50 protein-coding genes (1 of these 50 running past the window's edge) are annotated in these 48,649 nt (G+C 41.2%); 13 read left to right on the forward strand and 37 right to left on the reverse strand.

Annotated features, from left to right (window positions below; translation table 11 throughout):
• A protein-coding gene (locus tag JU57_RS07210) for a Ppx/GppA phosphatase family protein (protein WP_037958914.1) crosses the window boundary here: on the forward strand, positions 1–637 show its end. 830 nt of this gene lie to the left of the window's left edge; only the last 637 of its 1,467 coding nucleotides appear in the window; the start codon falls outside the window, past its left edge; it ends in the stop codon at positions 635–637.
• A gap of 70 nt (positions 638–707) precedes the next feature.
• On the opposite strand, the gene bamA is transcribed toward JU57_RS07210, so the two are convergent.
• On the reverse strand, positions 708–2,966 hold the full coding sequence (gene bamA / locus JU57_RS07215) for an outer membrane protein assembly factor BamA (protein WP_037958917.1): 2,259 nt from the start codon (positions 2,964–2,966) through the stop codon (positions 708–710).
• 129 nt (positions 2,967–3,095) lie between these two features.
• Here bamA and JU57_RS07220 point away from each other — a divergent pair, with 129 nt between their 5' ends.
• Positions 3,096–3,923: a prephenate dehydrogenase gene (locus tag JU57_RS07220; protein WP_037958920.1), complete on the forward strand. Its 828-nt coding sequence runs from the start codon at positions 3,096–3,098 to the stop codon at positions 3,921–3,923.
• Positions 3,924–3,965: 42 nt separating this feature from the next.
• On the opposite strand, the gene JU57_RS07225 is transcribed toward JU57_RS07220, so the two are convergent.
• From JU57_RS07225 to JU57_RS07250, 6 genes are all read right to left on the reverse strand, one after another.
• The gene (locus JU57_RS07225) at positions 3,966–4,958 is read right to left on the reverse strand and encodes a beta-ketoacyl-ACP synthase III (RefSeq protein ID WP_037958922.1); all 993 of its coding nucleotides are present in this window, start codon (positions 4,956–4,958) and stop codon (positions 3,966–3,968) included.
• 9 nt (positions 4,959–4,967) lie between these two features.
• Positions 4,968–5,960: a phosphate acyltransferase PlsX gene (gene plsX, locus JU57_RS07230; RefSeq protein WP_037958924.1), complete on the reverse strand. Its 993-nt coding sequence runs from the start codon at positions 5,958–5,960 to the stop codon at positions 4,968–4,970.
• A complete protein-coding gene (gene rpmF / locus JU57_RS07235) occupies positions 5,961–6,113 on the reverse strand; it encodes a 50S ribosomal protein L32 (protein ID WP_037958927.1) in 153 nt (50 codons plus the stop codon). It abuts the gene before it with no gap.
• A gap of 1 nt (position 6,114) precedes the next feature.
• On the reverse strand, positions 6,115–6,483 hold the full coding sequence (locus tag JU57_RS07240; RefSeq protein WP_037958930.1) for a DNA-binding protein: 369 nt from the start codon (positions 6,481–6,483) through the stop codon (positions 6,115–6,117).
• 5 nt (positions 6,484–6,488) lie between these two features.
• On the reverse strand, positions 6,489–6,902 hold the full coding sequence (ndk, locus tag JU57_RS07245; protein ID WP_037958933.1) for a nucleoside-diphosphate kinase: 414 nt from the start codon (positions 6,900–6,902) through the stop codon (positions 6,489–6,491).
• A gap of 153 nt (positions 6,903–7,055) precedes the next feature.
• Entirely contained in the window at positions 7,056–7,340 is a 285-nt protein-coding gene (locus tag JU57_RS07250) for a 4Fe-4S dicluster domain-containing protein (protein WP_025343499.1), read from the reverse strand.
• A gap of 211 nt (positions 7,341–7,551) precedes the next feature.
• Here JU57_RS07250 and JU57_RS07255 point away from each other — a divergent pair, with 211 nt between their 5' ends.
• Both JU57_RS07255 and JU57_RS07260 read left to right on the forward strand, forming a co-directional pair.
• Entirely contained in the window at positions 7,552–9,522 is a 1,971-nt protein-coding gene (locus tag JU57_RS07255; protein ID WP_037958937.1) for a methyl-accepting chemotaxis protein, read from the forward strand.
• Positions 9,523–9,632: 110 nt separating this feature from the next.
• Positions 9,633–10,229: a peroxiredoxin gene (locus JU57_RS07260; RefSeq protein ID WP_037958940.1), complete on the forward strand. Its 597-nt coding sequence runs from the start codon at positions 9,633–9,635 to the stop codon at positions 10,227–10,229.
• A 46-nt stretch (positions 10,230–10,275) separates the two neighbouring features.
• Here the strand turns inward: JU57_RS07260 and JU57_RS07265 are convergent, their stop codons facing one another.
• The 14 genes from JU57_RS07265 to serB all read right to left on the reverse strand — a co-directional run bounded on the left by JU57_RS07265 (position 10,276) and on the right by serB (position 24,919).
• Positions 10,276–10,695 carry a transcriptional repressor gene (locus JU57_RS07265; protein ID WP_037958943.1) on the reverse strand — a complete coding sequence of 140 codons (420 nt, stop codon included), beginning with the start codon at positions 10,693–10,695 and terminating at the stop codon, positions 10,276–10,278.
• 229 nt (positions 10,696–10,924) lie between these two features.
• Positions 10,925–12,757 (reverse strand): 1-deoxy-D-xylulose-5-phosphate synthase, encoded by a 1,833-nt coding sequence (gene dxs, locus JU57_RS07270; RefSeq protein ID WP_037958946.1) that lies wholly within the window; start codon positions 12,755–12,757, stop codon positions 10,925–10,927.
• Between the two features lie 15 nt (positions 12,758–12,772).
• Complete coding sequence (gene fliH / locus JU57_RS07275) at positions 12,773–13,576, reverse strand: flagellar assembly protein FliH (protein WP_037958949.1); 804 nt, start codon at positions 13,574–13,576, stop codon at positions 12,773–12,775.
• Positions 13,577–13,580: 4 nt separating this feature from the next.
• Entirely contained in the window at positions 13,581–14,609 is a 1,029-nt protein-coding gene (gene fliG / locus JU57_RS07280) for a flagellar motor switch protein FliG (RefSeq protein WP_037958952.1), read from the reverse strand.
• Positions 14,606–16,336 (reverse strand): flagellar basal-body MS-ring/collar protein FliF, encoded by a 1,731-nt coding sequence (fliF, locus tag JU57_RS07285; protein ID WP_037958955.1) that lies wholly within the window; start codon positions 16,334–16,336, stop codon positions 14,606–14,608. The genes fliG and fliF overlap by 4 nt, the downstream gene beginning before the upstream one ends.
• A 12-nt stretch (positions 16,337–16,348) precedes the next feature.
• Positions 16,349–17,449: a histidinol-phosphate transaminase gene (gene hisC / locus JU57_RS07290; RefSeq protein WP_037958959.1), complete on the reverse strand. Its 1,101-nt coding sequence runs from the start codon at positions 17,447–17,449 to the stop codon at positions 16,349–16,351.
• 3 nt (positions 17,450–17,452) lie between these two features.
• The gene (gene pheA / locus JU57_RS07295) at positions 17,453–18,520 is read right to left on the reverse strand and encodes a prephenate dehydratase (protein WP_037958963.1); all 1,068 of its coding nucleotides are present in this window, start codon (positions 18,518–18,520) and stop codon (positions 17,453–17,455) included.
• A 24-nt stretch (positions 18,521–18,544) separates the two neighbouring features.
• Complete coding sequence (lysA, locus tag JU57_RS07300; RefSeq protein WP_037958966.1) at positions 18,545–19,750, reverse strand: diaminopimelate decarboxylase; 1,206 nt, start codon at positions 19,748–19,750, stop codon at positions 18,545–18,547.
• 78 nt (positions 19,751–19,828) lie between these two features.
• On the reverse strand, positions 19,829–20,887 hold the full coding sequence (locus tag JU57_RS07305; protein WP_037958969.1) for an LptF/LptG family permease: 1,059 nt from the start codon (positions 20,885–20,887) through the stop codon (positions 19,829–19,831).
• Entirely contained in the window at positions 20,884–21,459 is a 576-nt protein-coding gene (gene pth / locus JU57_RS07310; RefSeq protein WP_037958971.1) for an aminoacyl-tRNA hydrolase, read from the reverse strand. The genes JU57_RS07305 and pth overlap by 4 nt, the downstream gene beginning before the upstream one ends.
• Positions 21,460–21,467: 8 nt before the next feature.
• Entirely contained in the window at positions 21,468–22,004 is a 537-nt protein-coding gene (locus tag JU57_RS07315; RefSeq protein ID WP_037958973.1) for a 50S ribosomal protein L25/general stress protein Ctc, read from the reverse strand.
• A gap of 66 nt (positions 22,005–22,070) precedes the next feature.
• On the reverse strand, positions 22,071–23,273 hold the full coding sequence (locus JU57_RS07320) for a PilT/PilU family type 4a pilus ATPase (RefSeq protein WP_037958976.1): 1,203 nt from the start codon (positions 23,271–23,273) through the stop codon (positions 22,071–22,073).
• Positions 23,274–23,287: 14 nt separating this feature from the next.
• Positions 23,288–24,286, reverse strand: coding sequence for a transaldolase (locus tag JU57_RS07325; RefSeq protein ID WP_037958978.1), 999 nt, complete (start codon positions 24,284–24,286; stop codon positions 23,288–23,290).
• A gap of 12 nt (positions 24,287–24,298) precedes the next feature.
• Positions 24,299–24,919: a phosphoserine phosphatase SerB gene (gene serB / locus JU57_RS07330; RefSeq protein WP_037958981.1), complete on the reverse strand. Its 621-nt coding sequence runs from the start codon at positions 24,917–24,919 to the stop codon at positions 24,299–24,301.
• Between the two features lie 134 nt (positions 24,920–25,053).
• Between serB and JU57_RS07335 the strand changes: the two genes are divergently transcribed.
• Complete coding sequence (locus JU57_RS07335; RefSeq protein ID WP_037958984.1) at positions 25,054–25,968, forward strand: methylenetetrahydrofolate reductase; 915 nt, start codon at positions 25,054–25,056, stop codon at positions 25,966–25,968.
• A 49-nt stretch (positions 25,969–26,017) separates the two neighbouring features.
• Here JU57_RS07335 and JU57_RS07340 read toward each other — a convergent pair whose 3' ends face one another.
• Genes JU57_RS07340 through lpxB form a run of 7 tightly spaced genes read right to left on the reverse strand, consistent with a single transcriptional unit; the run spans position 26,018 to position 33,104 of the window.
• Positions 26,018–26,512: a chemotaxis protein CheW gene (locus tag JU57_RS07340; RefSeq protein WP_037958987.1), complete on the reverse strand. Its 495-nt coding sequence runs from the start codon at positions 26,510–26,512 to the stop codon at positions 26,018–26,020.
• A gap of 13 nt (positions 26,513–26,525) precedes the next feature.
• Positions 26,526–28,862, reverse strand: a complete 2,337-nt coding sequence (locus JU57_RS07345; protein WP_037958990.1) for a chemotaxis protein CheW — start codon at positions 28,860–28,862, stop codon at positions 26,526–26,528.
• A gap of 10 nt (positions 28,863–28,872) precedes the next feature.
• Positions 28,873–29,823, reverse strand: a complete 951-nt coding sequence (locus JU57_RS07350) for a chemotaxis protein (RefSeq protein WP_037959001.1) — start codon at positions 29,821–29,823, stop codon at positions 28,873–28,875.
• The gene (locus JU57_RS07355; RefSeq protein ID WP_037959004.1) at positions 29,816–30,550 is read right to left on the reverse strand and encodes a UDP-2,3-diacylglucosamine diphosphatase; all 735 of its coding nucleotides are present in this window, start codon (positions 30,548–30,550) and stop codon (positions 29,816–29,818) included. Before JU57_RS07355 ends, JU57_RS07350 begins: the two co-directional genes overlap by 8 nt.
• On the reverse strand, positions 30,540–31,553 hold the full coding sequence (gene argC / locus JU57_RS07360; protein ID WP_294876535.1) for an N-acetyl-gamma-glutamyl-phosphate reductase: 1,014 nt from the start codon (positions 31,551–31,553) through the stop codon (positions 30,540–30,542). The genes JU57_RS07355 and argC overlap by 11 nt, the downstream gene beginning before the upstream one ends.
• Position 31,554: 1 nt before the next feature.
• Positions 31,555–32,052, reverse strand: a complete 498-nt coding sequence (gene greA / locus JU57_RS07365; protein ID WP_037959007.1) for a transcription elongation factor GreA — start codon at positions 32,050–32,052, stop codon at positions 31,555–31,557.
• A complete protein-coding gene (gene lpxB / locus JU57_RS07370) occupies positions 32,049–33,104 on the reverse strand; it encodes a lipid-A-disaccharide synthase (RefSeq protein ID WP_037959010.1) in 1,056 nt (351 codons plus the stop codon). The genes greA and lpxB overlap by 4 nt, the downstream gene beginning before the upstream one ends.
• Before the next feature lie 101 nt (positions 33,105–33,205).
• Here lpxB and surE point away from each other — a divergent pair, with 101 nt between their 5' ends.
• The gene (surE, locus tag JU57_RS07375) at positions 33,206–33,991 is read left to right on the forward strand and encodes a 5'/3'-nucleotidase SurE (RefSeq protein WP_037959013.1); all 786 of its coding nucleotides are present in this window, start codon (positions 33,206–33,208) and stop codon (positions 33,989–33,991) included.
• Positions 33,991–34,635, forward strand: coding sequence for a tRNA threonylcarbamoyladenosine dehydratase (locus JU57_RS07380; RefSeq protein WP_037959015.1), 645 nt, complete (start codon positions 33,991–33,993; stop codon positions 34,633–34,635). Before surE ends, JU57_RS07380 begins: the two co-directional genes overlap by 1 nt.
• Positions 34,636–34,793: 158 nt before the next feature.
• Here JU57_RS07380 and JU57_RS07385 read toward each other — a convergent pair whose 3' ends face one another.
• Complete coding sequence (locus tag JU57_RS07385) at positions 34,794–35,348, reverse strand: hypothetical protein (RefSeq protein ID WP_037959017.1); 555 nt, start codon at positions 35,346–35,348, stop codon at positions 34,794–34,796.
• Between the two features lie 165 nt (positions 35,349–35,513).
• On the opposite strand from JU57_RS07385, the gene JU57_RS07390 reads away from it, so the two are divergent.
• The 6 genes from JU57_RS07390 to JU57_RS07415 all read left to right on the forward strand — a co-directional run bounded on the left by JU57_RS07390 (position 35,514) and on the right by JU57_RS07415 (position 38,783).
• Positions 35,514–35,969: a DUF134 domain-containing protein gene (locus tag JU57_RS07390; RefSeq protein WP_037959021.1), complete on the forward strand. Its 456-nt coding sequence runs from the start codon at positions 35,514–35,516 to the stop codon at positions 35,967–35,969.
• Positions 35,970–35,993: 24 nt separating this feature from the next.
• Positions 35,994–36,257 (forward strand): hypothetical protein, encoded by a 264-nt coding sequence (locus JU57_RS07395; RefSeq protein ID WP_051906704.1) that lies wholly within the window; start codon positions 35,994–35,996, stop codon positions 36,255–36,257.
• Entirely contained in the window at positions 36,254–37,117 is an 864-nt protein-coding gene (locus tag JU57_RS07400; RefSeq protein ID WP_037959023.1) for an ATP-binding protein, read from the forward strand. The genes JU57_RS07395 and JU57_RS07400 overlap by 4 nt, the downstream gene beginning before the upstream one ends.
• Positions 37,114–37,995 carry an ATP-binding protein gene (locus JU57_RS07405; protein ID WP_294876546.1) on the forward strand — a complete coding sequence of 294 codons (882 nt, stop codon included), beginning with the start codon at positions 37,114–37,116 and terminating at the stop codon, positions 37,993–37,995. Before JU57_RS07400 ends, JU57_RS07405 begins: the two co-directional genes overlap by 4 nt.
• 2 nt (positions 37,996–37,997) lie before the next feature.
• On the forward strand, positions 37,998–38,336 hold the full coding sequence (locus tag JU57_RS07410; protein ID WP_037959026.1) for a NifB/NifX family molybdenum-iron cluster-binding protein: 339 nt from the start codon (positions 37,998–38,000) through the stop codon (positions 38,334–38,336).
• 78 nt (positions 38,337–38,414) lie between these two features.
• On the forward strand, positions 38,415–38,783 hold the full coding sequence (locus JU57_RS07415; protein ID WP_037959029.1) for a NifB/NifX family molybdenum-iron cluster-binding protein: 369 nt from the start codon (positions 38,415–38,417) through the stop codon (positions 38,781–38,783).
• Positions 38,784–39,150: 367 nt separating this feature from the next.
• Here the strand turns inward: JU57_RS07415 and JU57_RS07420 are convergent, their stop codons facing one another.
• The 8 genes from JU57_RS07420 to JU57_RS07455 form a co-directional block, all read right to left on the reverse strand.
• Positions 39,151–39,591 (reverse strand): Sua5/YciO/YrdC/YwlC family protein, encoded by a 441-nt coding sequence (locus JU57_RS07420; RefSeq protein WP_037959031.1) that lies wholly within the window; start codon positions 39,589–39,591, stop codon positions 39,151–39,153.
• A gap of 5 nt (positions 39,592–39,596) precedes the next feature.
• Positions 39,597–42,854, reverse strand: a complete 3,258-nt coding sequence (gene carB, locus JU57_RS07425) for a carbamoyl-phosphate synthase large subunit (protein WP_037959034.1) — start codon at positions 42,852–42,854, stop codon at positions 39,597–39,599.
• 61 nt (positions 42,855–42,915) lie between these two features.
• A complete protein-coding gene (gene mreC, locus JU57_RS07430) occupies positions 42,916–43,662 on the reverse strand; it encodes a rod shape-determining protein MreC (protein ID WP_037959036.1) in 747 nt (248 codons plus the stop codon).
• Complete coding sequence (locus JU57_RS07435) at positions 43,655–44,689, reverse strand: rod shape-determining protein (RefSeq protein WP_037959038.1); 1,035 nt, start codon at positions 44,687–44,689, stop codon at positions 43,655–43,657. The genes mreC and JU57_RS07435 overlap by 8 nt, the downstream gene beginning before the upstream one ends.
• A gap of 15 nt (positions 44,690–44,704) precedes the next feature.
• Positions 44,705–45,937, reverse strand: coding sequence for an ATP-dependent Clp protease ATP-binding subunit ClpX (clpX, locus tag JU57_RS07440; protein ID WP_037959040.1), 1,233 nt, complete (start codon positions 45,935–45,937; stop codon positions 44,705–44,707).
• Entirely contained in the window at positions 45,927–46,718 is a 792-nt protein-coding gene (gene lpxA, locus JU57_RS07445) for an acyl-ACP--UDP-N-acetylglucosamine O-acyltransferase (protein ID WP_037959043.1), read from the reverse strand. The genes clpX and lpxA overlap by 11 nt, the downstream gene beginning before the upstream one ends.
• Positions 46,719–46,727: 9 nt before the next feature.
• A complete protein-coding gene (gene fabZ, locus JU57_RS07450) occupies positions 46,728–47,171 on the reverse strand; it encodes a 3-hydroxyacyl-ACP dehydratase FabZ (protein ID WP_037959045.1) in 444 nt (147 codons plus the stop codon).
• Positions 47,172–47,204: 33 nt separating this feature from the next.
• The gene (locus JU57_RS07455) at positions 47,205–48,293 is read right to left on the reverse strand and encodes an epoxyqueuosine reductase QueH (protein WP_037959052.1); all 1,089 of its coding nucleotides are present in this window, start codon (positions 48,291–48,293) and stop codon (positions 47,205–47,207) included.
• Between the last annotated feature and the right edge of the window lie 356 nt (positions 48,294–48,649).

A 48,649-nucleotide genomic window follows, 5' to 3' on the forward strand; every position in this document is an offset into this window, starting at 1 on the left:
CTCCAGTGAAACAATGATCACGAGCGGTGCGGGAATTAGAGAAGGAGCTTATTTATGCGATCTTTTGCATTCCCATCACCATAAATTCAGCGTTGATTTTAAACTCAGTCTTCGCAGTTTTAAAGATCGCTTTTCATTGATGGAAGAAGACAATCTCTATATTAAACGGGTTTCACACCTTCTTTTTGATACGCTTTCTCCTCTTCATGGCATACCAGATAACTTCAAATACGAACTGGGTGTTGCTGCAGAACTTCATAACATAGGAACAAAGTTAGGGTTTTATCAAAATCATCTTCACAGTTTCTACTTTATTTTAAATAACCTCAATTATGGTTTTTCACATGAAGAAAAAATCCTTATTGCGATGTTGATTAAGTATCACGTCAATAAACTTCCAACACAAGAAGATATGACGCTTTATAAAACTCTTTTACCCGATATGCAAACGGTTCAATGGCTCAGTTTTATCCTCTCTTTAGCCAAAGCCATTAACAGCGATATGCGTCGCAGCAAAATTTCCTTTAGCTATCAAAATCATACCTTGAGCATTCAAGCAGAGAAGAGACTTTTTTTAGCACGCGAACAGATTAAGCAGCTGATTAAACCAGCCTCTTTTGCGATTATTATTAAGTAATTTAGGAAGTTTAGAAGTTAGAAACGAAGAAGACCAAGGAAAGAGACTCTTTCCTTGGCTACATGTAAGCTTAAAATTTCTGACCGATTGTAAATTCAAAGGATGCTTTTTCATCCCCTGCTTCATCCATAACGGGTTGTGCAAAGATAAGCCCAATCGGTCCTAATGGAGAGACCCATTCAAGCGCAATACCCGTACCACCACGTTTAATATTTAAATTATCTTCACCAATCATACCATAGTCAAAAAAGAGTGCAGCGCGCATTTTAAGACGTTCGATCAATGGGAAGCTCGCTTCTACGGTATTAATGAGCATTGTGTTACCACCAACAAGCGCACCTAAAGGCTCACTTGATGTTGCCGTCGTACCTCTTGGAGAAATGGAGTTAGACTCATAACCACGAATGGTTCTAACACCACCCATATAGTATTTCTCACCAAACGAATATTTTTCATCTGCATCATTGATGGCAAGGTATTTGAACTGTGCTTTGTAACGTAAAATTAAATCATAATCGATCAAATCTTGCAGACCATAATAGGTTGCAAATTTATTGACACTGCTCATAAACTTCTCATCACCACCCAATCCTGCAATCTCTAAACTGCTGCTTGCAGCGATACCACTGCGGGGAAGGTAGTAATCATCCGTATTGTTAAATGAGATACCAGGAACAATCGAGCTTTTAAGAGTTCTATCTGTTGTCAAGCGATCTTCATCTATTAAATATTGAAGAGAATCATCAAGACTCGAAAGCTTCGATTGTTCCAAAATATACCCTATTGAAACACCCCAGTTACGTGCAATTTTGCGTCCCAAAACAATATTAATACCATATTTTTCTTCATCATAATAGTCGTAGTCATTGTCAGCGGCATAAATTTTACCACCGAGGCTGTACACAGAGTCAAAAAGGCGTGGGTTGCTTAAAGAGAGTGCACCGTTAAGCTCACTATCAGATCTTTCAACATCAATACCCGCTCGCAAGCCTGAACCAAAGATATTGCCATCAGACACACTCGCACTTAACAAAAGTCCATCGGATGAGCCATAACCAATACCACCACCGATGGAACCTGTTGAAGCCTCTTTGACATTAATGACTAAGTCCATAGAGTTTTTACTCAAACGCTCCTCTTTAATCTCAACATCTTCAAAATAACCTGTTCGCTTAAGCGCACTCTTTGTATCGGTAACATCGGTTCTGCTGTAAAGATCATTATTGGCTAGATAGATTTCTCGTCTGACAACCCGATCAATCGTTCGGCTATTGCCTGCGATTCTGACATTATTGATATAGACTTTTTCACCGGGGATAACACGGTATGTGATGTTTGCGATATGGGTTGCTTTGTCGTTTTTAACATCCGGAACAATTTTCACAAACGCATAGCCAAGATCGGCGACCTTGGTTTCAATCAGTGTCATATCTTTACGAAGTTTTGCAACGTTAAAGACTTTTCCATTTTGAAGGAACATCGCTTTAATCACTTCATCGCTATCGATAAAGCCTTCTGGAATTTCAATCGCAATCGTACCCACTTTGTACTGTTCGCCTTCGCTGATACTGTACACAAGATCAGCGGTATAGCTATCAAGGTAGGTTTTTAAGAAAGGTTGACTCACTTCACAGTCCAAGTAACCTTTTTGCATATAGGTATCTTTAATACGTGCAGAATCATGCTCTATATCACTGGTTTTAAGCTTTCCATCGTTAAAGCCCCACATCCAAGGAAGCCACTCTTCTGCCTTGTTCGCAATATTGGGCTCAACATCATCATAATCCAGCTCTTTTGTACCACATAAGGTAACGTTTTTAATCACAACGTTTTCACCGCGGTTAATCACAAAATCCAATGACATTGAGAGTTTTTCACTCAACGGAGTCGTTTTGATCTCAACAACGGTATCAAAGTACCCTTTATCTTCATAAAACTTAATAATTTTGAGTTTGGAGAGTTCTGCTCGTTCCGCATCATACACTTCACCTTTTTTGATGCCTGCAAGCTTATTCATTTCATCTTTGTCGCTATCGCTAATGCCTAAAAAATCGACCTTTGCAATCACGGGTTTTTCTTTCACATGGATCAATAGAGCACCTTCGCTCACCTCTTCGACCCAAACATCTTCAAAATAGTTCTGTTTGTAAAGCGTTTTGACTGCTTTATCGATTTTTTCCATATCGACAGAGTCACCAGCTCTCATATCGATCATCTCTGAAGCCATCTCGGGAGAGAGGTGGATCAAACCATCAAACTGAAGGCTTTTTAACGGAGCCGCACACAAAGTAGTCGCGACAACAAGAGACAACGCAGTTATTTTTTTCATACTGATTAGCCCTAGAATTTATTTTTTTAGATATTTTGAATATAATACCATCTCTAGAATTAAGTGCCTATTAAACCTCATATAAGGTTACAGATAAGTGCTCGAAGATACGGCAGAAAAGGAGTTTGGATGGTTATTGGTATTGTTGGACTTGGTTTGATGGGAGGCTCTTTAGGTTTAGCACTCCAGAACACCAAATTGGTCTCTAAAATTGTTGGCTTCGACCACAATCTGAGCCACTGTGAAGAGGCATTAAAACTCAATCTCGTACACGACATTGTCTCTTTTGCTGAGATTAAAGCCTGCGATGTGATTTTCCTTGCCATTCCTGTTGGAGGTATTATCAAAGCACTTCAGGATCTCAAAGATGTGCGCGATACCACTACGATTATTGATTTAGGAAGTACCAAAGCGGAGATCGTAGCCTCTGTACCTGAATCGATTCGATCCAACTTCATTGCCGCGCACCCGATGACCGGTACCGAAAAATTTGGCCCCAGTGCAGCGATTCAAAATCTCTACCATGATAAAGTGGTTGTTTTATGCGATACTGACAACAGCAATGACTTACACAAAAACCGAGCGATTCAAATGTTCTCCCACATTGGAATGAAAATCGTCTTTATGGACCCAATATCCCACGATGCGCATGCTTCGTTTATCTCACATCTTCCCCATGTGATCAGTTACGCGCTGGCAAACAGTGTTATGGGACAAGAAGATCCTAAGAGCATTTTAGCCCTTGCAGCAGGCGGTTTTAGGGATATGAGCCGCGTGGCTAAGAGTTCGCCTCACATGTGGTCGGATATTTTTAGACAAAATAAAACCAATCTTTTAAGTTCGATTGAAATATTTGAGCAAGAGCTTGAAAAGTCAAAAAAAATGATTGAAGAAGAGGACTGGAGTGGTCTTGAAGCGTGGATGAGCAAAGCCACGACTTTGCATAAAATTCTCTAAAAAAGCTTTACATGTAAGCTTTTTTAGGGTTACATGTAAAGCTTATTGACCACCAAAACGTACAAGAGCGCTTGCCCAGGTAAAGCCACCACCAAAGGTATCTAAGAGCATCAGATCACCTTTTTTAATACGTCCCTCTTCATACGCATCGTTCATTGCCATCGGAATAGAAGCTGCGGAAGTATTGCCATATTTTGCGACCGTTAAAACGGTTTTTTCGATAGGAAAATTCAGTTTCGCACGTACTGCTTCGATGATTCTAAAATTGGCTTGATGCGGGATAAAATGATCAATTTGCGAAGCATCAATGTTATTTTTTTCTAAAATATCGATCACATCATTGGTCAAAGTTTTCACCGCCACTTTGTAGACTTCATTGCCTTGCATTTTGATGTAATTGAGTTTCGTATCCAGCGTCTCTTGGGAGCATGGGTATTTGGATCCACACCCTGGAGTGATGAGAAGATCGCCATAACGACCATCCGCGGAGGCGTGAATATCTAAAATAGCTTCGTTTTTGTTCTCAGTCGCACCAATAATCGCAGCGCCTGCACCATCACCAAAGAGAATACAGGTACCTCTATCGGTATAGTCAATCATACTACTGATTTTCTCAGCACCGATAAGCAAAATATTTTTTTTCATCCCAGATTCAATAAAAGCTTTTGCCATGGAGAGCATATAGACAAAACCACTGCATGCAGCGCTGATGTCAAATGCCATGACATTGTTAATATCTAACTTTCCTGCAATCACACACGCGGTTGATGGCATACATAAATAATCAGGAGAAAGTGTCGCACAGATGATAAGATCAATCTCATCTTTTTCAATTCCTGCACGTTCAATGGCCTTTAAAGCTGCTTTGACACCTAAATCACTGGTTGATTCATCGTCCGCAGCAATACGTCTCTCTTTAATTCCTGTACGCTTCTCAATCCACTCATCACTGGTTTCAACCATTTTTTCAAGATCGCTGTTGCTGAGAATGCGAGAAGGAGCATAACCTCCAATGGATTTTAAAGATGCGTACACGTTTATCCTTTATTGCTCTAGTAGTGCTATTTTTTGCTCAATATCAGCATTGATATTGGAAGTTGAAAAATTAATGGCTTGAAAAATAGCATTTTTAACCGCTTTAGAGTTGCTTTTGCCATGCCCGATAATCGCACAACCGTCGATGCCAATCAGTGGAGCTCCACCGTACTCTGCATAATCAACTTGTTTTTTAAGCACTTTAAAGACTTTGCGCATCAATACTGCCCCAGCAATTGCTAAAGGAGAGCGCCTTACATTTTGCTTAATAATCTTGGTAATTGAATCGGCAACGCCTTCACTGGCTTTGAGTAAAATATTACCCACAAATCCATCGCAAACGATGACATCCACAGAGCCATCAAAAACATTATTGCCTTCGACATTACCGACAAAACTCTCACATTTTTTGAGTGTTAAAAATGCCTCTTTTGTAATTTCATTGCCTTTACTCTCCTCTTCACCATTTGAGAGTAAGCCAACTTTAGGCTTAGCAATGTTCAGCACATCTTTGGCATAGGCTTCGCCCATAACCGCAAATTGTGCTAAATGCTCTGCTTTACAATCCACATTGGCACCCACATCCAATACCAAACTCAACCTTCCAGGAACAGCGGTTGGCATAATGGTAGCAATAGCAGGACGTAAAACACCTTTGAGTCTTCCAATACGCAAGGTTGCTAAACTCATCGTTGCGCCACTGTGCCCCATGGAGACAACAGCATCTGCTGTTTTCTCTTTAACCAAATCAACGGCTTTATAAATAGAGGTCTCTTTGCGTTTGAGAGCATTGGTTGCGGCTTCGTGCATATCAAGAACATCCGTAGCTTCAACAAATGAGATTCTGTCTAAATATTCATGAGGGGTAAGGGATCTAAGAAGAGCAACCTCCCCGACAAGAAGTGCTTTAAAATCACGTTCTCTTAATGCGTGAAGTGTTCCTTCAACAATGGGGGCAGGACCGAAATCCCCGCCCATCGCGTCAATTGCTATGGTTAGCATTTAGTTTTTATATTCGCCTGTCGTTTTGTTCACTCTATGAGGCATTTTCCATGTTCCATCGGTGTCTTTAACAGGCATAGGAAGAGTAACTTTGTAGTGTGTTCTTCTTTTTGCGCTTCTGGTTTTACTCACGCGTCTCTTAGGTACAGCCATTTTATTCTCCTTTTAGTTGTTCACATTGTCCACAATAGTGGTAATCGCTTTTGAAAGCTTCGATCTCGCTTTGCAGTATTGCAGCAAGGTCAATCGAACCGTCAAAAAACTCTATTATATTTAAAAGCTCTTCACCCTCAGTATCTTCATAGAGACCTTCACTTGCAAAGACTTCCACCCCTTCATTCACCATCAGCTTAAAACTTTCAGCACATCTATCACACACATGAAGAAGGGTTCCCTCCATCGTACCTGTGCATTTTACCATTGTCTTACTTGTCTTGAAAGCTTCCCCAAAAAATCTGATTTCACCGAGAGATGTTTCAAAATGAATCCCAGTTGTGGGAATTTTTTTGAATTCGATCTGCATTGAAATTAAAGAATTTCTCTTCGTGCAAAAAAGAAATCAATTTCGATTTTTGCATTTTCTAAACTATCGCTACCATGAACTGCATTTGCATCAATACTATCGGCAAAATCAGCTCTAATCGTACCTTTAGCTGCCTCTTTAGGATTGGTTGCACCCATAAGATCACGGTTTTTAAGAACGGCATTTTCGCCTTCTAAAACCATCACGACAACAGGTCCACTTATCATAAATGAAACTAATTCACCAAAAAATGGTCTACTGGCATGAACAGCGTAAAAAGCCTCTGCATCCGCTTGGCTGAGTTGTACTTTTTTCATCGCTGCAATTTTTAATCCATTTGATTCAAATCTGTCAACAATTTTACCAATAACGTTTTTTGCTACTGCATCTGGTTTAATAATGGATAATGTGCTCTCCACAATACGCTCCTATATATAATTAAATTTCATAACTTTGTAGGGAATTAGAACGTGGGAGTATAGCAGAATTTTTTTTTAATATCAATAAAGAGCTACTAAAGTATCTTACATGTAAAACTAAAGAGGAAAAATCCTCTTTAGTTTTGACTGTTTTTATTCAGCACAAGGTGTTGTGCCTTTTCTTAAATCTGCACCGATTTCATCACGGCTTGGTTGTCCAGGATAAGGTGCGTCCCACACAATACATCCTTCCGTTGGGCATGCTTCGGCACATGCAGGGGCATCATGATGTCCAACACACTCTACACATTTATCAGCATATACATAATAAATATCTGCGCCTGTTGGGTTGTCACTATCGTCTACAATTGCTTCAACAGGGCACTCATCGATACAGGCACCACATGCGATACAAATATCAGTAATTTTTACTGCCATAATTTCTCCTTACTTCAGTTTTTACTAGCAAAAAACTATATCGAAACTAAATTAAAATTGATATTAAAATTGTTTGTAATCTTAACATATCAAACCAAAGGAAGGTAAACCATTATTGACGTTCATTGACGTTTTTTCTCTCCTTTAACAATCTTAAAAGGATTATTTGAATACTATCATTTCATTAATATTTTAGTTCAGGGGCATATACATGAACTCGATAGCAAAAAAAGTGACCATTTTACAAGTCTTGATTGTTTCGATCTCTATTTTTTCATTTATTTTTTACATCAATTTTTATCTGAGTGGCTATATTAAGCAAGAAACTGAGCAAAAAATTCATTCAAATATTGCAGATTTACAACAAACTGTTCACGTGTATAACAGTGCTCTTGAAGATACAGCAGTGAAACTTTTTAGTATTTTTGAGGCAGGATTTGGCACGTTTCATGTCGATGCCAAGGAGAAGATCAAAGTCAATGGTATTGATACCCCTTTGATTGCGGCAGGTGGCTACACACTCAATAACAACTTTGCAAAAGTGGAAGCTTTTAAAGAGATTACCGGAGCGATTGCAACTATTTTTGTATTGAATGGGGATGATTTTATTCGTATCTCTACCTCCTTGAAAAAAGAGGATGGCTCACGTGCCATGGGAACCTATCTAGGTAAAAACAGTCCCGCGTATGAACCTATTATGAAAAAACAAAAATATATCGGTAGTGCGCGGCTTTTTGGTCAAGATTATATTACCGTTTATGCTCCTATTATTGAAGAAAATAAAATTTTAGGGATTTTATTTATTGGTTACAATTTTACCGAAGGGCTCAAAGGACTTGAAGAACAGATCAATACGATGAAAATTGGAGAACATGGCTATTTTTATGCGATGAATACCAAAAGTGAGTCGTACGATATTCACCCCAAAAATGATGGGGCAAAAATTACTTCAGAACTCGATAAAAAAATGCTTGCGCAAAAAAATGGGATGTTCCATATCGTGGAAGAGGGCGAAGAGAAAATTGTCAGTTTTCAAGCCTTTAATAAATGGAATTGGGTTTTAGTTGCCAAAGCCAATGAAAAAGATTTTCAAGCGGCGAACGATAAACTAAGAGATATACTGATCATTACCTCTTTAGTTCTTACGTTGGCCATTGTGCTTGTTATCTGGGTCATTATCAATCAAATTATTACCAAACCGCTTAATAACCTGATCGAAAAAGCCAAAGAGCTCTCCAGTGGAGATGGCGATCTTACCCGAAAACTACAGATTAAAGGTAGCGATGAAATTGCTCAAGCAAGTGAGCAAATCAACCACTTTATTGAAAAAGTGCGTGTTCTCATCTGCAATGCAAAATCGCTCTCTAGCGAGAATTCTTCCATCTCTCATGAACTTTCAACAACCTCATTGCAAGTTGAAAAGTTGGTCGAACAATCGACCACTATCGTCTTTGATACGACCAAACAAGCCAATCAAGTCCGTGGCAATATGCTAGGTTCTATCGAGCAAGCTAAAAACAGTAAAGAAGAGATGGTTAAAGCCAACCATTCACTCTACTCAGCGAGTAATGCCGTTGTTGCACTTACCGATGAGATACAAAAAAGTTCCGTTACCGAAATTGAACTTGCCCAAAAATTGAGTCAACTGAGTATTGATGCGGAACAAGTTAGAAGTGTCTTAACCGTTATCAGTGACATTGCAGATCAGACCAATCTCCTTGCTTTAAATGCTGCCATTGAAGCTGCGCGCGCAGGAGAGCATGGGCGTGGTTTTGCGGTTGTTGCAGATGAAGTACGAAAGTTGGCTGAACGTACTCAAAAAAGCCTTATTGAAATCAATGCAACGATTAATGTGATTGTTCAATCCATCGTCAATTCCAGCGAACAAATGAGTCACAACTCTCACAAAATTGAGGAACTCGCCATCAGCGCACAAGAGGTTGAAAATCGTCTGCAAGAGAGCTTCACCATTATTGATGCGGTAACAAAAACAACTGAAAATACGGTTGATAACTATCTTCAAACCGGCACTGAAATTGATGCTATTATCACGAAAATAGGTGAAATCAATAAAATTTCAACGGAAAATAGCCGCAGCGTTGAAGAGATAGCAGGAGCCGCGGAACACCTCAGTAAAATGACGGAAAACCTCAACCATAAGCTTGAAGAATTTAGAACCTAAATTTGGGTTAAAACTTATTGGATAAAATTAGTCTTATTGATTAAAAGAGTTTTTTATATTTAATTGTATAATTTCTGTACCAATAAAAATTCTCAATTAAAGGATACTTAATGTTAGTAACCAATAAAGCTCCTGACTTTACAGCAACTGCCGTTCTTGGTGACAATCAAATTGTCGATAACTTCAATCTCTACGAAAACTTTGGATCCAAAGGAACTGTTTTATTCTTCTATCCACTCGATTTCACCTTTGTATGTCCCTCTGAAATCATTGCCTTTGATAAAAGACTCGAAGAGTTTAAAAACCGTGGAATTAATATCGTTGGTATCTCTATCGACTCACAATTTTCACATTTTGCATGGAAAAATACACCCGTCAATCAAGGTGGCATTGGTCAAGTAAGATTCCCATTGGTTGCCGACATTACCAAACAAATTTCCCGTGATTACGACGTTCTTTTTAAAGAAGGTGTAGCACTTCGTGGTTCATTTTTGATCGACAAAGACGGTACGGTAAGACACGCTGTGATCAATGACTTACCTCTTGGAAGAAATATCGATGAGATGTTACGCATGATCGACACCATGCTCTTTACAAACGAATACGGTGAAGTGTGTCCAGCAGGTTGGCAAAAAGGCGATAAAGGTATGACAGCAAGCACCGAAGGTGTTGCAGACTATCTTGCGCATAACTCAGATAAACTTTAATCCTCTTCGCTAAGAGAGTTCATCTCTCTTAGCGTGACCTCTTTTTTTACGACCTCTTTTGACACACAGAACATGATTCAACACTAGCAATCACATCCATTCGATCAATTTTAACGCTCTTAGCCTGCTCTAATGTTATTTGATACTCAAACAAATTTTGGTCATAATCCACATCTTCAATCGCACCACACTGTTTACAAATAAGATGAATATGTGGCTTTGAGTAGATGTCATAACGCATTTTTCCCTCAGCGGTATTGACCTCAATGACCACCCCTTTTTCTTTCAGTGTCGCAAGGTTTTTGTAAACCGTTGCCAAAGACATCGATGGATTCTCTTTTCTAAGCGCCTCATACAGATCATCGATTGTTGGGTGCATCTTTTTACCTAACTCTTTAAGAACCGATATTCTTTGGGGTGTGGCTTTAAGCTCTTTGGTTTTGAGAAGAGTGATAAAATCATTCATCATTAACCCCTTTCCTATAATCATTTTCTGAATGATTCCATAATTTAAATCAATTTTCCTGAAAAAAAACTAACTAATAGTTTTTATTAATTAATAGACTTCTTGCAAAATACACTTTGCAAGAAGAAAAAGCACCAGAGGTGCGTGGGCATTGCGCCGAGCAAAACCCAGTGTTAACGTAGTCTTTGGAGCTTTGCTTTAAAGACGTGTAAAAAGTTCTGCAAGAACTCTAATAGAGTTCTTTTAAAATTGCCTCTGATAACTGTTCAATGCTAATTCCCAATTTTTTTTCAATCAAATGTGTCGCACCATGCGTGATAAAAGCATCCTCATATTCAAAGGTTTTAATCTTTACATGTAAGGCATATTTCTCTTTGAATGCCATCAGCAATGAGCCAACACCACCAATTTTGGCACTGTCACTAAAGACATACCACTGATCATACTCTTGCGCTAAGGAGATCAACAGCGGCTCATCCAAAGGTTTGACAAATCGCAAATCGACAATGGCTGCTTCAATACCTTTCTCCGCCAATAATTTTGCGGTTGCCACAGCTTTTCCAACCCCTGCACCATAGCCTAACAGAAGAATGCTGCTTTGCCCTTGTTGGAGCAGTTGTGCTTTTCCATACTCAAACGGCACGGATTCAAAAGCATCTGATTCTAAAAATGCGCCCCTTGGATAGCGAATGGCTAAGGGACCTTTGTGGAGATACGAGTAGTGAATTGCTGCGTGCATACTTTGTTCATCGCGTGGCGCCATTAGGGTCATATTTGGAATTGCACTTAAGTAGGAAATATCAAATGCCCCTTGATGGGTCTCGCCATCTTCACCGACAATACCCGCTCGATCAATCGCAAAAACAACATCCAAATTCATAATACAGGCATCATGGATCACTTGATCATAGGCTCGTTGCAAAAATGTAGAGTAGATTGTAATATAGGGTTTGAAACCCTCTTTTGCCATTGCACACATCGATGTGACGGCATGTTGTTCAGCAATGGCTACATCCCAAAAACGATTGGGATAGGCTTGAATCAAAGGGGTTAACCCTGTTCCACTAGGCATAGCTGCGGTCACACCTACAACATTGTCATGCGTTTTAGCCAACTGCATCAGTGCTTCAGAGTACATGACCGTTGCATTTTTGCTCACACCTTGCTTAATCGCCTCACCACTTGCCACATCAAAAGGACCGACGCCATGCCATTTTTCATAGTATCCCTCTGCCATCTCATAGCCTTTGCCTTTGAGGGTTTGTGCATGAACAATCACCGGTTTTTTAAGGCTTCGCGCGGATTGCAATGCACGAATGAGACTTTCAACATCATGCCCATCAATTGGTCCAATATAATCAATACCCAACTCTTCAAATAAAATACCAGGCGTAATCAGCTTAAAACTCTCTTCAAATTTTTTCGCCATGTACGTCGCACTCTCTGGTAGGTACTGCAAAATCTGTTCGGTTGTTTTTTTAATTCTTTGGTAAAATCCACCCGCCATCGCACTGGATAGAAACTTGCTGATGGCGCCAATGGGCTTTGAAATACTCATTTTATTGTCGTTGAGTAAGATAACAACCGGATAACGGCGATCTCCTAACTCATTGAGTGCTTCATACACCATTCCTGCACTGAGAGAGCCATCGCCAATCAACGCAATGGGTACACGCTTGTATTGCTCACCTTTGAGCGCTATCGCTTTTGCAGCGCCCACAGCAAGGGAGATAGACGTAGAACTATGTCCTGCAACAAAGTAATCGCACGGTGATTCATCCGGCCTTGTGTAGCCACTGATGCCATCTAGTTCCCTAAGGGTATCAAAACGATCCCAACGGTCGGTGAGCAGTTTATGGGTATAGGCTTGATGACTGACATCGAAAATAAAAGGATCATTCTTCACATCAAAAACGTAGTGCATGGCAACAATCAGCTCTACAGCACCTACATTACTGCTCAGATGCCCTCCATTTTTACTGACGGTCTGAATAATTTTTTGCCTGATTTGCTCACAATATTCGTTCAATTCTTCAATAGAGTATTCTCGTAATGTTTTCATCTCTTCCAGTGCTTTTTAATTTTCTTGTAGTAAATATTTTACTTTTTCTAAACGCATTGCCAAATTGCCATCGAGGTTTCCCACGTCGCTTAAAATGACAACGCCGCCTAAGGTAATAGCGTCATCAGACGTTACTTTAATCTTTTCGTCTTCTGCATAAAGCTCTTTTAGTGCCTCTACATCTTTTGGATTAACTCTCAGTTCAATTTTAATCGCATCCTTAACCTCTTGCAATAACGCTTTTGAAAGGGATGCGGCAATTTTTGAACTGGAGACACTCACCTCTTTTTTAATCACCTCTTTGGCGATCTCAAACGCTGTCACACTCATGTCGGTTTCGAGTTTAGCCAATCGCTCTTCAATGCTTTTATACAGCGTATCCAAATGCCCAATAGATTTTAAATAGCGCGACTTCATCTCAGATGTCACCTCTTCGAACTCTTCTTTGGCTTTTTGGTATCCTTGCGCATAAGCATTTTCACGCTCTCTGGTCAGCTCTTCGTTCAGTCTATTATTAAAATCTTGTTCTTGTTTTTCAATTTGAATTTGAAGCTTCACCACATTAGTGGTCAATTCATCAGTTTTTTTAAGCAGCTCTTCAATAAACTGATTTTGGGTTCCTTCTTCAATCCGAGCGATGTTAACAATCTCATCAGGAACATGCTTGGACTCACTATCAAAGGTGTTTTCAGTGATGTATTCTTCATTTACATGTAAAGGTGTTGCACCATCTACTACGTTAGAGCCTAGCACCTTAAACCGATACGGTTTGACCGAGTGATCGTCTACTTTTGCTTTATCAATGATATTTTCTGTCACGATCTTAACCTATCATCTCTTCGGCTTCACCGATTTGGAGGATGCCTTGTTCTGAGAGTTTTTGCACCTCTTCAACAATCTTTCGTTGAGACTCTTCGACATCTTTAACACGCACCGCCCCTAAGAAGTTCATCTCCTCGACAAACGCTTCTTGGGCACGCTGTGACATATTATCAAAAAATTTGCGTTTAAGATCATCAGCTGAGCCTTTGAGGGCTACCATCAAATCACGTTTATCGGCAACTTTCAAGATTTCACGTACCGCATTGCCATCCAGTTTCATAATATCTTCAAACGTAAACATCATATCTTTGATAATAGATGCGAGTTTTTCATCGGCTTGTTCAATATAGGCAATCGTTGTTTTAGACGCTTTTTGACCCAAGCGGTTGAGGATTTCAGCCACCGCACGAGGACCACCCACTTCAACTTTGTACGATGTCAAGGATTCAAGTTTATTCTCTAAAACAGCCGAAACTCTTTTGACAACAGACGGAGAAATCTCGCCTAAGTTTGCCATTCTAATTGTTACTTCACTTCTGAGTTGATCTGGGAAAAAAGAGAGTGTTTCAGCCGCACTGGTTGGATCCATATGCGCCAAAATCAAAGCAACCGTTTGAGGATGCTCATTCATAATAAAATCACCCAACTGTTGAGGCTTGATTTGAGAGAGATACCCAAAGCTTTGGGAATTTTCCATCGATTTGGAGAGCTTATCAAGAATCTTCTGCGCACCCTCTGCTCCAAAAGTACGGTATAAAATCTCTTTTGCATACTCCATACCGCCACTTCGGATGTACTGGTTTGATTGTAAAATGACATAAAACTCTTCAAGGACAGCATTGGCAACCGCTTTATCAATATTTTTTGCCGTTGCAATAAATTTGGAAATATCCGTTACAACATCAATTTCCATATGGGAAAAAAGGTTAGCGGTTGAATCTTCACCCAACTGGATCATCAAAATGGCTGCTTTTTCAGCCATTGAGAGTTCATTATAGAGGATTTTTTGCTCTTCTGTTAGTTTCATTATCCAATATCCTTAGAACTGTTTCTATTGCCATCATAGTCACCTTCATTGCGAATCATAGACTGTAAGAGCGCAGCAAATTCATCACCTTTTTGCTCAGCAACATGTTTAAGTTTTTCAAGTAAAACATCGTATTTAAGGGCTTCTTCGTTAAAGTCTTGACCAATACCAAGCTGATCTTCCACTTTTTTACGCGCTTGTCTGAATTTCTCCAAGGTATCTTCGGCACCCTCTTCTTCATGGGTCGAAATAGGTTCAACTTCATCTTCAAAGTCATCCAATTTTGTCTCCACCATTTTTTGACTAAAGGGGATGATGACTTTTTTGTAGAAGATAAAGAGCAAGATACCCACGATCAGGTATTTCACCAGTGGCACTAATGGTCCCACGTAGTTAGAGACTTTATCCATCATATCTTTGGTCGGTGCGCGGGTTCCATCACTGGAGAGTGGTTTGAACTCAAAGTTACTGACGGTGACTTCATCTCCTCTTGTTTGATTGAACCCAACCGTTTGGCGCACCACATCACGAATAGCATCCATCTGCTCTTTGGAGAGTGGAAAATACTCTAACTCACTCTTCTTTTTTCCCTCACTATCAACTCCGTATTTATAGCTACCATCCACAACAACAGCGGCGGTTAAACGTTTAATCTTAGCAAATTCATCTTTGGAATTGACAACTTTTTTAGAAATTTCATAATTGGTTGTCGTGGAACTTTTTTGATAAGTTTCACTTTTTTTACCATTTTCAAGCCCTTGAACAGGACCTATGTTGCTGATAGCACCTGGAACGCCCCCTATATCTTGAGGTTCTTTGCCTTCGCGTTTCTCTTCAACACTCTGCTCACTTCGTGGAACGGAGTTTGGATCATATGTTTCACTCACATAATCTTGCTGCGAAAAGTCAAAATCAATCGTGACTTTAGCATTCACTTTATCCACACCGCCAATAACGGGGGCTAAGACATTGATAATTTTTTGCTCGACATTGTGCTCAAACTCTTTTTTATACCGCATCTGACTTTTAACAAGTTCACCTTGGAAGATGTTACTCTGCTCATCGCCCAAAGGCTCTCCGTCTTGATTCACCACAGAGACATTCTCTGCACTCAGGTTAGAAACAGACGCTGACACGAGATTTTTAATGCCGATAATCTGCTTGATGGAGAGATTCATGCTGGGGCGAATATTTAAGACAATGGAAGCCGTTGGAGCCGCTTGTTTTTGTGCAAAAACGGTCTCTTTGGGAATCGCTATATGCACACTTGCATTGGCAATAGGCCCAAGGCTTTCAATCGTACGTGCCAATTCACCCTCAAGGGCGCGAATGTATTTAATTTTTTGTTCAAAATCGGTCGCACCAAAGTCCGTTTTATCAAAAATTTCAAAGCCAACTTTGCTGTTTTTAGGAATGCCAAGGGCTGCAATGGCAATACGTTGTTTATGAACGACATCACTAGGAACTGCGATGGTTCCTTCATTGAGCACTTTGTAAGGAACTTTCTCTTTTTCAAGCTGTTGAATAATCAGCGCTGAATCACCTGACGTTGTGTTTTCAAACAAAACACTGTAACCACTTCCTTTAGAAGAGGTCGAATTTTTATAAAGCGTTAAAAACACTAAAAAACCAATCAGGACAACAATTGATACGGCAGCAACAATCCTTTGGCGTAAGGTCAAGTTTTGTATAAGTGTTGCTATTTGGTTTAAAAGTGTTCTAAGCTCCATGGTGTCTTTCTCTTACATGTAAATTGTTTTAAAGAGTTCAAAAAAGCGTGCGTTTTGCTCTGGTGTTCCGATAGTGACACGAATAGCATTCATACCATACGATCCTAAATTTCTAACGATTATACCCTTTTCCATCAACTTTTGCGCAATGGTGCCCGAGTTTTTACTCGCATCAAATTCTAAAACGATAAAGTTGGTATAACTCTCAATCACTTTAAATCCAAGCTCTTTCGCAAACGCCTCATACACGCTCATCTGCTCAAAATTTTCTTTCACCGAAGCATTCACAAACGCTTCATCACTGAGTGCCACAATCGCAGCTTTGAGCGTCAAATTGGTGATATTAAACGGTGCGCGAAGTTTCAAAAACGTTTGAATGATCTCAGGCTGTGCAATGCCATACCCACAACGCATGCCACCCAGTCCATACGCTTTGGAAAAGGTGCCTGTGTAAATGGCATTGGGGTATTTGGTGATGAGTTCTTGGGCATCAATATTTTTAGCCGGATCTTTAAAGCGTGCGTACTCTAAATAAGCGGCATCAACCACCACTAACGTCTCTTTGTCAATCTGATCTAAAAAGGCATACACCTCTTTGGCATCCAAGCACTCACCTAAGGGATTGTTCGGAATACAGAGCATAATGATCGAAATATCGTTATTGGCTTTGTAAATCTCAAGCATCTCTTTCAAATTGTGCTGAGCCGAAGGGGTTCTAAGCACTTTTGCCCCTGTTTGAAGCGCATAGATCTCATACATGGCAAAGGTAATGCCTGCCATTAACACTTTCGTATTCGCATTGGCTTTAGCGTGAATTGCGATCTCAATGACTTGATCACTTCCTGAACCGATAATAATATTTTTATCTTCAACATAGTATTTGTGCGCCAACGCCTCTTTGAGTTCATACATACTATCATCCGGATAGCGGTTCATATGGATCGCTTCCGCGCGTACCGCTTCAATCACTTTGGGGCTACACCCTCTTGGATTCTCATTGCTCGCTAGTTTAATCACATCATTGGCTTCAATGCCATACTCACGTACCACAAGTTCAATCGGCTTGCCCGCTTCGTACGTTTTTAAATTTGCTAAAACACCGTTAAATTGCATTCATCATCCTCCACAAATATAGCTTCCAAGCCATTTAATATCGTATCTATCCCTGTTCTCTTCGATCACTTTTTGGACATTTTCATCATCTATGTGCCCCTCAAAATCCATGTAAAAAATGGATTGAAACCCTTTGTCTTTCGTTGGGCGCGACTCAATCTTCGTCAGATTCACTTTTTGATCTTGAAAGGTTTGCAAAAACTCCACAAGACCGCCTGGTTTATCATCGGTCTTTGCTAAAATGGAGGTTTTATTATGAATCCCTTTTTTATTTTTAAAGTCGCTCAAAATCAAAAAGCGTGTTTGGTTTGCCATATTGTCTTCAATTTTTTCAAACAGAATAGGCAGATTCGATAATTTAGCAGCAATGTGCGAGCAAATCGCCGCAGCATCGTGATCTTCACTCGCTTTTTTCGCCGCTTCTGCCGTTGATTTGGTGGGGATAAACTCTACGCCTAAGAGCATATGCTCTTCTAAAAATCTTCGACATTGATTGTAACCTTGTGGATGCGAGTAGATGCGTTTCACTTTTTTAATATCCTCACACACCGTAGCAAACGAGTGGTGGATGTCCATGTACAGTTCTGCGACAATTTTTGAGCTAAATTTTCCTAAACAATCCAGTGTCGTACCCACGGCACCTGCGGTGTTATTTTCCACAGGAACTACGCCGTATTTTGCTTCACCATTTTCCAAGACATGAAACACCGCTTCGATAGAACTGACTTCAATATAACTGCCCATCGCGCCAAAACGACTCTCTGCAGCTTGATGCGTGTAACTGCCTTCTGGTCCCATAAATGCGATTTTCTCAGGAAATTCTAGATTGCGGCTTACGGCAAAAACTTCTAAAAAAATTGCGTCAATCGCTTTTGTGTTCAGCGCACCGTTATTGAGCGCTTTAAGACGATCTAAGATCTCTTTTTCACGTTCTGGTCGGTAAATTGCTGTTCCACTGGTTTGTTTGGCACGCCCAATCTCTTTGACCTTTTCCATACGTTCATTGAGCAGTTTTAAGATCTCATTGTCAATCAGATCAATCTCTTTGCGAAATATATCGATTACCTGCATGATGTGCCTTTCCTATGGAATAACTCACAGATATGCTCGTTCTAATGCAATCACATCTTCAAAGCTTTCACGCTGGCGGATCAAGCGATCTTCGCCGTTTTCAAGTGCCACTTCGGCGACGCGCGTACGTGTGTTGTAATTGCTACTCATTGTAAATCCGTAGGCTCCTGCGCTTTTAACGACCAAAAGGTCATCGTGCTCAAGGGTGGGAAGTGCAATATTTTTCGCAAAAAAGTCGCCACTCTCACAAATAGGACCCACAACATCACACACACTTGTTGCGTGATCTTCTTTGCCTTCAACATTAATGGCATGATACGCTTGGTAAAGACTGGGGCGAATCAGATCGTTCATCGCGCCATCTACGATCACAAAGCGTTTAAACCCATTGTTTTTTTCATACAACACACGCGTTAAAAAGAAGCCACAATCGCCTACCAAATAGCGTCCTGGCTCACACACAAGCGTGATATCAAGCCCTGTGAGGGCTGCAAAAATGGACTGCGCGTACTCATAAAGAGCAATGGTCGTTTCATCTTTGTACTGAATACCAATGCCACCGCCCACATCAAAAAATTTAATCTCTATTTTGAGCGCTTTTAGATTTCGTAATAAATTCGCCAACACCAGTGCCGCTTCTCTAAAAGGCTCCACTTCGGTTATCTGACTTCCAATGTGAAAATGAATACCTACAGGATCGAGTGAAGCGCTGTTTTTGGCATGAATGTACATCCGTTTGGCACTGTCCACATCCACGCCAAATTTATTTTCATGAAGTCCGGTTGAGATATACGGATGGGTTTGGGCATCGATATTGGGATTAACACGAATGCTGATACGTGCAACCACGCCTAGTTTTAAAGCAATCATCTCAACGCGGTTCATCTCCTCTTCACTCTCAAGGTTGATCATCAAAATATCGTTTTGAAGGGCTTCTTCAATCTCTTCATCCCGTTTACCCACACCGCTAAAAATAATTTTGTATTTTGGGATACCTGCGACTAAAGCACGTTTCACTTCGCCAATGGAGACGCAATCGCATCCAGCACCCAGATATGCCATGTGTTTTAAAACGGAAAGATTGGAGTTTGATTTTACGGCAAAACAGATCAATGATTTGCGTGCTTTAAAAACCTCTTTGAGAGCAGAAAATTTTGTGTCGATCGTATCAAAATCATACACGTATAGAGGGGTGCCATATTTGTGTGCCAAAGCTTGGAATTTCGTCATTTTGAACCTTATTAGAGATAACAATAATTTTTTATTCTATCAAAAAGTTCAACAAAAAATGATTAAATTGTGTCCTATTTAGCGTTTAGCGTAAAAATGTAATGCTGTAAAAAATAGCAGAATAATCGGAAGTAAAATAGCAATCTCAGCAAAAATCACGCCATTGGCTGCCAAACGGCTGAGCAAAAAGAGTCCACTCCACACCACAAGGGTGATAAAAGCAAACGAGGAAGCGATCAGCGCCATATTAAAATAGCGACCCATCACAGGTGCTTTATAGTACAAAATGACAATCAAAAATGGGGCAAAAAGTGGGAAAAAAAGTTGGTAGAAAAGTGTCGCTTTGATCTTGTGGGTATTGACCCCTTGGGTTTCAAAAAAAAGCAGCGCATCGATGCCATCGATAATGGAGAGCGCGTATTCGCTCTGATATACATTGTCCATGATCTTCGGTTTAAAATTTTCCATCGCTTTAAGTGTTTCAACACTTTCCGTACGGTATCCTGTATCATCCAGCGAACTGACATGCGGTTTATAAATAATGCTCACTTTTTCTAAAACCCAGTGATTTTGAATAAAGGAGGCCACGGAAGCACGAATGATCTTGGTAAGATCCACACTCTCCACTTCAAAAATCGTGACATCATACGCGACTTGTTTAAGAGGGTCAAGCCGCTTAAAATAGACATACTGGTTATCGTGTTTTAAGAAAAGATCTTCGGAACTGGTGGAGATGCGGTTGTATTTTTTAAGATTGGCACTATACTCGTACGCATAGGCAAACTCGGTACAATTAAGCCCAATGTAGCCCAGCGTTAAAACGAAAGCTGTCAGAAAAAAAGGTCTGATCAAAGAGCGTTTTGAGATACTAGAAGCGTACATACAAATGAGCTCGTTGGATTTGATCATCCCAAAATAGGTCACAACCATTCCAAAAACGATGGAGAGTGGCAGGACATAATTGACCGCATTCATCCCTTGGAAAATCGCGTAAAGTAGCTGTAAATTGGCAGAATCGGGAATGTTATTGTAATTGGTAAGCAGATCAACACCGACATAAAAAAGATCAAGCGCTATGAAAATAACAAAGAAATTTTTGAGATAATTTTTAACAATGTATTTCTCAAAAAGTTTCATACCTTATCCCCATCGCACAGTGTTTGTTTAAGGGCGTATTGTAGCGAAACTTCTTTTAAATCCTGTGAGAGGAGTGCTTGAATGCTTTTCTTTACATGTAAAAGAATTTCAGGTAAAAATTCTCGCTGACACGCTGAAAAATCAGAAAGTACATACTTGGCTACATCGCTTTTATGCAAGGGTTTTCCAATGCCAATGCGCACCCTAATATACTCTGATCCAATGTGTGCATCGATCGATCTTAACCCGTTATGACCGCCATGACCTCCTCCAATTTTAAAACGCAGGGTTCCAAAAGGAAGGTCTAAATCATCATGAATGACAATGATTTGATCGGGTTTAAAGTAATCATCCACCGCTCGAACACTTTCGCCTGAGAGGTTCATATAGGTTGTGGGTTTAAGTAGAAACATGGAAGGGGCTTTAAAAAACTCGCCTTTGAAATTGGTTTTGGTGATTTTTTCGCAAGAAGATTGGTCATCGATGAGTGCATCGATGACCATAAAACCGACATTGTGTCGATTGTTTTTGTACTGTAAGTCTGGATTTCCAAGCCCTACGATCAGTGTCATGATAAGCGTTACTTCGCTTTAATAACTCCGGCAACAGAAACACGTGTCTCATCCATGATGATAACGTTTGCTGGAACGGGGATGTCACGTACGAGAATGGTATTACCAACATCAAGGCCACTAACGTCAACGACGAAGCTGTTTGGTAAATTTTCTGCTGTACATTTAACGGTTAAACGTTTTTTGGATTGAATCAAAACACCTTTGTTTTTTGTACCGATTGGAAGACCTTCAAGGACAACAGGCACTAAATATTTACTAAGAACGCCTGGAAGTGCAATACGCAAATCTACATGTAAAAGATTGCTGTTTACTGGGTCTCTTTGGTAATCTTGGATCACAACATTGTACTCTTTACCCGCAACTTTGACTGGGAAAATAAGCGTCTCTTTACTCTTTGCTGCTTTGATGAATTCGTTTGCTTTAAATGCAGCATTGATGTTTTGTTCACCCTTACCGTAAATGTTAGCAATTAGATATCCATCTCTACGAAGCGCTTTGGTAGCCTTTTTTTCGATACTATCTCTAATGATGCCTTCTAACATAGTTTTCCTTTGTAAAAAATAAGGTGCTAATTGTACATGAGTAAACCTAAAAGCTATATAAAGTCTCTATTTTTTTAAGCTAAGAATGTCTTTGTCGATCTCTTGAAGCTCTTTGATGCTCACACGTGCCTCATCTTTGCGTGTCTCTTTTTGACTTTTATCCGCATCGTAAAAATCCAGTGCCATCGTAAGATCATTGCGACTGGTCGAGGTTTGAATCGCCGCTTCGCGTGAAATCCGATCTTCTGCGTACAATCCTAAAAGGGCTTGATCAAAGGTTTGCGTTTTATACACATCTTTTCCCTCTTTAAGCGCGTCAGGTATCTCGCCCTCACGCCCTTCTAAAATCAACGCTTCAATACGGGCGTTTTTGACCAAAATTTCAACCGCCGCTGTTCGTCCGTTATCGACCGTTTTAACCAAGCGTTGCGCAACAATGCCTTGCAAAACGGACGCCAATGACATCTTGATGCGGTTTTGCTCACTGCCAGGAAACATCCCAATGATACGCCCAACGGTCTCTTTTGCATCCACAGTGTGCAAAGTTGAGAGCACTAAGTGACCCGTTTCGGCTGCGTGCATCGCCGTTTCGATCGTCTCAAGATCGCGCATCTCACCCACCAAAATCACATCAGGATCTTCACGAAGTGCGGCACGAAGGGCATCGGAGAAGGAGATCGCATCTTGCCCGATGGCACGCTGATTGACCACGCACGACTCATCTTTGTAGATAAACTCTACAGGGTCTTCAATCGTGATAATATGCTTTTTTTGCGTCTTGTTGATGCGATTGATCATCGAAGCAAGTGTCGTTGTTTTACCCGATCCCGTAGGTCCAGTAACCAAAATAAGACCGCGAGGAAGATCGCACAGTGTGTTCAAAATAGCAGGCAAATGAAGCGATTCAATCGTAGGAAGAACCATTGGAATCGTTCTAAAAACCGCGGAGACACCATCGACTTGAAAAAACATATTGACACGAAAACGGTACTCATCGTTGAGCTTAAAGGTAAAGTCAATGTTTTTCTTCTCAACCAGCTCTGGAAAACGACTTCGTAAGAGCTCTTTGGCAAGTGTTAGTCCATCTTGATACCCAAGTGCCTCTTTCGAAAAGGAGACAATTTCACCATTAATACGCCCTCGAATGGTCGTTCCGGTCTTTACATGTAAATCACTTCCCTTGTGTTCAACCAGCTTACTGAGGTAAAACTTCAGCTTTTTGGTCATCTCAAATGTGAGTTCGCTTACATTGACTTCAACTGCTGCCATTGGGCATCCTTTGTCTATTTGAGTTCGTTTAAAATCTCTACAAAAGCTTCTTTAAAGGCACGTAAACCCTCATCCATCAATTCATCACAGACGGTGTTCATATCGATACCATTGGCCTCTACGGAGTGAAAAAAGTTCTCAATCCAATCGGATCTAAGCTCGATGGGCTTGCACGCTTTGGAAGAGCCAATGAAGGCTTTAATCGTTGCAAGCGGTGCGGTATTGATCGAATTTTCGAGAAAAAGCTCTTTAATGTAATAATCAGGACTGAGCTTATCGCCTTTAACGCCCGTACTTGCAAACAACGCCCTGACATTGGCTAATTTTGCATTTTCAATCAGCGCATAACATCGCATCGCGTTCATAATGCCCACGCGCGCTGTTACAAAATCTATTTTGGCAAGCTGCTCATCCAACTTACGATCAAAACGACTGACAAAGATACTGATGACCGCTTGAGGAAGTTTTTTAACCCCTTTTTCGACTAACGTTTTATTCGCGCTGCCAAAGGCTTTGAGGCACTCTTGGGTTTGGGTATCGGAAAAAATGAGGGTTGCATTGACATTAATGCCTTCGCTCAACAACGCTTCCATCGCACTAAAACCAGCCTCCGTCGCAGGGACTTTGATCATCACATTCGGGTAACCAATTGCTTTAAAAAGGCGTTTACCCTCTTCGACAGTTGCTTCCGCATCATCGCACAAAAAAGGATCCACTTCGATGCTGATAAAACCATCGTCACCTTTTTCATACGAATTCAAAAGTTTTTTAGCAGCGAGTTGAATGTCGCTAATTGCCAGTGCTTCGTACATCTCTTTGGCCGATTTGCCTTGAAGTTTGGCTTTATCTTCCGCATACGCAGGTGAGCCTAAAAAGGCAGCTTGAAAAATCGAAGGATTACTCGTTGCAGCATTGACGATATTTTTTTCAATCAACTCACCAAATTCACCCTCAAGGAAGCTTCGCTCCACAAAATCACACCATAACGAAAATTTCAGTTCATTGTTATACATTATTGGACTCTTTTAAATAAATTGGAGAAGATTGCGCATATCTTTCTCATCGATAATCACATTGGCAGCATTTTTCAAAATCGGTTTGGCGCAAAAAGCTACTTTCTTCGCCGCACGTTCAAACATGGAGATGTCATTCGCGCCATCACCCACGGCAATCGTGTTTTCATAGCTTACATGTAAAAGATTTTGCAGGCGTTTTAGCATATCACCTTTGGAAAAACCAAACATCATGTCGCCACCGACCAGTCCACTTAAGTGACCTTCTTTTACATGTAAAACATTGGCAAAATCCGCATCAAACCCTAAAATCGCTTTCGCAGGGGTTGTGGCAATGCGAAAACCTCCGCTAAAAACCACTACCGTATACCCTTTGGCTTTAAGTCCTGCGATTGCCTCTTTGGCACCATTCATCAAAGGTAAGCAAGCGCACATCTCTTCTGCAATTTTGGCGTCCATCCCTTTTAAAAGCCCCACGCGCGTGCTCAAACTCTCGAAAAAATCAAGCTCTCCGCGCATCGCAGCTTCGGTTATCGTTGAAACCTCTTTTTCGACCCCATGCGCTTTGGCTAGAAAATCGATGGTCTCGCCATCCATCAGCGTTGAGTCAAAATCAAACACACACAACTTCATCCAAATTGCTCCTTGTGATTCTTAAGGCACTTATTATAGCAGTATCTTGCTTAGGCAATAAAACAGTAAACGATTACCTCTTTTTCGGCGTTTAAGTTATAATACGCCAAAGTTCACCCAAATGGATAAACGCAATGATTGAAAATTTTATCGAAAAATTAAAGCATGACACCTTTTTGACGCTTGAGACAACACCGATGCACGAGCCAACGTTTGAGCCGATTATTGAAAAAATTGCAGCTTTGGGTCTGGATAAAATCGTGGATGGCTTTAGCACCACCGACAACCCGCTCGCACGTCTGAAATTCAATGCCCTTTTTGGCGCGCTCAAACTTCAAACCCAGTTTCATAAACCCGTCATCGCGACAATGAGCATGCGAGATCGCAATAAAGTCGCCTTACAATCGGACCTTTTGGGTGCCAACGGATTTGATCTGCGCACGATTTTAGCCCTTACGGGTGATCCTGCCAGTGCCAGTGATCAACCTGCAGTTAAAGGGGTTTTTGAAGGTAACAGTACGCTTCTTTTAGAGATCATTCAGTGCTTTAACGCAGGCATTGACTACTCGGGAAAGCCGTTTAAAACGCAACCCAAACCCATTTACTCCTTTACCGTTTGCAACGCCCATGCCAATACGCCTAAAAACTTGATGAAAAAGATGGCAACAAAGATCAAACATGGCGCCGTTGGCATCATCACCCAGCCTGTTTACAGCGTTGAAAATGCGAAAATGCTTTTAAACTTGCTTAAAGATGCTAAAGCCGAGATCAACAAAGAGCAGAGCCAAGCGCAACTGATTTTAGGATTTTTCCCGATTATTAAACTGCGTACCGCTCAATTTTTGAGTGCGCACGTTCCGGGCATTCACGTGCCTTCTGTTTGGATGGATAAACTTTCTCACGCTAAAAAAATCAGTGAAGAAGAAGAGAAAAAAGTGGGGTTTGAACTCTCGTTAAATGCCTTTTTAGAGCTTAAAAAGATTCATCCAAAGATTCATATGATGAGTGCCAATAACTTTGAATTGGTCGCCGATTTGGTGAAGTATTAAGGTTTACATGTAAAGCGCCAAACCGCTTGATTTGGCGCTTTATGAAGGTTTAGAAATCGCGTTTTAAGAGCTGTTCGACTTTGAGAATCGTCAAGATATTTTCATCCCGCATTCCAATGCCATACACCATCCCTTTTTCCGCATGAATTGTCTCAGGTGGTGGTCCAATACGACTGCTTTTAATGCGAATCGCTTCTGTGAGACGATCGATCACAAAACCTGCGGTATTGTCCACCCCTTTCATCACAATGTAGCGCGTATCTTCTGTCACTTTTGCCGGGTCCATTTTGAACTTGCTTCTAAGATCGATCAAGGGAATGACACTTCCACGAAGATTAAAGACACCCAAAATATAGGTTGGTACACTAGGAACCCTCGTGTATTCAATCGGTTTAATAATCTCTTGAATGCTTAAAATAGGCACCGCATACTCTTCTTGTCCTATAATAAATCCGACCAGTTGAATAACATCATCCTCTTTTTTGTGCGGCTCATCAACTTGTTGTTGCTGTTTTTTAAGAATTTGATTGAGTTTATCATTCATCGTTTTGCCCCACTTATAGTTTTATATTTTTTCGTACAACACTCTCAAGGTATTCAGGAGAGTATGGTTTGGTGATGTATTCACTCATACCTGATTCAACGCCTCTGAGTCTGTCTGATTTGGACGTACGGGATGTTACGGCAATGAGTGGCAGGTTTTTATATTTTGAATATTTACGAATTTCACCCGCAAGCGTGTATCCATCCATACGTGGCATCTCAATATCAATTAAGACCGCATCAATGCTGTATTCAGCCGATTTGAGCATGTTGAGGGCTTCTTGACCATTGCTGGCTTCAAGCACTTTAACCCCAATGGGCTCCATTGATTTTTTCATGATATTACGATCCATGGCACTATCATCCACCGCTAAAACAATGTAGTCGCTTGGTACGGTTTTGGTTTTTACGACCGCTTCTGCACTCGCACGAATATCAACCGTGATGCCCTTTGCAAGGTTCATCAGAGCAGCCACATCGACGATCAATGTCACACGTCCATCACCCCTGATCGTAGCACCTGCAATGCCTTCAATGCCTTGGAGATAATCACCCAAAGATTTAATAACAATCTCTTCTTGCCCCACCAAAGTATCAACCACAACGCCCAGTTTAGACTCTGCAAGCCCAATGACAACCACATAGGTATGCTCACCACCTTCGTACACCTGTTTAACACCAAAGATGTCTGAGAGGCGCACCAAAGAGAGCACTTCATCACGAAGTCTGAGAACGTTTTTTCCTTCAATTGTATAAATCTCATCCAGTGGGATACGAACCGTTTCCAAAACAGATGCTAATGGAATCGCATAGTACTCCTCTTGCGCGCCAACCAGCAAGGCTTGAATAATGGCGAGAGTCAAAGGAATTTTGAGTTTAATCACCGTACCATGCCCCACTTCGCTGTCGACATCAATAATACCGTTGAGTTTTTCAATGTTGGTTTTAACAACATCCATGCCCACACCACGACCTGAAACGTTTGTCACAACTTTGGCCGTTGAAAGCGATGGTCTAAAGATCAACGCAAAGGCTTCTTTGTCGGTCATCGCGTCCGCTTCTCTCTCGGTGATCATCCCTTTTTCAACTGCTTTTGAGCGTAACAGATCCGGATCAAGCCCTTTACCATCATCGGTGATCTCAATAACAATGTGATTGCCCTCATTGTACGCTTTAAGCTGAATAAGTCCCATCTCAGCTTTGCCATTGGCACGTCTGGTTGCACCATCTTCAATACCATGATCGCATGAGTTACGAATAATATGGACCAGTGGATCACCAATCTCTTCCACGATGGACTTATCAAGCTCGGTCTCTTCACCTGAAATTTCAAGCTCGATCTGCTTTCCAAGTTCACGAGAAAGATCGCGTACCATTCTTGGGAATTTATTGAAAACTTTCGCAATTGGAAGCATTCTGGTTTTCATAACCGCAATTTGAAGATCGGTTGTGACAAGTGAAATCGATGAAACGACTTGGTTTAACTCTTCTAAAAACTTCTCACCCTCATAACGCTCTTCAACGTCGTCGTAAATTTTTAAAAGTCGGTTTTTACCCAAAACCAACTCACCGATCAAGTTCATTAAATGGTCAAGGCGTTTCACCTCAACGCGAATGGTTTGCTCCATCGCACTGGCTGACTCTTTTTTAGCTGGCGCATTGGCTTCAGCTGAAGCACGTTTTGCAGCTACAGGTTCAGCCGCCGCTTTTGGTGCTATTTCTTCATCGTTATCTTTCAAACTCTCAAACGATGGTGTCGGTACAGCAGCAGCTTTAGTAGCACTGGTATTTTCTTTGCGTTTGCGATCTTCTTCTTTACGCATTTTTAAAAGACGCTCAATTTCGTCTTCGACCTCTTTGTCGCTTAATTTGGAGTAGTCGGTATTATCATCTTCTTCGTACGTAGGGGTTGGAGACTCATCCACTTCCTCTGCTGTTACAACAACATTTGCAGCAGCTTCACCATTAGAGATAATGTCTAAACGACGGCAAATATCAGTAATGTCAATCCCCACAGAGGTGTCATTTCCCGAGTCACGAATGGCATGAAGCAAACTTTTCATCAAATCGATGGACTCCAAAACCACATCCATCACTTCAGGTGTGAGTTTTAAATCCCCATGGCGTGCTTTATTTAAAACATCTTCCATGTGGTGTGTTAAGCCTGTTAAAATGTCAAAATTTAAAAAGGATGATGACCCTTTAATCGTATGTGCTACCCTAAAAATACTGTTGAGCAATTCCAAATCATCAGGATTGGATTCGAGCTCTACTAAGTTTTGATCAAGTTGTTCAATAAGTTCGAACGCTTCAACCAAAAAATCTTCTAAAATTTCTTGAATATCTTCCATCGTTCTACCCCTATTGTGCTGTTTTCACGTGTGATTTGATGATTTTAGAGACTTCTTTGTAAAACATTGATGCATCAAATTTCGCTAAATAGGCTTCACCGCCCGCCTCTTTACCCCTGATCTCGCTAAAATGATCGCTAATAGAAGAGTTAAAAACAATCGGAATATTTTTAAACCGAGCATCCTCTTTCACACTCGCTGCAAAGTGAAATCCATCCATTTGAGGCATTTCAACATCACTGATAATAATCTTAACCTCATCCGTTAATCGATCACTGTAGGTCGCATAAAGCTCATTAAGCCTTTGCATCCCTTCAATACCATCTTTGGCTTCCACGACGTGCATTCCCATTTTTTTAAGAACATCACTGACAAGCTTTCGAGCCGTCATACTGTCATCCAAAATCAGTGCTGTTCCTTCAATTTTCGCAATTTGATCATCATTAAGATCCATCTTAGGCTGATAAATTCCCAAAGCTTGAACCACGCTCTCAAGATCTAAGATCAAAAGCACATCGTCGTTTTCAATACGCGTTACACCCGTAATCTGACTCTTATCCAGTGAGCCCATGCCCGCAACAAACGATGCTGGCTCAATATCTTTCCAGCTGATACGGCGAATGCGTTTGGCTTCATGAACCACAAAGCCGATCAAAATATCGCTAAACTCCGTAATGATAATACGAGGTTTAATCGATCCATCATCCGGCTCTTTAATGTTCATCCATTTTGCAAGATTCACCACAGGAATTACGATTCCACGAAGGTCAAAAATCCCCTCGATATAATCAGGAACGCCTGGAAGCTCTGTTAAATTAGGAATTTTGATGATTTCGCGCACTTTGGCAACGTTCACACCATAAATTCCCTCATACACACCGTTTTCTTCCTTTTTAAAAATACGGAAGTCCACCAGCTCCATTTCATTAGAGCCTACTTTTAAAATACTCTCTTTAGCCATTGCAGCCCCTTAGTTGCTTTTGCGCAAATTCTGTCTCTGAGGAAGATTGTACACTAAAGTAACTTTGATTGCACGCAAAAGAAGAAAAATTAATGTAATGCACGCCAGAGACCATAAAATCGACATTCTGATGGTAATGTCCCTCTGCAATAACGTCCGTTTTGGGGTAAAAATGAAGCTTGCGTTGTATTTGCGTTGCAAAATGCTCGATGGTCTTGCACAATTTTTTCGTGCGTTGGTCTTTTTGGATCTTTTTGGAGATTGCATGATCCCACGCTTCATCCAAGAAATTCAAGATTTTTAAGACACTTTGATTGCGGATTGCTTTAGTATAAATACGGTTAAGGAGCGTTCCATATTTATCACCATGCAACAACAAGCAGGTTTTGCCACTGGGAAGTTTACATGTAAGCGGTTGTGCTTCTAAAGGAATGACCTTTACATGGTTAAAGAGTTTGGAGAGATCAAAGTCATGATTGCCCTCAAAATAGTAAACCTCACAGTGTTTTCCAAGCGCCTCAATCAGATCAATATAGCCTTGGTATTGTTTGACGCCATACGCAACACTGCCCACCAAAAGGTCGAACATGTCGCCCATTAAAAAGAGTTGGGGTGGAGGATTTTGCTTTACATGTAAAAGAAAATCAAAGAAGAAAGAGCGCTCATCTGAGTCATGCGCATCGGCAATAAAAAGCGCTCCTTCTTGGATGATAAGATTAGGGGACATAGGCGATAATAGGGATTCCTGCGGACTCTTCAAAACCGCACATTAAATTTGCATTCGCGACCGCTTGAGAGGACGCACCACGCAAAAGGTTGTCGATGCTCGATGAGACAAAAATGGATCTGCCTTTTTGGCTCACAAAAATATCGCAAAAGTTCGTTCCAGCCGTTGATTTAATATCGACAGGTACTTCACGGATACGCACAAAATGCTCGTTTTTGTAAAAGGCGTGAAGAATGGCTTTGGCATCAATCACTTCATTCGTTTGTAAATACGAACTCACCAACATGCCACGACTCACAGGCAATAAATGCGGTATAAAATTGACTTCAAACGGATGTCCACTCACAAGGCGTAATTTTTCAGCGATCTCGGGCTCATGGCGATGTTTGAGAGGATTGTACGCAAAGATATTTTCATTGATCGTGACAAAATGCGCTGTAAGGCTTGGCTTTTTGCCCGCACCGGAGACACCGCTTTTCGCATCGATGAAGATAGGCGCTTCTTGATTGAGATAATTCAAAAACGGCAAAATACCCAAAATCGAAGCGGTCGGATAACACCCTGGATTGGCAATCAGATTCGCCTCTTTGATTTTGGCGCGATTGATCTCAGGAAGCCCATACACTGCCTCGTTTAGATGCTCTTTATCTTCATGCTCGCAATAATGTTTCTCATAGGCTTCCAGCTCCAAACGATAATCTGCTGAGAGGTCCACCACCTTTACATGTAAATCCAAAAGCTCTTTGGCAAACCCCATCGCTGCTTTGTGCGGAAGCGCTAAAAAAGCGAGTTTGGCGTGTTTGGCGACTTCTGCAGCATCGGCTTTTAAAACCTCTTGCTCAAAAACGCCCAATAAGCTTGGATGCAATTCGCTCGCTTTCATGCCACCTTCCGTGGTTGCAATGTAGCTGATGTTAAAATGGGGATGGTTGATCAAAATTTTGATCAGCTCTAGCCCAGTATAACCGCTTGCTCCAATGATGGCTACGTCTATTTTTGACATCTTATCCCTCGAAATTGATCTTACGGTATGCGACTTCTAAAATCTCATACTCTTGTTTGCCTGAAGGCAGTTTGATGGTCACTTCTTCACCCTCTCCTCGCCCCATTAACTGAATCGCTAAAGGTGAATAGTACGAAATGAGCCCACGGTCCGGATTGCTCTCGGTACTTCCCACGATGGTGTACGTCACCTCTTCGTTGGTCTCTAAGTTTTCCAACATAATGGTCGAGCCAAAGCGAATTTTTTCATGCTCATACGAAGTCGGGTCAATCACTTGCGCGCGCGAGACCAAATCGCTAAGCTCGCCAATACGCCCATCAATAAACGCTAAACGCTCTTTGGCTGCGTGGTACTCCGCATTTTCTTTTAAATCGCCGTGACTTCGTGCGATATCAAGCTCAATAACCGTCTCAGGCCGTTGCTTTTTTTTAAGATCATTGAGTTCATTCATCAATTTTTTGTAACCGTATTCGGTCATTGGTTCTTTTGCAGTGCTCATTCTTTACTCCTTATCTCTTCTATTATCTTCATTATGCTTATCATTGCCTCTTGACTGCCATGCCCCAGTATCTTCCTAAGCTCGGTGATACGGCTAAAAAATGCTTCTCTGTCCACATTTTCATATGCCTCAAACAGACGTTGCGCATGCACCTCTTCTTGCAACAGTTCCTCATGTAACGGCTCTTTGTTTTCAAAATCAAAAATGATGTTGGCAAGACCTACATGTTTGAGTTTCACAAACTGCTTCGCGATCCAATAATCCAGCGCTTTGGCTTTGTACGCCAAAACAAACGGAACGCCTACGAGTGCTGCTTCAAGCGTCGCCGTTCCGGAACAGACAAACGCAAACTCACTGCGCTCTAACGCCTCGTAGGTGTTACGACAGATCTTAAAGTCATGAATATCGCCATAAATCTCTGCAATTTCACGGTAATCATAATGTGCTGGAATCACCAGCCACTTCTCTTTCCCCTCGATTTTAGAAGCCAACTCCTTATAAATCGGAAAAAGACTGCGAATCTCACTCTTACGACTCCCTGGGAAAAAAGAAACAATCCCCGTCTCTTCATAGCGCAGTTTAAACAGAGGAATTTCATCGAGCAATGGGTTTCCCACATAGGTTGCTTTGGTGTAAAACTGCTGTTCAAACGGGAAAATGGAAGCTAACACGGTGCAGTATTTCTCCATCGCTTCCACACGTTTGGGTTTCCATGCCCACACTTTTGGCAAGATATAATAGATAATTTCAACATTGGGATTGATCGTTTTAATCGCTTTTGCCAAAGGCAAATTAAATGCAGGTGAGTCGATGAGCAGCACTTTGTCCACAAAAAAACTCATTCGCGCCATAATCTTGATCGCCTTTTTGGCTTTGCGAATTTTTGGCAGCGCATCTAAAAATCCCATGATCGAAAAAGCACGACTGGGCATCAAAGGTTTTCCAAAGCGCTCATCAAAAATGCCATAAATTTCACACCGCTCAAGGGCGTTTAAAATGGGTTCTAAGTGTAAATTGGCAGATGGCTCTAAGGCGGAGACAAGTAATTTCAAAATAGCACCTTTTGTATTCTATTACACGAAGTCTATACAAAAATCTCTTAAAAGTATAAGTCAGTTTCGTTATAATGTTTTAAAAAAAGTAGGCATTTTCAATGAAACGTATTTTAATTACCAATGATGATGGCTTTGAAAGTCCTGGACTTCACGCCCTTGCTCGCGCACTTCGTCCTTTAGGTCATGTCACCATTGTAGCCCCCACTTCTGAAAAATCCGCATGCGGACACTCCCTTACCCTCACGCGTCCGCTTCGCTTTGTTGCGCTTGGTGATGATTTTTACAAACTTGATGATGGCACCCCCACGGACTGTATTTATCTCTCACTCAACGCTCTTTTTGAAGGCGAAAGCAAACCTGATTTGGTCGTGAGTGGCATCAACAAAGGCTCCAATTTGGGCGAAGACATCACGTATAGCGGAACAGCGAGTGCGGCAATGGAAGCAGCCCTTCATGGTGTTCCCTCTATTGCTATCTCTCAAGTTTATACGGGTGGCCCTCAAAACATCGAGCTAACCCACGGCTATGATCTCGCCGAGCGAACCGTACATGATCTTGCTAAACGCATTTTAGATGGTACCTTTCCTCTTGCAGAGCGTCGCTTTTTAAATGTCAACATTCCCGCTCTCAAACCCGAAGAGTGCAAGGGCTACAAGATCACCCGTGCAGGTTACAGAATGTATGGCAATGACGCGCATCTGCACCGAAACCCAAGGGGCGAAGAGTACTACTGGCTTGGTGTGCATACGCTTGAGTGGAAAAAAGGTGAAATAGATGACTGCGACCTGAGCGCCATCGATGAAGGTTATGTCTCCATCACGCCCATCAAACTCGATATGACTGCCCACGATGAAATTGAAACACTCAAAGAATGGATAAAATAATGGAAGATCGTTACTCTCGTGTCAGACGCGTTTTTGGTGAAGACTTTGAAAAACTCCAAAGCGCCAAAATACTTCTTTTAGGCATCGGCGGTGTCGGAAGCCCGTGTTTAGACGCACTGTACCGCACAGGGGTGAGCGACATCACCATCGTTGATTTTGATACTTACGATGTGACCAATCAAAACAGACAACTAGGTTCGGAAGCCGTCGGCGCAGTCAAAGTCTTGCACATGGCAAGCCTCTATAAAGGTGTGACGCCGATTGTGGCAAAAGTTACTCCTGAATGGGTTGAAAACTTTGACTTTAAACCCTATGACATCGTCATTGACGCTATTGATGACATGGAAGCCAAAATAGCTGTGGCACACAAAGCCCACACCAAACTGCTAAGTTCCGCAGGTGGCGCTAAAAAAATCGACCCCACCAAAATTCACTATGCTCCTATTTGGGACACCTATGGCGATGCACTGGCAAAAAGCTTTCGTGAGGGGCTTAAAAAAACTGGCTTTCAAGGCTCATTCTTAACGGTATTTTCCGATGAAAAGCCGATTTGTAAAGAGATGGGTAGTTTGATGTGCGTGACGGCTTCATTTGGGTTGACGCTCGCTTCATTGGCGATTCGTAAGATTACGGGGAAGATGTAAGCTTGACATGTAATCTAGTCCAACTTTTTATTCTTTGTAGATAATTCGTTATATTAACCAATAAAATCAACGGAAAAATGCCAACAAAATGGGTTTTAGTGCCAAAACTTTAATAATGTATCCCATGTTTCTGCTTACTTATCATATTAATCTAAGCGTCATGCACCACTCTTTATAACCATATCTTGCAAAGCCATTAAAGATGCTTTTGCACAAGCAATGCGTTTGGCAATGTCTTTACCCTCTTTGTCCATAAAATCAATTTGTATTTTGTAAATCAAAGCCTCTCCCATGTAAAAACCAAAGACCAAATATCCCGCATAGAGTTTTGCCTCTTTAGTCTTTTTCCCTGGGTCCAAAGGGTCATTTTCATAAATCAGTAAATCCAAGCGAGGGACATTTTGAGATGAGGCTTCACCAAACTCCTTGGTTAATATATGTTTTACTTCTTCAAGATCTAAAGTCTCAAAAAGTTTTGAAGGTGCGTAGCGTGCTTTTTGTATCTGAAGTTTTAGCTCAACTCCTTTTAAATGCGTCGCTTCTTTAAGCGCATGAATCTGCTCTTGAAAATAGACACGTTCAAAGACAACGACCTCTTTTTGACAACTAAGATTCATGGAGCGAGAACCGCTTTTCGTGAGTTGTGCATAGATGGCGTTTCCCAACACCAATGCCACGACGAGTCCTACAACAATGCTAACTACTTTCAACATCTCTCAACCTTGATTATAAATTTATCTAAAAACTATACCCTCATTATGCACATATGTCAATAATAATCTTTACATGTAAAACATATCTAAGATTGAAATATCTCTTGACATTATGCACATATGTGTATTATAATGCCTGTATCTTATAAGAAATCAGGATGTTCAATGGCTAGAAATCCAAAAGAGCGCATAGTGAGTCACCCTCCTTTGTTTACAACCTTTAAACCTGCAGGTATTGGTGGTATGAAATTAGGGACGGTGACATTGGAACTTGACGAATATGAAGCTATACGATTAGCGGATTATGAAGGTCTTGAGCATGAGCAAGCGTCTGAAGCAATGGGAATTTCACGCTCTACATTTACACGACTTGTAGAGCGTGCTCGTAAAAAATTGGCTTCAATGTTAATCGATGGGTTAAAACTCATGATTGATGGCGGAAGCATCCATTTTAAAGAAAATTTATATCAATGTCTTGATTGCAGCCATTTTTTTAGATCAACAATGCACGAAGAGAAAGAACAGTGTCCCCTGTGTCATAGCGAACACTTAGTTGATTTTGCAAAAGGGTTTGGGCATGGAAGATGTTGCCATAAAAAAGCACATAGAGACGGATGCTAACGTTTTAAAAAATAGGAGTTTACAATGTTTGGAAAAACAAATCGTAACCAATGCGGTAACGGCAATGGGAATGGAAACAGAAGAGGTATCAATGGTAATGGAATCCATGGTGGACGCAATCATGGTGGGGCATTTGGAGCAGGAGGTTTTTGTGTTTGTACAAAATGTGGCACAAAGGTTCCTCACGAAAGAGGCGTCAAATGCACCACGCAAAAATGTCCAGCGTGCGCGCATACGTTAGTAAGAGAAGAACTCTTACATAACCAAGAAAAAGTCATCCAAGCATGAAGATAGCTATAGCCAGTGGCAAAGGTGGAACGGGGAAAACAACCCTTTCCACCAATCTTGCCATGTTTTTAGGAGAACGTGAACGCGTCGTTCTCGTTGATTTAGATGTAGAGGAGCCTAATTCCAATCTTTTTTTAAACGGTGAGTTTTTAAAAAAAGAAGACAAAATGAAGATGATTCCTCAGTGGGAAAGTTCTACGTGTACGCACTGTAATCACTGTGTAGAGATTTGTAATTTTCACGCTTTAATTGCCATTGCTAATGAAATCTTGGTCTTCCCCAATTTATGCCATAGCTGTTATGCCTGTTCTGAGTTATGTCCTACAAATTCACTTCCTATGGAAGCGCAAAAAATGGGTGAGTTAAGCCATTTTCGTACACAACAGATAGATTTCGTAGAAGGGCGTTTAAATATAGGAGAAGAACAAGCTGTCTCACTGATATCACAAACCAAAAAATATGTTGAGAAGTATTTTAGTGATGATACCCTCAAACTATATGACTCACCTCCGGGAACTTCCTGCCCTGTGATTGAGTCCATCAAAGATGCAGATTTTGTCATTTTGGTCACAGAACCGACGCCTTTTGGCTTGCATGATTTAACCCTTGCAGTAGAGACAACCAGAGCGCTAAAGAAAAATTTCGGTGTGGTGATTAATCGTTACGGTATGGGCAATGACGATGTACTAAGTTATTGTGAAAAAGAAGCCATTCCTGTTCTTGCCAAAATACCTCATTCAATCGAAGCTGCCAAGCTCTATTCTCAAGGGAAATTAATTTATAAAGAAATCGAAACATTTAAAGATGAAATGCAAAGCATTGCTTTGTATTTAAAACAATTTTCGAAGGAACGTGCATGATGAAAGAGATTGTTGTCATCTCGGGGAAAGGTGGCACAGGCAAAACTTCTATCACTGCAGCACTCGCTAGCTTGGCAAAAGAGTCATGTATTGTTGTGGATTGTGATGTGGACGCAGCAGATCTGCACCTTTTATTGCAGCCAGATTTTGCCCATCAAGAAGATTTTTACAGTGGTAAAATTGCTCACATTGATAAGACGTTGTGTCGAAATTGTGGTCGATGTGCTGATGTCTGTCGCTTTGATGCGATTGATTTTAAAGAAGGGCATTATGTTATTGATGCACTTTCATGTGAAGGATGCGGATACTGCTCACATGTATGCCGACCTCATGCGATTGTTATGAGTGAGCGTAATGTAGGCTCATGGTATCACTCTCACACAAAATATGGCAATGAGATGATTCATGCAAAACTCAATATTGGCGCTGAAAATTCTGGTAAATTAGTCGCCAAAGTCAAAAAAGAAGGCAAAGCAATAGCCCTTGCAGAAAATAAATCTCTTCTGATTGTCGATGGTTCTCCAGGTATTGGTTGCCCCGTAGTCTCCTCTTTGAGTGGTGCAAACTTTGTCCTACTCGTAACAGAGCCAACGCTTTCGGGACTTCATGATCTAAAAAGAGTCTACGAAGTTGTCAAGCGGTTTCGTATTAAAGCAGGCTGTATCATCAATAAATACGATCTCAATACCACGGTTTGTTCTCAAATAGAACAATTTTTAGAGGAGGAATCTATTTTACATGTAAAGAGTATTCCTTATATGACAGCGTTTTCGCAAGCAATGATCGAAGGGAAAACGGTTACAGAGTACACTGATCCCGTATTAAAAAAATTGCTTGAAGAGAGTTTTGAAACCATTAAACAGACATTAGGAGTCTAACAATGAAAATAGCCTTTACAACCAAAGAACCCACATGGGATTCGATGATGGAAGCACGTTTTGGGCGTGCAGAGTATGTCGTCTTGTATGATGAAGAGAGTGGTGATATCACCATTCACAATAATGCGGATATTGCGGCTCAAGAGCATGGTGCAGGACCAAAAATGGCTCAAGCAATGGCAGATTTGAAAGCAGATGTTATCATTACAGGCAATGGACCAGGAGAAAATGCGCATGCGGTGCTGAGCAAAATGGGAACAACCATCTTTGTAGGTGCTGGCGAGATAAGCGTTAGTGATGCGTATAAAGCGTATCAAGAAAATAGACTTGAGAAATTTTAGTTTATTGAAACCAAATAGTATTCTTACGAAATAGTAAAAAATTTCTGTAAGAACACTCTTACCTAAAAAGGATACGTTATGACGATAGTATTTCCAACAATGAAAGAAGACGGACTAAAATCAAAACGCGGTGCTCATTTTGGGAGAGCTAATTTTTATACCCTGATTACCGTTGAAGATGGTATTGTTCAAGATGTGAGTGTCCACAAAAATCCAGGGCATGTGACAGGTGGATGTGCCGACGCTGTAGCCAATATACAATCTTTAGGAGCTGAGAAATTAGTTGTTTCAGGCATAGGTGGCGAGCCTTTGAAAAAGTTTTTAGCCGTCGGTATTGATGTCTTTTTTGATGACAAAAATGAAAATCTTGAAGATTCTCTCCGTGATTTTTTAGCAGGCAACGTTGCCAAAATTGATCCAAATCACAGCTGCAATCACAAACATTAAAAAAGATTCAAAATTTTAACCCCTCTATAGGAGCATCTGATTTAGTTGGAGGCTCCTAAAATTTTGAAAGTATCTCTTAAAAAAGTGGTTTTTAATGCTCATTTTAACCGTCTTTTCCAATGAAAAACCAATTTGTAGAGCGATGGAAAGTTTGATGTGTGTAACAGCACCATTTGGGTTGACGCTGGCTTTGTTGGCAATTCGGAAGATTATGGGGAAGATGTAAGCTTTACATCTAAAGACAAAAGGGGCTATTTTAAACTAAAGTAGCCCCTTTCATAAGAAGATATTCTGTCACTCAAAAAGTTGAAATTTTAGCTCGCAGTCTTAGTTTTACTTCAATTAGTTAGAGAGTCCATTGTAAATATTAGCGTAATTTTTGTATTTTTCGTTTCCCAAGCTTCAAAATCGAAGAAGGCTTAGCCTCAAAAAAACCTTTACATGTAAAGAGTATCACATCGGCTCTCTCTTGTGCATACACTTCATCAAAGCCCTTTCCACTGGGGTTTGACGAAGTAGAATAAGTCCATTTTAATTTTCGTAGAAACTGCAAATGCGCTTCATCTTTCACCACACGAATCGCTAATCCACACGAATATACAAAGGTTGTTTTTTGAGCTTTGCGAACACGGTTTTTATGGCGTTTGGGAACTCTGGTAAAACGACGAAGGGTGGTGAGTGAATCCACACTCATCAAAAACGATTTACCGCTTGGGCGGTTTTTCGTCTTGATGAGTGCTTCAGCATTTTGAGAGAGGAACCCCGCTGTTGTCTCTGTTTGAGCGAGATAAACAAGGTCGGGGTTCATAGGTTTTAGTTTAGATAGTCTTGTAAAGCACGTGGCTCAAGTGCGCTTTTGTCTTGAATGTACTCTATCGCGGTGGCTGCGGCTGCGGCTGCGGCAACGGTCGTAAAGTAGGGGATTTTAAAGCGAAGAACCGCTTGGCGAATTTTCTTCGCATCGTCTTTACTGGATTTGGCATCGCTGGTGTTAATCACAAGCGCAATGTCACCATTCTTGAGTTTATCTTCGATATTTGGTCTGCCTTCAGAGATTTTATAAACAAACTCTGCGTTCACACCTGCTTCTTGCAAGGCTTTGTGCGTGCCACCCGTTGCAATGACTTTAAAGCCAAGTGCTTCAAATTTTGTGCCGATCTCTTTCGCAAAGGATTTGTCGATGTCCACTAAAGAGATAAAAACGGAACCGCTTTTGGGAAGCACGTTTGCTGAAGCGATTTGACTTTTGGCAAATGACGCTGGGAAGTTTCGGCTGATGCCCATAACTTCACCCGTTGATTTCATCTCAGGTCCTAAAATGAGGTCTGCACCTTGAAGTTTATTGAACGGAAAAACCGCTTCTTTAACCGCAACATGGTCGAATTTTTTAGGTTTTAAGATGCCATTACCTTCGCGAACCACGTCAAATTTATCGTAAAAGAAAAGAGCTTCTCTAAGGTTTCCTTGGTACATAACGCGTGTCGCAACTTTTGCCATCGGAATGCCTGTCGCTTTGCTGACAAACGGCACGGTGCGGCTTGCACGAGGATTCACTTCGATCATGTAAACGTCGTCTTGATAGATGGCATATTGGATGTTCATCAAACCTACAACGCCAAGATTGAGTGCAATTTGTTTGGTTTGAGACTCAATTTTGCTCAAAATCGCATCGCTGAGGCTAATGCTTGGCAATGAACATGCACTATCACCACTGTGAATGCCCGCTTCTTCAATGTGTTGCATAATGCCACCGATGTAAACTTCTTTACCATCACAGATCGCATCAACATCGACTTCAATGGCACGATCTAAAAATTGATCAATCAATACAGGTGAATTATGGCTCACGCTGACCGCTTCATTCATATACGTACGAAGTTCGCTCTCATTGTAAACGATACGCATCGCCCTTCCACCCAAAACATAACTTGGGCGCACCAAAACAGGATAGCCGATTGCTTTTGCTTTTTCTATTGCCTCTTCTTCGCTCGTTGCGGTGGCGTTGTTGGGTTGTTTGATGTTGTTTTCGGTAATAAATTTTGAGAATTTCTCTCTATCTTCTGCCATATCAATCACACGTGCTGTGGTACCGATGATCTTTGCGCCCATAACGGTCAGTTTTTTCGCTAATTTAAGCGGTGTTTGTCCACCAAAATGCACGATAACGCCATCTGGATTCTCTTTTTCAACCACGCTTCGCACATGTTCAAAATCAATCGGTTCAAAGTAGAGAATATCGCTGGTGTCATAATCCGTCGAAACCGTTTCGGGGTTACAGTTGTACATAATGGTTTTAACACCCAAATCATTGAGGGCGTACGCCGCATGAACACAACAGTAGTCAAACTCGATGCCTTGACCAATTCTATTAGGTCCTCCACCGATGATCATCACTTTTTTCTGAGTATTTTCTTCTTTTACATGTAAAGGAAGTTTGGTTACATTGGTTGTGGAGTAAAGGTACGGTGTGAGCGCTTTAAACTCTGCCGCACACGTATCGACCTCGTTGTACTCAAAGTCGATGTCTAGTTTGTTACGTGCAAAATAGATGTCATTGGTTGTTAGCTCTAAATTGTCCTCTTTGTTGATCAGTTTGGCGATCATTTTGTCAGAGAAGCCCATCGTTTTGGCTTGACGTAAGAGTTTTTCATCGTTAAGAATAAACATATCGATCTTTTTCTCAAAATCAATGATCTCTTTGATTTGTCTTAAAAACCATGGATCAATTTTGCTTAAGTTGAAGACATCTTCCACGCTATAGCCTCTACGGAAGGCTTCACCGACATAAAGTGCTCTATCAGCATTGGGTCTTCTGATCTCATTTTTAAGTTTATCTTCTTCCACTTTCATGCTCTCAAAACCGCTAAGGTTCGTCTCAAGGGAACAGAGCGCTTTTTGGAAAGACTCTTTAAACGTTCGACCAATCGCCATCACTTCACCCACGCTCTTCATCGAAGTGGTCAGTGTAGAATCCGCCAATGGGAATTTTTCAAAGGTAAATCGAGGAATTTTAGTGACAATGTAGTCAATAACAGGCTCAAAACTTGCCGCCGTTCCGGTGATGTCATTTTTAATCTCATCGAGCGTAAAACCAACCGCTAAAAGCGTCGCTACTTTAGCAATGGGATACCCCGTCGCTTTAGAAGCAAGCGCAGAACTTCGACTCACACGTGGGTTCATCTCGATAACCGTCATACGACCTGTTTCTGGGCAGATGGAAAATTGTACGTTACTTCCCCCTGTATCCACACCAATTTCACGAAGAATCGCAAACGAAGCATTTCGCATACGTTGGTACTCTTTATCGGTTAGCGTTAGAGCTGGTGCAATGGTAATAGAATCTCCCGTATGCACACCCATCGGGTCAAAGTTTTCGATAGAACAGACGATGATGCAGTTATCGGCACGATCTCGAATGACTTCCATCTCATACTCTTTCCAACCAAGCAGTGACTCTTCAATCAAAATTTCATTAATCGGACTTGCATCAAGTCCTGCCATTGCAAGTTCTTTAAATTCATCGATGTTATAGGCTACACCACTACCGCCACCAGCTAGGGTATAAGATGCTCTAATAATTAAAGGAAAACCGATTTTCTCCGCTGCCGCATACGCCTCTTCTAAATTATACGCATACGCACTAATCGGTAAATCCATCCCTATTTTGATCATCGCCTCTTTAAACGCTTGTCTATCTTCACCTTTTTTAATCGCTTCAGGATTGGCACCTAAAAAGATAATGCCTTCTAGCATCCCTTGTTCGTGCATCGTCATCGCAACATTGAGTGCGGTTTGTCCACCCATGGTTGGAAGCACGGCGTCCACACTCTCTTTTTCAATAATGCGTGCGATCACTTCAGGCGTAATCGGTTCAATATACGTACGGTCTGCAAATTCAGGATCAGTCATAATGGTAGCTGGATTGGAGTTTACCAGTACGACTCGGTATCCGAGCTCTTTTAACGTTTTCGCTGCTTGCGTTCCTGAATAGTCAAATTCACATGCCTGCCCGATAACAATAGGACCTGATCCGATTAATAGTATGGTTTTAATATCTTGACGTTTTGGCATCTCTTTCCTTTATTCTACATGTAGTATTCAACCCAATGCCTCTTAGGCTCTGGATTCAAAACTAGTTGCGTACGATCACGTGCATATACGACGGTACATGCGATGTTGCATAGGGTTTGACAACCACCGTTTTGGAGGACTCCTCTTCAATCACTTCGGTAACCACGCCCACTTTGATTCCCTCAAAAAAGAGCGTATCGAGTCCACTTGTAATGACCTCATCACCTACATGAGGTTGAAGCCATTGCGAAATGTATTTGACCAAAAGCTCTTTGCTATTACCTTGCGCAACGCCTTGCATTTTTTGATTGCCCACATAAACTGCAAAAATAGCTTTGGGGTCACTCAACAGCAAGCCTTGCGGATGCCCATCGTTTGAAACCACAATCCCTGCAGCATACCCTTGTTGCAATAAGCCATAAATCTTGCTTTGATTAAACTCATCAAATTTCAGCCACACTTTGCCATAATCATTGAGATTGGTATACCCAATGGATTGAACCATCTTTACTTGAGGATCATATCCTGTGGTATTGTGTTCTTTTAACATATCGTTGAGTTTACTGGCAAATGCGATCGAAAGAACGGCTGATTTTTGCAAGGTCTGATTTTCAGTTCTGAGTCGCTGTATCTCTTCTTGTTGAGAGAAATGCTCATCGATCTTTTCTTGAATTTTGGTCTTTATCTCAACATAGGAAGCAAGAATTTTTGTGTTCGCGCTCCCTACGATGTGCCTAGCCTCCGTGCTGTACCGAAACGATACAAACACAAAGATGCCAAGCAAAATGATAATTTTTAATTTACTCATTCGACAATTGTTGTAACAGTTCGATCTCTTCGAGTGCTTTACCCGTACCTTTTGCAACCGCTAAGAGTGGCTCATCTGCAACAAATACAGGCAACTTGACGATGTCGGAGAGGTATTTATCAAAGCCTCGAATTAAAGCACCACCACCGGTTAAGACAACACCGTTTTCAACAATATCACCTGCAAGATCCGGAGGCATGACTTCAAGCACATCTTTCAGCGCGTCAGCAATCTCTTTGAGTGGCTCTTTAATCGCGTCTCTGACATCTTCACTGGTCAGCTCAATACGGCTTAAAAGACCGCTCACTTGGTCACGACCTTTCACCATCATCGAGATAGGCTCATCCATAGGAACGGCTGTACCAATCGCGATTTTAATCTCTTCACCGGTTCGCTCACCAATGAGAAGGTTGTATTTTTTCTTTACATAATCCACAATGGCAAGATCGATCTTATCTCCCGCAACACGAATCGATTTACTAATAACCAAACCGCCTAGTGAAACCACGCCAATTTCTGTCGTACCACCACCGATGTCAACGACCAAACTTCCTTGGGGTTCACGCACCGGAAGTCCTGCGCCAATCGCTGCTGCCATAGGCTCTTCGATCAAGAAAACTTCACGCGCACCTGCACTCATTGCAGATTCACGTACCGCTTTACGCTCCACTTGCGTCAAACCATACGGAACACAGATAATGATGCGTGGTCGTAAAAAGCTTTTTCTTCGGTGTGCTTTTTCAATGAAGTAACGAATCATCTTTTCTGTCATATCAAAATCAGCAATAACGCCATCACGCATCGGACGAATCGCTTCAATGTCACCTGGTGTTTTGCCCACCATATTTTTCGCTTCTTTACCTACCGCTAGGATGTTTTGTTTACCATAACGGTTGCGTTGTACGGCAACAACGGAAGGCTCATTGATAATAATACCTTTACCTTTGACCAATACCAAGGTATTGGCGGTTCCAAGGTCGATACTCATATCACTTGAGAAAAATCCTATTATCTTGTCTAAAATCATCGCTCTAATCCTTTTTTACGCACTTTTTTTATCTTTTTTGATATAAAGCGGTTTTTCGCCTTTTGTAATCACATCTTTGGTAATCACCACTTCGTACCCATCCAACTCGGGAAGCTCATACATCACATCCACCATAATGTCCTCGATAATGCTTCGAAGTCCACGTGCTCCTGTTTTACGTTTGATCGCACGTTCTGCCACAGAATCGAGTGCTTCTTTTTCAAAAGAGAGCTCCACATTATCAATCGCAAAGAGTTTTCGATACTGTTTATAGATCGCATTTTTGGGTTCCGTCAAAATACGTACCATATCTTCTTGCGTAATCGGTGAGAGTTTTGCGGTTACATGTAAACGTCCAATGAGCTCTGGAATCAGCCCGTAATGGACTAAATCATCGGGTTCTGCAAGATCAAACAATCCTGCATCTTGGCTTTTGGTGCGTTTTTCTTGCTCAAAACCAAGCACGTTTTTGCCGATACGTCGCTTGATGATCTCTTCCAAGCCATCAAAAGCACCTGCACAAACAAATAAAATATTGGTTGTATCGATTTGAATAAAATCTTGATTCGGGTGTTTGCGTCCACCTTTGGGTGGAATGTTGACCACACTACCTTCAATAATTTTGAGCAATGCTTGCTGAACGCCTTCACCTGAAACATCCCTTGTGATAGAACGGTTTTCACTCATACGCGCAATTTTATCAATCTCATCGATAAACACAATGCCTTGCTCTGCTTTTTTAATATCGCCATTGGCACATTGAAGCAGTTTTGTCAAAATGTTTTCAACATCCTCACCCACGTAACCCGCTTCCGTTAAACTCGTCGCATCACAGATGGCAATCGGCACATCCAAAAAGCGTGCTAAGGTTTGTGCCATCAAGGTTTTACCGCTACCCGTTGGTCCAATAAGTAAAATGTTGGATTTAGAAATTTCGGTATCATCAACAATACTGCTTTGTTTGAAAATTCTCTTATAGTGGTTATAAACACCTACTGAAAAAATCTTTTTAGCTTGGTCTTGCCCGATCACAAAATCATCGAGCACTTTTTTGAGCTCTTTGGGTGCTAACAACTCTTGATCAAAAGCTTCTTCACTGCCACTGACGGAAGGCTCTGGGATTTCTCCAAAAAATATCTTATGGGCAGAGATCACACAATGCTCGCAGATAAAAACATCGTCCCCTGCGATCAAACGCGTGTCACTACTCTCTTTCGTACCACAAAAACTACACTCTCTATTGACCATTATTTTTCCTCTCAAATGGAATGCCACGTGTGGACTCTATAATAAAATTGCACATGTGTTGAACATGAACATTGGGCTGTTCTTCTAACAATTTTGCAGCTTGTGTTTGTAACGGTTGACCCGACTCAAATAATTCACGGTATGCACTTCTAAGGGCATCAATGTCTTGGCGATCCAGATGACGGCGAAGTCCTGTCAGATTAAGCCCTCTCAAAACCGCACGATTGCCTTCGGCTAAACAAAACGGAGGGACATCTTGTGAAAGTGCCGCCGCTCCTGCAATCATCGCGTAACTGCCAATTTTAACAAACTGATGCACCGGTGTCATTCCACCGACGACGACATAATTTCCCATCTCGACATGCCCAGCGATCGTTGCGGCATTGGCTAAAATGCAGTGATTGCCCACAATGACATCGTGCCCTAAATGGACATAGCCCATAAACAGATTGTGATCGCCGATGATGGTTTTACCGCCACCACCAAGGGTTCCTGGATTAAACAGAGTAAATTCGCGAATTTTATTGTAATCGCCAATAATCAGTTCAACCTCTTCGCCTGCGTATTTGAGGTCTTGCGGGATAGACCCTAAAACAGCATGTGAAAAAATCTCATTGTGCTTGCCGATGGTGGTATTGCCACAGATGTGAACACCTTGGGCAATTTTTGTCCCTTGTCCAATTTTAGCTTGGCTTGAGATAAAACAAAACGCCCCGATTTCAACATCAGCTCCAATAATAGCGCCCTCTTCGATAATGGCATGGGGGGAAATTAAGCTCATCGTAACCGCCTATTTATCAACGATCATGGCTTTAAGTTCAGCCTCACTCATCAGCACATCACCGACATACGCCTTACCGGCCAAAACCCAAATAGAGCCTTTGTGCTTCACGACATTCATGTGATATTCCAACTTATCACCTGGACGAACGGGAGCTCGAAACTTTGCACCATCAATACTCATAAAGTAAACGACTTTTTGAGCGGCCTCTTCATTGGTCATATTCATACTCTTAAATGCAAGCACGCCACCCGCTTGCGCCATGCCTTCTAAAATCATAACACCTGGATAGATGGGATGACCAGGGAAATGCCCCTGAAAAATTTGTTCACCAATGGTCACGTTTTTATACGCCTTGATCGATTGCTCTGGAATCAGCTCTTCAACACGATCAATCAGTAAAAAAGGATAACGATGGGGAAGTATTTTTTGAATTTCTATAACATCTATCATTCTTGAAACCTTATCAATGAAAATTCTAATATTTTAGCTAATTAATACTAAATTTTCTCTAATGTCATGGTAGGTTTTGCTTTGAAGGAAGAGTTCATAAGCACCTATGTTCACCTCATCGAGTACGATAAGAGGGGTTAAAGAGGCAAAAGGTGACTTCATAAATGTGTTTCTAAATGCCATTTCAATTTCCACCGTTGGGGGATTTTGTAGCATCTCTTTCACACTCACATAATGCGTATTCGCCAAAGTATTAAACGTTTCAAGCGCAATAAACCGCGCCTCTTCTTTGCCAAAAAAACCGACACCTTCGTTGATGAATTCGATATTTGCTTTGATCTTCTCTTTTTTACATGTAGAATAAAAAAGAACATAACTTGGCACCACATCTTGGTTACTTTTTTTCACCCATGAGCGCAGCAATCTGTAATTTAAAAACTTTTCACGTACCAGTTTAAAAGGAGTTTTTTGCGCTTCACATTCCATGACGGTTTCATACAAAACAATGCGTTCTTCAATGGAAGAGGGCAGAATTTGAGGTCGCAGTGGAGAGCTTAATTCATCTGCAAAGCGTTGTTGCTGATCTCTTTGAACACTCAGTGCAAAAATGCACCCACAATAATCTTGATGGTACAACATCGCCTCTTTAGCAAGAGCAAACTGCTCTTGCGTACCGCCACCTTTTCTAAAATCAGGTACGGCGATGTCAAGATGGTACCGATCGGCGATCAAACGCAATGCGTTTCCTAACTGATCGAGTGATTTTTTGGGGCTTGTTAGCAACGTGGTTGTTAGGACTTTTTCACCAATTTCTAGCGCTTTTTGTGCACTGGCTTCTAACCGGTTATCAAAACAAACGGCACAACGTTTGCCTTTTTCAGGCTCACCTTCTAAGCCTCGAACGGCTTCTAGCCATCCTTCGTAATTGTAGTCTCCTACATGTAAAGGAATTCCCAATTTGGAACAACTGCGTTTGACATCAAGAAGCCTGAGTTCATACTCGCTAAAAGGATGAATGTTAGGATCGTAAAAAAAGCCTACAAGTTTCTCGTTGGGATACGCGTGTTGTAGTTTTTGCAGAAAAAAGTGGCTATCAACGGAGCAGCAAATATGAACGAGCATGGCATTTCTTTATTAGACTTCTTTTATAACCCTTGAAAAGAGAAAGAGTTTGCTCAGAGTGCATTAATTTTTGAAACACAAAATTGAGTCATAGCCAAAGCTATGGCGATGTTTTTAGTTTTAAAAAGTGATGTGCTATCAGCGTACTCTTTTTTCAATGGGTTATAAAAGAAGTCTACTGATTTAAATTTTCCAAAAGTATAACATAGGTAACATATAACCTTTCCTACCTCATAAAACTAATACTGTTTTTAAATGGATTTTTGTATTTTGTAGTAACCCAAACTGCTAGTTAAACAGTAGAGCTTTTTTGTCATCAGCAAGCTTCAAAAAACAATTGATAGCATAAGCGGTGA

The organism is Sulfurospirillum sp. SCADC, from assembly GCF_000743525.1.
Classification (GTDB): domain Bacteria; phylum Campylobacterota; class Campylobacteria; order Campylobacterales; family Sulfurospirillaceae; genus Sulfurospirillum.

What these genes read in the sequence shown, in the direction of transcription:
- JU57_RS07255 (WP_037958937.1), top strand. Translation starts at nt 7,552, where the DNA reads ATGAACTCGATAGCAAAAAAAGTGACCATTTTACAAGTCTTGATTGTT.
- JU57_RS07320 (WP_037958976.1), bottom strand. Translation starts at nt 23,273, where the DNA reads ATGGCAGCAGTTGAAGTCAATGTAAGCGAACTCACATTTGAGATGACC.
- JU57_RS07325 (WP_037958978.1), bottom strand. Translation starts at nt 24,286, where the DNA reads ATGTATAACAATGAACTGAAATTTTCGTTATGGTGTGATTTTGTGGAG.
- JU57_RS07400 (WP_037959023.1), top strand. Translation starts at nt 36,254, where the DNA reads ATGAAGATAGCTATAGCCAGTGGCAAAGGTGGAACGGGGAAAACAACC.
- JU57_RS07350 (WP_037959001.1), bottom strand. Translation starts at nt 29,823, where the DNA reads ATGGCTAAAGAGAGTATTTTAAAAGTAGGCTCTAATGAAATGGAGCTG.
- surE (WP_037959013.1), top strand. Translation starts at nt 33,206, where the DNA reads ATGAAACGTATTTTAATTACCAATGATGATGGCTTTGAAAGTCCTGGA.
- JU57_RS07415 (WP_037959029.1), top strand. Translation starts at nt 38,415, where the DNA reads ATGACGATAGTATTTCCAACAATGAAAGAAGACGGACTAAAATCAAAA.
- JU57_RS07410 (WP_037959026.1), top strand. Translation starts at nt 37,998, where the DNA reads ATGAAAATAGCCTTTACAACCAAAGAACCCACATGGGATTCGATGATG.
- JU57_RS07380 (WP_037959015.1), top strand. Translation starts at nt 33,991, where the DNA reads ATGGAAGATCGTTACTCTCGTGTCAGACGCGTTTTTGGTGAAGACTTT.
- fliF (WP_037958955.1), bottom strand. Translation starts at nt 16,336, where the DNA reads ATGGAGCTTAGAACACTTTTAAACCAAATAGCAACACTTATACAAAAC.
- argC (WP_294876535.1), bottom strand. Translation starts at nt 31,553, where the DNA reads ATGTCAAAAATAGACGTAGCCATCATTGGAGCAAGCGGTTATACTGGG.
- JU57_RS07240 (WP_037958930.1), bottom strand. Translation starts at nt 6,483, where the DNA reads ATGCAGATCGAATTCAAAAAAATTCCCACAACTGGGATTCATTTTGAA.
- pheA (WP_037958963.1), bottom strand. Translation starts at nt 18,520, where the DNA reads ATGCAGGTAATCGATATATTTCGCAAAGAGATTGATCTGATTGACAAT.
- mreC (WP_037959036.1), bottom strand. Translation starts at nt 43,662, where the DNA reads ATGAGTAAATTAAAAATTATCATTTTGCTTGGCATCTTTGTGTTTGTA.
- JU57_RS07265 (WP_037958943.1), bottom strand. Translation starts at nt 10,695, where the DNA reads ATGAATGATTTTATCACTCTTCTCAAAACCAAAGAGCTTAAAGCCACA.
- plsX (WP_037958924.1), bottom strand. Translation starts at nt 5,960, where the DNA reads ATGCTAACCATAGCAATTGACGCGATGGGCGGGGATTTCGGTCCTGCC.
- JU57_RS07390 (WP_037959021.1), top strand. Translation starts at nt 35,514, where the DNA reads ATGGCTAGAAATCCAAAAGAGCGCATAGTGAGTCACCCTCCTTTGTTT.
- serB (WP_037958981.1), bottom strand. Translation starts at nt 24,919, where the DNA reads ATGAAGTTGTGTGTGTTTGATTTTGACTCAACGCTGATGGATGGCGAG.
- JU57_RS07405 (WP_294876546.1), top strand. Translation starts at nt 37,114, where the DNA reads ATGATGAAAGAGATTGTTGTCATCTCGGGGAAAGGTGGCACAGGCAAA.
- rpmF (WP_037958927.1), bottom strand. Translation starts at nt 6,113, where the DNA reads ATGGCTGTACCTAAGAGACGCGTGAGTAAAACCAGAAGCGCAAAAAGA.
- greA (WP_037959007.1), bottom strand. Translation starts at nt 32,052, where the DNA reads ATGAGCACTGCAAAAGAACCAATGACCGAATACGGTTACAAAAAATTG.
- JU57_RS07260 (WP_037958940.1), top strand. Translation starts at nt 9,633, where the DNA reads ATGTTAGTAACCAATAAAGCTCCTGACTTTACAGCAACTGCCGTTCTT.
- carB (WP_037959034.1), bottom strand. Translation starts at nt 42,854, where the DNA reads ATGCCAAAACGTCAAGATATTAAAACCATACTATTAATCGGATCAGGT.
- JU57_RS07355 (WP_037959004.1), bottom strand. Translation starts at nt 30,550, where the DNA reads ATGTCCCCTAATCTTATCATCCAAGAAGGAGCGCTTTTTATTGCCGAT.
- clpX (WP_037959040.1), bottom strand. Translation starts at nt 45,937, where the DNA reads ATGGTCAATAGAGAGTGTAGTTTTTGTGGTACGAAAGAGAGTAGTGAC.
- JU57_RS07335 (WP_037958984.1), top strand. Translation starts at nt 25,054, where the DNA reads ATGATTGAAAATTTTATCGAAAAATTAAAGCATGACACCTTTTTGACG.
- bamA (WP_037958917.1), bottom strand. Translation starts at nt 2,966, where the DNA reads ATGAAAAAAATAACTGCGTTGTCTCTTGTTGTCGCGACTACTTTGTGT.
- JU57_RS07250 (WP_025343499.1), bottom strand. Translation starts at nt 7,340, where the DNA reads ATGGCAGTAAAAATTACTGATATTTGTATCGCATGTGGTGCCTGTATC.
- JU57_RS07420 (WP_037959031.1), bottom strand. Translation starts at nt 39,591, where the DNA reads ATGAACCCCGACCTTGTTTATCTCGCTCAAACAGAGACAACAGCGGGG.
- JU57_RS07305 (WP_037958969.1), bottom strand. Translation starts at nt 20,887, where the DNA reads ATGAAACTTTTTGAGAAATACATTGTTAAAAATTATCTCAAAAATTTC.
- JU57_RS07435 (WP_037959038.1), bottom strand. Translation starts at nt 44,689, where the DNA reads ATGATTTTAGACAAGATAATAGGATTTTTCTCAAGTGATATGAGTATC.
- lysA (WP_037958966.1), bottom strand. Translation starts at nt 19,750, where the DNA reads ATGACGAAATTCCAAGCTTTGGCACACAAATATGGCACCCCTCTATAC.
- pth (WP_037958971.1), bottom strand. Translation starts at nt 21,459, where the DNA reads ATGACACTGATCGTAGGGCTTGGAAATCCAGACTTACAGTACAAAAAC.
- JU57_RS07455 (WP_037959052.1), bottom strand. Translation starts at nt 48,293, where the DNA reads ATGCTCGTTCATATTTGCTGCTCCGTTGATAGCCACTTTTTTCTGCAA.
- hisC (WP_037958959.1), bottom strand. Translation starts at nt 17,449, where the DNA reads ATGCAATTTAACGGTGTTTTAGCAAATTTAAAAACGTACGAAGCGGGC.
- JU57_RS07395 (WP_051906704.1), top strand. Translation starts at nt 35,994, where the DNA reads ATGTTTGGAAAAACAAATCGTAACCAATGCGGTAACGGCAATGGGAAT.
- JU57_RS07340 (WP_037958987.1), bottom strand. Translation starts at nt 26,512, where the DNA reads ATGAATGATAAACTCAATCAAATTCTTAAAAAACAGCAACAACAAGTT.
- JU57_RS07385 (WP_037959017.1), bottom strand. Translation starts at nt 35,348, where the DNA reads ATGTTGAAAGTAGTTAGCATTGTTGTAGGACTCGTCGTGGCATTGGTG.
- JU57_RS07345 (WP_037958990.1), bottom strand. Translation starts at nt 28,862, where the DNA reads ATGGAAGATATTCAAGAAATTTTAGAAGATTTTTTGGTTGAAGCGTTC.
- fabZ (WP_037959045.1), bottom strand. Translation starts at nt 47,171, where the DNA reads ATGATAGATGTTATAGAAATTCAAAAAATACTTCCCCATCGTTATCCT.
- lpxA (WP_037959043.1), bottom strand. Translation starts at nt 46,718, where the DNA reads ATGAGCTTAATTTCCCCCCATGCCATTATCGAAGAGGGCGCTATTATT.
- JU57_RS07220 (WP_037958920.1), top strand. Translation starts at nt 3,096, where the DNA reads ATGGTTATTGGTATTGTTGGACTTGGTTTGATGGGAGGCTCTTTAGGT.
- dxs (WP_037958946.1), bottom strand. Translation starts at nt 12,757, where the DNA reads ATGAAAACATTACGAGAATACTCTATTGAAGAATTGAACGAATATTGT.
- JU57_RS07315 (WP_037958973.1), bottom strand. Translation starts at nt 22,004, where the DNA reads ATGTTAGAAGGCATCATTAGAGATAGTATCGAAAAAAAGGCTACCAAA.